Here is a 56,735-nt window from a genome sequence, read left to right as displayed (position 1 = left end):
GCTCGCCGAGCAGGACTCGCGTGGACGGAGCTGTCTCGGCACCGGGCAGCTCGGCACCGGGCAGCTCGGCACTCGACACCCAGGGCACGGCGCCGTCGGTCGACCTCACCCTGCTCCCGGCCACCACGAGGACCCGGGTCGTGGGCGCGGACCACGCCCGGTCGAGCCAGGCGACGTCCGCGCGACGCAGCGCGATGCGGTCGTGGGGATCCGCGGCCAGCTCGACGTGCGGGAAGCTCACCCGGCGAGGCTAGCCCGCAGGCATCACCGACGAATCACCGGCTCCGCACACGAGTGGCACACCCGGCGGACAGGAGCGAGCACCTATTCTCGCGTCATCACCGCCGCCAGCAGCACCCACGGGAAGGACTCGTCGATGCCGTCGATGCCGTCGCCTCCCGGTCGTCGGACGGTGGCCTACGTGCTCCCCGTCCACAACGAGGCACCCGCCCTGGAGGCCTTCCACTCCGCCCTGGCGAGCGCGACCGAGCAGCGACCCGACCTCGACTTCGAGTTCGTCTACGTCGACGACGGCAGCCATGACGGCTCCCTCGACCTGCTCCTCGCCCTGCGGGCGGCCGACCCGCGCGTCACGGTCATCTCACTGTCGCGCAACTTCGGTCACCAGATCGCCGTCACCGCCGGGCTCGATGCCGCCGTCGGACGCGACGCGGTGATCGTCATGGACACCGACCTCCAAGATCCCCCCGACGTCAGCCTGCGGCTGGTCGAGTGCTGGGAGACGGGCGTGGACGTGGCCTACGCCCAACGTCGCACCCGCAAGGACCCGGCGTTCAAGCGCGGGACGGCGTTCGCGTTCTACTGGCTGCTGACCCGGATGGCGTCGGTCGACATCCCGCGCAACGTCGGCGACTTCCGGCTCATGGACCGCAAGGTGGTCGCCGAGGTCGTCCGCTACCGCGAGCACGACCGGTTCCTGCGCGGCATCGTCTCCCACGTCGGCTTCCGCCAGGAGGCCGTGCCGTTCGACCGCGACCCGCGCTTCGCCGGCTCCTCCTCCTACCCCCTGCGGACCATGCTGAAGCTCGCCGCCGACGGCATGCTCGGCTTCTCGACGTTCCCCCTGCGGCTGATCTCCCGGCTCGGCATGCTGATCTCGCTGCTGAGCGGGCTGGGGGCGCTCTTCGTGGTCTACGTTCGGCTCTTCCTGCCGGACCGGGCCGTGCCCGGCTGGGCGTTCATCACGGTCGGCATGTTCCTGCTCGGTGGCATCCAGCTGCTGATGATGGGCGTGATCGGCAGCTACCTCGGACGGGTGTACGTCGAGACCCAGGACCGCCCGCTGTACTCCCTGGGGCTGATCGCCCGCGGGCGTGACCATCACACCCAGGAGTCCGGGTGAGCACCCACATCGGAGCCGGCCCGGCGGATGTCGCGCCGACGGTCCTGATGCCCGGCGACCCGCTGCGGGCCCGCTGGATCGCCGATACGTTCCTCGACGACCCGCGGTGCTACACCGAGGTGCGCGGGATGCTCGGGTTCACCGGCACCTGGCACGGCCGCCCGGTCTCGGTGCAGGGCTCGGGGATGGGCCAGCCCTCGCTGGCGATCTATGCCAACGAGCTCTTCTCCGAGTACGGCGTGCACACCGTCGTCCGGGTGGGCTCGTGCGGTGCGCTGGCCGACGGCCTGGCGCTTCGCGACGTCGTCATCGCATCCGGCGCCTGCACGGACTCCTCGATGAACAAGATCACCTTCGAGGGCCTCGACTACGCGCCGGTGGCGGACTTCGGGCTGCTCCGCGCGGCCGTCACCACCGCGGAGGAGCGTGGCACCAGGTTTCAGGTCGGTCTGCTGTTCTCCAGCGACTCGTTCTACCCCGCGCGACCCGAGCTGGCGCAGCGGATGGTGGCCTACGGGGTGCTCGCGGTCGAGATGGAGGCCAGCGCGCTCTACACGCTGGCTGCGAAGCACGGCGCCAGGGCGCTCGCGATCTGCACCGTCTCCGACCACATCGTGACCGGCGAGCAGACGACGGCCGCAGACCGCGAGCAGACCTTCGGCGAGATGGTGGAGCTCGCCCTCACGGCGTCGCTGGGAGGCTGACGAGCCGCTCGAGCAGGTCGCGACCAGGCAGGCCCGCGGGCTCCACGAGCCGGCCCGACCGCACGTAGTAGAACGCCGCCCGCACCTGTTCCACGGCCACTCCTGCGAGCTCGGCCCACGCCAGGCGGTAGAGGGCCAGCTGAAGAGCGTCGGCGTCCTCGCCTCGGGAGGTCTTCCAGTCGACGACGAGGAAGCCCGGCGAGCTCCCCACCGGCTCGGCGTACACCGCGTCGATCCGCCCCCGGACCACCTGCCCGCCGAGCACGAGTGCGAACGGCGCCTCGACGGCGTGCGGGGCACGCTCGGCGAACGGCCCGCGCTCGAAGGTCGCGATCAGCTCGGCGAGGTCGTCGTCGGAGTCGATGCCGGCGTCGCCCTGGCCGGGCAGCTCGTCGGGGTCGAAGAGGTCCTGTTGGCCGAACCGCGCCTCCACCCACGCGTGGAACCGGGTGCCGAACCGCGCCGCGGGCGAAGGCTGACGCGGCATCGGCCTGGCCAGCTCTCGCGCGAACGTCTCGGGATCGGTGCGCAGCCGGCCCAGCGCCGTCGCGGACAGCGAGCTGGGCAGGGGTACGTCGATGCGGGGCGAACGGTCGGCCCGGGCCTCGGCGACGAGCCGGTCGAGCTCGAGGTCCCAGTCGGCGACCTGCGCGGCCTCGACCATGTCGAGCCCCTCGTCGGGAGCCGCCGGGTCGGCCGAGATCACGACCCGAGCCGCCGCCAGCCTCGCCGCCGCCTCGCGTCCCGGCCCGGGCTCGGGCCACGGCCGCGACGGGTCGACCGCGTCGTAGGGGTTGGGATCGCCCTTCTCGGGCTTGTCGAGCCAGCCCGCGACCGGCTCCCCCCACTCGTCGAGCTGGTCGCGCAGAACCTGCTGGAACGAGGACGGGCCGTACGGAGTCGTCCGGGCGCTCCAGAGGTACGACGTGACGCTGAGCCGGTGGGCGGCCCGGGTGAAGGCGACGTAGGCCAGCCGGAGCTCCTCCTCCTGGTCGTGCGCACGGGTGTCCGCGCGATAGGCGTCCAGAGCCGGCTTGTCGAACCCGGCGAGCTGGGGCAGGTCACCCGCGTCGCCGCGCAGTGGGGCCGGCAGCACCGCAGGCGAGGAGGTCCACAGGGTTCGCGAGCGGTTGGACGGGAAGCGCGTCTCACACACCCCTACCAGGAAGACGTGATCCCACTCCAGGCCCTTGGCGCGGTGGACGGTGAGCAGCTTGACGGAGTCGGCCGCCGTGGGCGTGGCGAGGTCGAGCCCGTTGCCCTGGTCGTCCTCGGCGGTGAGATAGGCCAGCAGCGCGGAGAGGGAGACGTCGCCGTCGACCGCCTGGAACTCCGCGACCGCCTTCACGAACAGGTCGAGGTTGTCGCGACGGGCCGCGGCCGCGGGAGACACCGCCGAGGCGAGCTCGATGTCGACACCGGAGGTGTCGACGATGCGCCGGACGATGTCGAGCAACGGCTCGCCGACGCTGCGGCGCAGCATCCGCAGCTCCGCGGCGAGCAGCGGGAACCGCTCGAGCGCCTCCGGGGAGTACGGCGCGTCGCCCGGCGAGTCGAGGGCGTCGCCCAGGGCGGCGATCTCAGCCGGGTCGACGCCGTCGGCGATGCCGATGAGCTGATCCCCGAGCGTCTCGCTCTCGCGCACGCTGCCGCCGGCCAGGGCCGCCGCCCGGCGCGCGAGCAGCCGCAGGTCGCGGGGGCCGATCGCCCAGCGTGGGCCGGTCAGGAGCGTGAGCAGCGAGGCGTTGGCCGTCACGTCGTTGAGCAGGTGCAGGGTCGCCACGACCTCGGCCACCTCGGGCAGCCGGACCAGACCGGACAGCCCGACGATCTCGACCGGCACGTCGTGGGCGGTCAGGGCGTCGAAGACGTCAGCCGCGTGGGCGTTGTCGCGGGTGAGCACCCCGATGTCGGACCAGCGTGCCCCGCCCTCGTGGGTCGAGGTCACCTCCGTGGCTAGCCAGGCGAGCTCGTCGTCGTGGGTCGCCAGGACCCGGGTCGAGACCTCTCCCTGGCCCGCGGTGTCCTGGGCAGCCAGGCGGACGACCTGCCCGGCGTACGCGGTGTAGAGAGGCTCGGCGAGCCGGTTGGCGACCGCGAGGATGCGGCGGTCGGAGCGCCGGCTGACCGTGAGCGGGTGGACGGGGACCACGCCTGCGTCGGCCGCGGGGAAGGTGTCGGCGAAGTGCAGGATGTTGGACACCGAGGCCCCGCGCCAGCCGTAGATCGCCTGGTTGGGGTCGCCGACCGCGGTGACGGCGTGACCGCCGCCGAAGAGCCGCGACAGCATGGTGGCCTGGGCGACCGAGGTGTCCTGGTACTCGTCGAGCAGCACGACCCGGAACCTCTCGCGCTCCGCGGCGCCCACCTCGGGCTGCTCGACGGCGAGGCGGGCGCCGAGCTCGATCTGGTCGGAGAAGTCCATCAGCCCGAGGTCGGCCTTGAGTCGGCGGTAGCCGCGGACCAGGCCCATCAGCTCGCGGCGCCGCTCGATGGCGTTGACCGCCCGGGCGGTGGCGTCGAGGTAGGTCTTGCGCGCCTTGCCGCCGCGCTCCGCGTCGTGCTCGCGGACGAACCCCTGCTCGGCGAGGGAGTCGACCTCCAGCACGGCCTCTGGCGAGACGAGGTGCTCGCTCATCGCGCCGTCGAGGGCGAGGAGGTTCTGGATGGCGGTGGGGGGATGGTCGGTGAGGAACCGGACCTCGCTGGTGTGCCGGTCGACCACGCGAGCGCCGAGCTGGTAGCGCGAGGCGTCGGTGAGCACGCGCGTGTCGGGCTCGTGGCCGATCCGCAGGCCGTGGTCGGCGAGCAGCCCGGCGGCGTAGGCGTTGTACGTCGCGACGGTCGGCTCGATGGTGTCGTCGGTGTCGGCGCCCGGCTCGGGGAGGAGACCTGCGGCCAGGAGGTCCTGGCGCACCTTGCTGCGCAGCTGGCTGGCGGCCTTGGTGGTGAACGTCAGCCCGAGTACCTGATCGGGGCGGACCTGGCCGGTCGCCACGAGGTACACCACCCGAGCCGACATCAGCGTCGTCTTGCCGGAGCCCGCGCCCGCTATCACCACCGCCGGCTCGAGGGGAGCACGGATCGCCTCCCACTGCTCGGGGCTCGGCGGGTAGGGCCAGCCCATCAGGCTCCCGAGCTCCTCGGCGGAGGCGATCGAGCGTCGCGGCGTCGGGTACTCGTCGGTCATCGGGAGGTCACCGACCCGGCTCCCTGGACCGGGCAGATCGAGTGGAAGGCGCAGTCACGGCAGTGGTCGCCGGCGACCGCCGGGAAGGTCTCGCTGCGGATCAGCGAGGCCGCGCGGTCGAGCTGCTGACGCAGGGCGGTCCGCTCCGGCCCGTCATCGGGGAACGGCGACTGTCGCTGGACGACGGCGGAGTCGCCGTCGGCGAGTCCGAGCTGGACGAGCTCGGCACCACCCGACTCGCCGTGCCGGTCGGGCGCGAGCTCGTCGACGGCTCCGTGGTCGACGGCGTACTGGTAGAGGCCGAGCTGCACGTGCCGCTGCACGGCAGGACCGCTGGGCGCGTTCTTGGTGGTCTTGAGATCGACCACGACGACCCGCCCGTCGGCGTCGAGCTCGAGCCGGTCGGCGTACCCGAAGAGCGAGACCCGCTCGCCCTCCTCGAGGGCGACCACGGTCTCGAACCTCGCCTCGGTGCCGATCAGCGAGCGCGGGTTGTCGGCCTGCCACTGGAGGAACCTGGTCAGGGCCAGCTCGATCCGGTCGTGCTCGCGCGCGGCCGACCACGGCGTCCGGAAGTGGAGCCTGCCCCAGACCTCGTCGACGCGCCCCATCAGCAGGTCGAGGTCGGGAGGGACCTCCTCGGAGGCCACCCGCTGGGCCAAGGCGTGCACGAGCTGGCCGATGTTGGCGGACTGGTGGGCCGGGCCGGCGCCACCGGCCTCTGTCATCAGGAACCACTGCGTCGGGCAGGTCATGACCTGCTCGAGCATCGACGCCGACACGGGCACCGGGCGGTCGGGGTCGCGCACCGGCTGCACCGACCGGCTCGCGGCGCGGGTGCCCCACCACGACGAGGGGTCGGCCTGCGGGGCCAGCGCCCGGTGGCCCACGGTCTCGCCGGCCAGCCGGGCAAGCCGACGAGCCGCCGCCACCCGGAGCGGCTCGGCGGTGTCGGGATGGGCCACGGTGCGCCGCAGCTCGCTCACCAGCCCGCCCAGCGACAGCGGTCGAGCCGGACGCCCGTCGACCCTCTCGACCCTGACGCCGAGCTCGGCCAGGAAGCGGGAGGGCTGCTCGCCGTCGTCCTCGGCGGAGGCGACGGCGGTCACCACGAGTCGTGAGCGCGCGCGGGTGCAGGCGACGTAGAACAGCCGGCGCTCCTCCTGGAGCAGCTCGCGTGTGGTGAGCGGGGGCAGGAGCTCGGCCCTGCCGATCTGGTCGGCCTGGAGCATCGTCGAGCGACGGCGCAGGTCCGGCCAGGCGTCCTGCTGGACGTGAGCGACCACGACGAGGTCCCACTCCAGCCCCTTCGAGCGGTGCGCGGTGAGCAGCCGGACCGCGGCGCCGCGCACCCCCTGCTCGGCAAGGGTGTCGGCGGGGATCTGCTGCGCGACCAGCCGGGAGAGGAAGTCGCGGACTCCACCGGGCCCGGTGACCGCGGCCGCGTCGCGCTTGTCGGCCTCGCGGGCGGCCACGTCGAACAGCGCCACCACGGAGTCCAGGTCGCGGTGGGCGCGACGGGCCGCTCCCCCGCCCAGCTCGACCCCTCGCTGGAGGCGTCCGGGCCAGTCGGTGCCCGACCACAGGCTCCACAGCGCGTCCTGCGCCGTGCCGCCGTCGGCGAGGGCCCCGGCGGTCGAGCGCAGCAGGGCGTGCAGAGCGCGGGCGACCGTCGCCTCCGGGCCGACCAGGTCGTCCAGGAACCCGTCGCACACCACGGCGAGGCGCACCAGCTCGCGCGAGGTGCGCGGCAGGCGGCCCTCGGCCCGGGCGAGGTCCTTCTCACGGACGCGGAGGAGCCGCGAGAGCCGGCGCACGTCGCCCGCGTCGAGGCCGCCCAGCGGGCCGAGCAGCAGCGACTCGGCACGCGCGCCGTCGACGTGCTCGGCGGAGCCCTCGTCGTCGTTGTCGAGGTTGACCGCCGCACGCAGAGCGTCGAGGAGCGGCAGCACCGACGGGTCCTGCACCAGCGGGAGCTCGTCGCGCGCGACCTCGACCGGGACGCCCGCGGCCCCGAGCGCACGCCGTAGCGGCGGGATGTTGGTGCGGCCCGACCGCACGAGCACCGCCATCCGGTCCCACGCGATGCCGTCCTCGAGATGGGCTCGCCGCAGGAGGTCCGCGAGGTGCTCGGCCTCGGCCCGTTCGGTGTCGAAGGTCAGGACCGTGACCAGGCCCTCGTCGCCGGCATCGTCGGCGACGGGAGCCAGGAAGGAGGTCCGGGCGCCGGCGTCGAGGGTGCCGGGCAGGCCGATGCGGCCGGCGACGCGCTGGGTCGCCACGAGCAGGCGCGGCCCGAAGCGTCGCGTGGTGCGCAGCGACACCACGGCGGCGGGCGTGTGGTCGGCGCGGGGGAAGTCGGAGGGGAACTCGAGGATCCCCCGCACCTCGGCGCCCCGGAAGCCGTAGATCGACTGGTGCGGATCGCCGACCACCACCAGGTCGCCACCGTCGCCGGCCAGCGCGCGGAGGAGGTCGACCTGTCCGGGGTCGGTGTCTTGGTACTCGTCGACGAAGACGTGGTGGAACTGCCGGCGCAGCTCGTCGCGATGCGCCTGCGCCTCGATCACGGCCCGGCGGATCAGGTCGGCGTAGTCGGTGGCGGACTGGTCGTCGAGGTTGGTGAGGTAGTCGGCGAGGAAGAGGCCAGCGGCGACGTACTCCGGCCGGCCCTCGCGATGACCGAGCGCGACCAGGTCGTCGCTCTCCATGCCCTTCTCACGGGCCCGCGAGAGGACCATCTGCACCTCGCGGGCGAAGCCCCGCGTCTCCACCGCGCGATCGAGCGCCGCAGGCCACGCCACGGACTCGGCATGACGCTGGAGCAGCTCGCGCACGACCACGTCCTGCTCGGGCGCCGACAGCAGCCGGATCGGGGCGCGGTAGAGCTCACGCGGCGCGTAGCGGCGGATCAGGCCGTAGGCGAACGAGTGCATCGTGGAGCACATCGCGGCCCCCGTCGTGCGACCCAGGCGCGCGGTGACCCGGTCGCGCAGCTGCTCGGCGGCCTTGCGGGAGAACGTCAGCGCGAGCACCTGACCAGGGTCGGCGCCACGGCGTTCGATGCGCTCGGCGATGGCCTCGACCAGGGTCGTGGTCTTGCCGGTGCCCGGCCCCGCGAGCACCAGCAGCGGCCCGCCCGCGTGGTCGACGACGCGCTGCTGGTCGGCGTCGAGCACCAGCGGCTCGCGGGCCGCGGCCGCCGGGGACACGAGGTGGTACGTCGTGTGCTCCGGCATGGTCCTACCCAACCATCCGGCGCCGACGACGCAGCCGGGTGCCGCGGGGCAGCCGGACCGGCGCGTCGCCATTAGGTTGGCAGGCATGAGCGACGCCGGCCCGCTGTCCGAGCTGCTGGTCGTCGACCTGACCCGGGCGCTGGCCGGGCCGCAGGCGGCGATGATGCTCGGGGACCTCGGCGCACGGGTGATCAAGGTCGAGAGCGCCGCCGGCGACGACACCCGCGCCTGGGGTCCGCCGTGGGCCGGCGAGGTCGCCACCGGCACGGCCGAGGTGCTGCGGGACTCGACGTACTTCATGTCGGCCAACCGCAACAAGGAGTCGATCGTCCTCGACCTCAAGGATCCCGAGGACGCCGACGTCCTGGCCGCGCTGGCGCGACGTGCCGACGTGCTGCTGGAGAACTTCCGCACCGGCGCCCTGGACCGCCTCGGCTTCACCGTCGAGCGGCTCCACTCCCTGAACCCCCGTCTGGTCATCGGCTCGATCACCGGCTTCGGGCACGACGGCCCCGAGGCGAGCCGCGCCGGCTACGACCAGATCGCGCAGGGCGAGGGCGGGCTGATGTCGGTCACCGGGATCGAGCAGCCGACCAAGGTCGGGGTGCCGATCGCCGACCTGCTCGCCGGGATGAACCTCGCGTACGGCGTCGTGGCCGCGCTGCACGAGCGCTCCACCACCGGGGTCGGCCGGGTGGTGCGGACCTCCCTCCTCGCGGGCGTCGTCGGGGTCCACGCCTTCCAGGGAACGGCCTGGCTCCAGGGCGGCCGCGTGCCGGGCGTCTCCGGTGCCCACCACCCGGCGATCGCGCCGTACGGCACGTTCGCCACCGGCTCCGCGCCGGTGCAGGTCGCGGTGGGGTCGGAGGGCCTGTGGGCGAGGTTCGCCGCCCTGGTCGGCCTCGACGCCGACGAGCCGCGCTTCGCGCGCAACGGCGAGCGCGTGGCCCACCGCGAGGAGCTGATCGCGGTGATCGAGGAGCGCTTCTGTACCCAGCCGGCCGAGCACTGGCTCGGCCTGCTGCTGGAGGCGGGCATCCCGGCCGGGAAGGTGCGGTCGATGGACGACGTCTACGCCTGGGACCAGGTGCTCTCCCAAGGGCTGGTGCTGGACGTCGACCACCCGGCGTACGGCATGCTCCGGCTGTCGGGCTCGCCGCTGCGCTTCGACGAGAACCCCTACTCCGGCGGCCGCGAGTCGCACGTCGCGCCGCCGACGCTGGGACAGCACTCCGAGGCGATCCGGGCCTGGCTGGCAGAAGAACCGGGCGAGCAGGGAACCTGACGACCCGCCGCGGGCTCCCCACAGGTGGAGGCGCAGCGACGAGGGCGAGGACCACGACGTCGCCGAGGTCGCGGTCGCGGCCCGTCAGGAGCGTGCTGACTACCGCGCATCGTGGACTTCCTGGCCTCTCCTGGCACTTCCCGGGGGTTGCAGCGGCCAAGAAGTGCCAAATCCCCCGCTTCAGCGGGGGATTTGACGATCAGCGGGTCCCCGAGCCGGTCACGCCCCGGGGCACCGGCACCGCAGGCGTGAGTCAGGCCCACTCCTGGACCAGCGGCACGATGTCGGCGACCGAGTCGACGACCTTGGTGGGCTTGTAGGGGAAGCGGGGGACGTCCTCGACGCTGGTCGAGCCGGTGCCCACGAAGATGGTGCGCAGACCCGCCTCCAGCCCGCTGACGATGTCGGTGTCCATGCGGTCGCCGACCATCACGGTGGTCTCGGAGTGGGCCTCGATCCGGTTGAGTGCGCTGCGCATCATCAGCGGGTTGGGCTTCCCGACGAAGTACGGCCGCTGCCCCGTGGCCGTGCTGATCAGGGCTGCGACGCTGCCGGTCGCGGGCAGGGTGCCCTGGTGGCTCGGACCGCTGGGGTCGGGGTTGGTGGCGATGAAGCGGGCGCCGTTCTCGATGAGCCGGATCGCCTTGGTGATCGCCTCGAAGGAGTAGGTGCGGGTCTCGCCCAGCACGACGTAGTCCGGGTCGCGGTCGGTCATCACGTAGCCGATGTCGTGCATCGCGGTGATCAGCCCGCTCTCCCCCACGACGTACGCCGTCCCGCCGGGGCGCTGCTCGTCGAGGAAGTCGGCGGTGGCCAGGGCCGAGGTGAAGATGTGGTCCTCGGGAACGTCGATGCCGCTGCCGAGCAGCCGGGCTCGGAGGTCGCGGCGGGTGTAGATCGAGTTGTTGGTGAGCAGCAGGTACTTCAGACCACTGGCCTTCAGCGCCTCGATGAACTCCGCACCCCCGGGGATCGGGTCCTCCTCGTGGACCAGCACGCCGTCCATGTCGGTGAGCCAGGTGTGGACCGGCCGCGCATCGCTCATGTCCCCATCCTCGCAGGCGCCGACCCGGCCCCTCGTCAGCGATCGCCGAGGTCGACGATGGCGGCGACCGGGCCGCCGCCGTCGGGGCCCTGGTGGGCGGCGGAGACCGAGACGAAGACCGCGGGGTCGCCGGTCACCGCGGCGGTCACGCCGCCGACGGCGGCCTTGATCTGGCGGTGCCAGTGCACGTCGGAGTCGTCCAGCATGGCGTTGCGCCGGCCGCGGACGTGACCGTCCTGGGACGCCTCGCACTTGAGGAACACGTTGACCAGGCGACCGTCGAGATCCTCGGTGCGCGGGCGTTCGGGCAGGTCGAGACCGGCGGAGCGGATGGCGTCCCAGATGCCGTCGGCGTCCAGCGCGTCGTCCATCACGGAGTGCCCGATGCGGTACCGGCCGCCGACGCCCGCGGCGTTGCCGACCACGACGACCTGCGCGCGGTCCAGCTCGACGCCCGACGAGCAGGATGCGACCGAGGAGTACAGCGAGCGGTCGCGCAGGACGTCGGAGTCGTCGGGCATCGCGATCTCGCCCAGCGCGACGGCGATGCCGAGGGCCGTGCCGCCATTGGACACGTCCATCGAGATCAAGGTGTCCTCGGTGAAGACGTCGTGCCCCCGGCTCTTCGCATCGCGAATGGTCTCGATGGTCAGCAGCGGCGTCTTGGTCTGCACGTAGTGGACGTCGGCGACGTCGGTGATGCCGGCCCGCCCCATCGCGACCTCGACCGCCGCGGCGACCTTCTCGATCATCCCGCGCCGTCCGATCTCCTCGGGCAGCAGCGGCTCGCTCATCGCGAACCCGACCGTGAGGCGCGGCTCACCGGTCGCCACGGCCTCGCCCTCGGGCACGGTGGCGAAGATCGTCGCGTGCGGGCTGATCACGCCGTCGGTGCCTCCCGACCACACGATCGGGATCTCCTTGACGGTCGCGGCGTCCGCGCCCTTCTCGACCAGCGCCTCGCGGAACGCGCGGTCGGCGATGATCCGGGTGTAGTCGTTGACCCCGCCGTTGCCCTCCGTCTTGCCGATGACGGCGACGACGCGGTCGGCCCGGATCACGCCCTCGTCGATGAGCCTGGTCAGCTCGGAGGCGTCCGAGACGGAGTGGATCGGGACCTTGCGTACCTCGATGGCGGCGGGCTGAGTCGGCATGAGCCGATCTTGGCAGGTCCCGCCGGTGCCCTACCACCGAGGTGGGGCTCGGTGTGGACCAGGCTCAGTCCGCGACGACGACCGTCCCGGTCTGCCCCACGTCGGTCACCGCGTCGACGATCCGGTCGAGGCTGGTGATCACCCCCGGGAGGTCGGTGCCCTGGACGAACCGGCACACCGCGTCGACCTTGGGTCCCATCGACCCGCTGGCGAAGTGGCCCTCCTGCGCGTACGCCTGCATCTGCGACAGCGTGACCCGGCCGAGCGGCTCCGCCTCCGGCGTGCCGTAGCGCAGCACCGCCTGGGGGACGTCGGTCGCGACGACGAGCACGTCGGCACCCACCAGCACGGCCAGCAGGGCGGCTCCGAGGTCCTTGTCGATCACAGCCTCGACACCCGACAGCGACCCGTCCTCCCGGCGTACGACGGGGATCCCGCCGCCGCCGTTGGCCACGACGACGAAGCCGGCGCGGATCAGCTCCAGCACGGCGGGGGCATCGAGGATGTCGAGCGGCTCGGGGGAGGCCACCACCCGGCGCCAGCCCTTCTCGCCGCGGTCCTCCCAGACCTCGCCGTGCTCGACCAGCAGCTGCGCCTCGTCGGCGGGCAGGAAGCGGCCGATCGGCTTGGTCGGCCTGACGAAGCCGGGGTCGCCCGGGTCCACCAGCGCGCGGGTCACGACGGCCGCGCTCCGCTTGTCGATCCGGCGCGCCGCCAACGCGGCGTCCAGGGCGTCCATCAGCACGAACCCGAGCGTCGCCTGGGTCTGCGCACCGCACCAGTCCAGCGGGACCGGCGGGACGACGGCCGCGGCGAGCTCGTTCTTGACCAGGAGGTTGCCGACCTGCGGGCCGTTGCCGTGGGTGATGACCACCTCGACGTCGTGGGAGATCAGCTCGGCGACGGCGTCCATGGCCACCTCCGCGGCCGCGATCTGGTCCTCGGGTCGCGCCCGTCCGTCGGCGCTCGTCATCGCGTTGCCGCCCAGCGCCAGCATCACTCGCACACCGCGACGGTAGTGGTCGGGCACCCGGAATCCCCGCAGGTCGAGAGGATCCCGGGATCACCAGTCCCAGCGCAGCCCGAGCATCCCCGGGCCGAAGCCCCGCGCCAGCACGTGCGCCGACGTCCCCGACCCGAGCGGCACCTCGTGCACCACCGTGCCCTCGTCGGTCTCCGCGCGGCGCTCGACCCGGCGTGGAAGCCGTGCGGGGTCGAAGCGGACCCACACCAGGAGCTCGGCCATCCGGCGGGCCGCGAAGTGGTGGTACGACGGGTCGGTGGACGGCACGGCCAGCTCGACGCGCAGCTCGTAGAGCCCGATCTCGTCCTTGGCCAGCGGCCGCTCGAGCACCAGCTCGCTGCCGAACACCCCTTCGTGAGGGTCCAGATGGGTGCGCCCGACGTGGCATCCCGCGATCGGGATGAACCGCACCGGGCCGCCCTCGTCGGTGGTCAGGAACGTGGGCGTGCGCCGGGCGCCGTCGTGGCGGGCCTGCATCGCGGCCCGCAGCTGGAAGGCGACGACCCGCCCCTCGACGTCCACGTCGACCACGACGTGACGAAGGTGCTCGGTGAGCTCGTCGTAGAGACCCTCGAAGCCCAGCTCGCTCAGCGCCCGCAGCACCCCCGGGCGGTCGGCCAGCAGCTCGCGGGTGCTGCGCTCACCGGGACGGGGGCCCGGTCGGCGCGAGGGGCCGACCTGCCCGACCAGCTCTCCGGGGGGCACGCGCAGCAGCAGCTCGATCTCGACCAGGGCCTCGCGCGAGGTGCCGCGCTCGGGCTGGCTGCGGCCAGACCTCCAGTAGCTCAGCGCGGCCGGGCTCACGGGGTGACCGCGCTCGACGAGGCGCTGGTGGAGCCAGGCCAGGCTCACCCCCCGCCTGGTCAGTGCGGCTGCGAACGCCTCGGAGAACCCCGACTGCCCCATCTGGTGCGAGCGCTCCTCCCGATCGGTGGACGACGCGTCGACCGAGGGACGACGTCATCGCGCACAGGTGGACCAGGCCATGACAGCGCCTACCAGGCCCATCACACAACCGTGTGGCGCTGTAAGTGACGGCCGCGTCGATCCGGGGCGCCGGGGACGAGTGCCCAAGACAGGGCCGCGGACGTCGGGTCCCGGCGGCTCAGCGCAGGTCGACCTCGGCGTGCGACGCGCCGCCGGCCAGCCGGGCGTAGCCGGGGCCGCGGTCGAAGAACGCCTCGGCCGCGGGGCTCCTGCTCGCGCGCTCCGCGGCGGTCGCCCGCTCGTCGTACCCCAGCTCGGGAGGCGGGCCTCCCGCGGGGTCGGCGGCGAGGTCCGCCGGGCTCCCGGTCAGCACGACGCCGTAGTCGGCCAGCGCGGCCCGGGGCGAGACCTTGCGCCACACGACGTCGCGGACGACCAGCTCCGGGTCCCGCTCCAGGGGGTCGCCCCAGCCGCCGCCGCCGGTGGTCCGGATCCGGATGACCTCACCCGCGCGCACCGGCTCGGCATCGGCAAGGGCGTCGACCACGCGCTCGCGGGGTCCGCCGGGATCGATGGTCACCTGGAAGGGTCGTCCGGCTCGCCCCCCGTTCACGCCCCAGCACGAGAGGATCGAGCGGTCCGCGATCGACATGAAGTGCGCGTCGGCGAGCATCCGGATGTGCTTCTCGTAGCCCAAGCCGCCGCGGAAGCGGCCCGCTCCCCCGCTGTCGACGGCCAGGGACAGCGCCTCGACCCGGAACGGGAAGCGCGCCTCGGTGAACTCCGTCGGGAGGTTCCGCGAGTCGGGGACGACGTGGATCGTGTCCTCGCCGTCGGCGTAGTACCGCCCTCCCGACCCGCCGCCGAGCACCTCGCGCATGAGGTAGGAGCGGCCCTCGAGGTCCTCGCCGTACACCCCGGTGTAGCGGATCGTCTCCTGGTCGGCCGGCATCCGGCCGTCGACGGCCTTGGCCAGCACCCCGGCCAGGACACCGAGCAGCCGCAGGATCACGAAGGTCCGGGCGTTGGTCGGGGCCGGGAAGACCGGCGTGAGCAGCGTTCCCGGCTCCGGGAAGCGCATCTCGATCAGGGGGACGACGCCCTCGTTGACGTCCAGCTCGGCCATCCGCTCGGGGCTGTCGGCGAGGTTGCGCAGGATCGGCGCGAGCCACTTCTTGAGGAACACGCCGTCGCTGTAGTCGCCGCAGTGGTTGATCGGGCCCTTGGCCTGGGGCCCGGTGCCGTCGAAGTCCAGCACCAGCCGCTCGCCGTCCGGGTCGTCCTCGGCGGTGCGGGTGAGCGTGATCCGCTGCGTGTGCAGCCGCGGCTCGTCCACACCGTCGTGCTCGGCGTAGTCCTCCCACACCCACGAGCCGACCGGGATCTTGGCCAGGATCTCGCGCCGGTAGGTCTGGGTCGTGCGCTCCAAGATGGCGTCGAAGCACGCCTCCACCTCCGGCACGCCGTAGCGCTCGAAGAGCTCTCCCAGCCGCCGCGCCCCCATCAGGCAGGCGGAGCACTCGGCGTCGAGGTCGGCCGCCAGCGAGTCCGGCATCCGGGAGTTGCGGGTCATGATCGTCAGCGCCGAGCGGTTGGGGACGCCGGCGTCCCAGAGCTTGATCGGCGGCACCATCAGACCCTCGCTGAAGACCGTGGTCGCCGCGCTCGGCATCGAGCCGGGTACGGCGCCGCCGATGTCGTCGTGGTGTCCGAAGGCCTGGACGAAGCCGACGACGCGCCTCCCCCCGTCCGCGGGCGAGCCGCTGAGGACCGGGACCGTCACGCACAGGTCAGGCAGGTGCCCGACGCCGCCCTCGGAGCGGTAGACGTCGTTGTGGAAGTAGACGTCGCCCTCACGCATCGTGGCGATCGGGAAGTCGCGGGCGACCGGGTGGACCAGCGCGGAGTACGAGCGGCCGGTGAGCTTGCGCAGGAGTCGGTCGTGGATGCCGGCGCGGAAGTCGTGGGCGTCGCGGATCATCGGGCTGCGGCTCGTGCGCGCGATCGCCGTCTCGACCTCGGCCTCGACGCTGGCCAGCGACCCCTGGACGATCTCGACCAGCACCGGGTCCGCGCTCGCGCCGGAGTCCCCGGTCAGCGGGCCGTAGGGGAACTCGGTGGGCACGCGGCGGCTCATGCGCCCGCTCCCGTCTCGGTACGCCGGACCAGCAGGTTGGCGAAGTCGTCGACGGTCGCGCTGAAGCCCGGGTGCACCGGCACCGTCGAGCCGTACTCCTCGACGATCACCGGCCCGGCGAGCGTCGTGCCCGGCGCGAGGTCGGCCCGCCAGACGACCGGGGTGGCGACGTAGCCCTGGCCGGCGTCGAAGCAGACGGGCCTCGAGCGCCGGGCACCGCGTCGGTCGACGGACGGGGGCGGCTCGACCGACGGACGGCGGCGGATCTCGGGCCGGGTGATCGGGCCGATGCCCGAGACGCGGAGGTTGACCCACTCGACCTGCTGGGCCGGGTCGGCTGCGAAGTCGTAGCCGTAGAGCCCGTGGTGCTCGGCGTGGAACGCCGCGACCACGCCGTCGAGGGCCCTCCGGTCGAGCTCACCGTCAGGGACCGGCACGCGCACCTCGAAGGCCTGGCCGAAGTAGCGCAGGTCGGCGGTGCGGACGACGACGTGCTCGCTGTCGGCGAACCCCTCGCGCAGCAGCGCGTCCCCGGCCCGCGCGGTGAGCTCGGCGTACGTCGTGGCCAGCTCGCCCAGGTCCAGGGCCGCGTCGAGGGCGACCTGCGTCTGCACGTAGTCGTTCTTGACGTCGACGGTCAGCAGCCCGAACGCCGAGACGTTGCCGGGGTCCGGCGGCACCAGCACCGTCGGGATCGCCAGCACGTCCATCAGCCGGCACAGCAGCAGGGAGCCCGACCCGCCGAACGTCGTGAGCGTGAAGTCGCGGACGTCGAGCCCGCGCTTGACCGTGACCTGCCGCAGGGCGTTGGCCTGGTTCCAGGCGGAGATCTCCAGCACCCCGATGGCCGCCGCCTCCGGGGACAGGCCGAGGCGGCCGGCGAGCTCCGCCAGCCCGGTCCGCGCCGCACCGACGTCGAGCGGGATCTCGCCGCCCAGGAGGTGCGGTGGGATGCGCCCCAGCACGACGTGCGCGTCGGTGATCGTGACGTCGGTGCCGCCCTTGGCATAGCAGAGCGGGCCCGGGTCGGCGCCTGCGGAGTGCGGTCCGACCTTGAGCGCGCCCTCGGGTGAGAGCCAGGCGACCGAGCCCCCGCCCGCGCCGACGGTCACCACGTCGATCATCGGGATCTTGCTGGGGAAGGCGCCGACGGTGCCCTCGGTGGTCAGCGTCGGCTCGCCACCGACGACCACCGACACGTCGGTCGACGTGCCGCCGCCGTCGCAGGTCAGGACCCGGTCGAAGCCGGCGACCTTGGCGATCAGCGCCGCGCCCAAGGCGCCGGCGGCCGGCCCGCTCAGCACGGTGGTGATCGGCTGGTGGACCACCTCGTCGGCACTGAGCACGCCGCCGTTGGACTTCATCACGTAGAACGGCACCCGCCGCCTCTCGTCGGTCGAGCCCGTCGAGACCACGAAGTCGGCCAGCCGGTCGCTGATGGTCGACACGTACGCCGACAGCCGGGGCTTGACGGCGGCGTCGACCAGGGTGGTCATGGCCCGCTCGTACTCGCGGTACTCCCGCAGCACCTCGCTGCTCAGGCTGACCACCGCCCGGGGGTGCTCCTCGGCCAGGATCTCGCGCATCCGCAGCTCGTGGACCGGGTCGGCGTAGGCGTGCAGGAAGCAGACGCCCAGGGTGTCGACGCCGCGGTCCTTGAACCAGCGCGCGACCTCGCGGGCGCCGTCCTCGTCGAAGGGCCGCACCTGCGCGCCGGTGTGGTCGAGCCGGCCGCCGACGGAGCGCACGAGGTCGCGAGGCACGATCCGGGGCGGCTTGACCCAGAAGTAGGAGTTGCCGTACCCGTCGGGCACCGACTGGCGCGCGATCTCCAGCATCGCGTCGTACCCCTCGGTCGTGACGAAGCCCAGCCGGTCGACCTTGCCCTCCAGCAGCTGGTTGGTGGCGACCGTGGTGCCGTGGCTGACCGCGGAGATGTCCTCCCCGCTCGCGGCCAGCAGCGCCAGCACCTTGTCGATGCCGGCCAGGAACCCGTCGGCGGGGTTGGCAGGAGTGGACGGGGTCTTGGTCGTCACCACCTGGCCGGAGTCCTCGTCGAGCGCGACCACGTCGGTGAAGGTGCCCCCGGTGTCGATGCCGACCCGGATCCGACGCGGCTGGTCCATGGGCTGATTCAAGCAGGGCGGGCTGACTCGTGCGGGAGCGTCGCCGGGCTCAGGCGTCGGGAGCGCGGTCGTTGTAGGTGCCGGCCGGCTCCTGACCGGTCAGGGCCTGGATCCGCTCCATCACGGTGTCGGTGATCTCGCGGCGGGCCCGGCCCGCCGGGACGCCGTCGTACCGGCCCCGGACGTCGATCGGCTCCCCGAACCTGACCGTCACGCGCACCAGGCGCGGTCGGTTCGAGCCGACCGGCTGCAGCCGCTCGGTGCCGATCAGGCCGATCGGGACGATGGGAGCTCCCGAGGTGAGGGCGAGCTGGGCGACGCCGGTGCGACCGCGGTAGAGCCGGCCGTCGCGCGAGCGGGTGCCCTCGGGGTAGATCCCGAACGCACCACCCTCGGCGAGCACACCCAACGCCGTGTCCAGGCTGGCGATCGCGGCCCGGGAGTCGTCGCGGTCCACCGGGAGGGCCCCGAAGATCACGAACCACGTCCTGACCAGCCGGCCCTTGACCCCGCGGCCCTGGAAGTAGTCGGACTTGGCCAGGAAGCTCACCGGCCGCGGCGTCACGGCCGGGATCACCACGCTGTCGATGAAGCTGCGGTGGTTGCTGGCCAGGATCAGCGGGCCGCTTCGGGGGACGTGCTCCAGACCCTCGATCCTCGGCCGCCAGATCGCACGCAGCAGCGGCGGGATGATCCGGTGCAGGATGCCGTAGAGCACCCGCTCATCTTGCCCCACCCCCGCGGGGCCCGAGACGGGCGTCAGCCTGCGGGCCGGTTCCAGATGTACGGGGTGGTCGTGGTGACGGCGACCAGGCCTGAGCGCTCCAGGATCGGTCGCGACATCGACGTGCAGTCGCTGTTGAGGTAGCGCACGCCCTCGGCGATCGCCGACCGGGCGCGCGCGGCCGTCAGCGCCCGGTAGATGCCCTGGCCACGCCACTCCGGCAGGGTCGAGCCGCCCCAGACGCCCGCGAACTCGGTCCCCTCGACCAGGGCGAGGCGGCCGGAGCAGATCACCTGGCTGCCCGTCGCCGTCCGGGCCTCGGCGACCCAGAACTGCTCCCGACCCTGCATCCGGTCCAGGCGCTGGAGCATCTCCGCGCCCGAGGGGCCGTCGCCGAAGATCCTGGCCGCGACCTCGCTGGCCTCGGTGACCAGCGCCGCCCGGTCGGGGAGCTGGTCGACACGACGGATGCTCACCCCCTCGGGGAGCTGCACGTCGACGGCCAGGTGACCGGCCTGGCCGACCATCACGGTCTCGACCTCGTCGGGCTCGAACCCGTGGCGTCGCAACAGCCCGTCGAGCTCGGCGGGCCAGTCGTGGCCGCGGGTCTTCCACTCGAAGCTGCGCACCTGGGGCAGGGCGGCGAAGTGCTCGACCGTCTCGGCGACGAGCCGCTCGACCTCCTCGATGCTGCCCAGGCCCTCCAGGCTCTCGTAGCTGACGAAGGCGCCGTCGTCGAACAGCGCCCGCCACAGCGGGCCGGACTGGTCCGAGCTCACCGCTCCCTGCACCTCGGCCGCGCCGCGCAGCTGCGCGTCGTACGCCGCGAGGAGGGCGGCTCGCTCGTCGTGGGGCATGCGTTCTCCTGGTTGACACGGGGACGTCGTGCGGGCGATGCCCAGCATTGCCGGGGAGTTCGCCCGAACGCGAGCGAAATAGTTGAAGGGCCCCTGTCGGTATGAGCGACAAGGGCCCTTCGGTGGTGTCCCGTCGGCCCTCGGCACGAGGCCGGGGTCCGACGGTTCACCGCTGTGACCGGTACTGGTGACGCTCCCGGTCGACCCAGCCGGCTCCTCCGATCCCGTTGGCCCCGCCACCTGGCCACCGCGATGCTCGGGCGGCAAGCCGCTCGAGCGTCGTACGGATCTTCGTCTCCGACCGATCCCGCTCTCCCCGGAGGGAGTGCGTGGGAGAAGTTCTATGCCCTCGGGGTCGACCCCCACAAGATGTTGGGCTGCACGATTTTCGCCGTACCGCGATTTCCTCAGGGTCTTCCACAGGTCCGGCCCTTGCTTCCACAGCCTGCGGCCCCTCGTCCACAGCTCACGTGGCCTTCTGGGGACGAGTGGTCCAGACCAGGGTGCCCTGATCGGCGCCCGGTGGCGTGACCAGGAACCGGGTCGGCGACTGTGCCGTGGCCGTGGCCGTGAGAGGTGGCCGTGAGATGTGGCCGTGAGAGGTGGCCGCGAGAGGTGGCGCGAGATAAGTGAAGGGCCCTCGGCGGTATGAGCGACAAGGGCCCTTCGGTGGTGTCCCGTCGGTCCTCGGCACGAGGCCGGGGTCCGACGGTTCACCGCTGTGACCGGTACTGGTGACGCTCCCGGTCGACCCAGCCGGCTCCTCCGATCCCGTTGGCCCCGCCACCTGGCCACCGCGATGCTCGCGCGGCAAGCCGCTCGAGCGTCGTACGGATCTTCGTCTCCGACCGATCCCGCGCTCCCCGGAGGGAGTGCGTGTGAGAAGTTCTAGGGCCCCCGGGCTGTCCACCACAAGGGGCTAGCGGCACATTTCTTTCACATACTTCGAGTTCCGGCGCGTCGTACACAAGTTGGACCTGGTCATCCACAGAGCGACACCCGATCTCCACAGTTCCTGCCTCCACTTGTGCACCGCACGGGGCCTCGTGGACCGCTCAGGGCAGCTGTGCGGTCAGCGTCAGCACCCTTGTGGTCTGGGTCGCGCTGAAGTTGTCGTCGCTGACCAGCGTGACCTGCCAGACCCGTGGGCAGCCCGGGCACCGCCACGACCAGGGCGCGACGGTCATCCCCTCGTAGTTGTCCATCAGCGGGTTGGCCTGCGGCTCCTTGGCCGTGGCGCCCAGGGTCGGGCACGCGGTCACGTCGGCGACCAGGGTCTTGGCCATGACGTCGCGCCCCGGGGCGGACGCCAGGTCGTCGACACCGGAGACGTCGGGCGCGCCCGTCGTGTGCACGGCGTACAGCTCGACGGCGTTGCCGGCCGTGCCGTCGAAGGCCGCCTCCAGGACCAGCAGTCCGTCGCGGCCGTAGGCCTGGATCTCGGCGATGCGGTTGCCGGGCTGCACCTGGTAGCCGACCTGGCGGCCGAGGACCCAGCCCGTCCCGGCGTCGTGGTGGTAGATCAGGAACCGGCGGTAGGTCGCGTTCCGGTCGGTGCCGACGTCGCCACTGAGGGTGCCCTCCATGGAGGCGACCACGTGGCGTCCGTCGGGGGTCACCGTCAGGCCCTCGAGGGTGGCGTTGGCGGTCGCCTCGCCCGCCGGCGCGACTCGGAAGCGCGCCGGCACGGGCAGCTCGGCGCGCTGGAGGCCGTGCCTGCCGAAGATCCGCACGGAGGGCTCCGTCTCGGAGCTGACGACGTATCGACCGCTCGGCAGGGTCGCGAGACCCTCGTTGTCCGCCGTCTCGCCGGTGTAGGGGGTGCCGTCGGGTGCCCGCAGGACCAGCGGACGGCCGACGACCCGAGCGTGCTCCGGCTCGGCCCAGAACCAGATCCGCGACGGGTCGTCCGCATGGTTGTCGACGGTGGACGCGTAGCGCCCCGTGCCCGGGTCCCAGGCGATGTCGGAGAGACCGCCCACGGTCACCCCGTGGACGACGGCCTTGTCGAGGCCGTCGCTGAAGGCCACCGCGTCGGCACTCGGAGGGCAGGCTCGTGACATCGGCGCAGGGAACGGCGGGTGGGGAGTGCCGGGCGGCGTCGCGACGACCGGACCGGAGACGCCGAAGGAGACGGCGACGCCGCACGCGAGCGCGGCGAGCGCGGCCAGGGACGGACGACCGCGAGCACGGCAAGACACCTCTCAAGACCTCCCGACCGGGTGCAGGCGCTCGAACGCCCCGGCCACCCCGAGCAGCCTGGCGTCCTGGCCGAACGGCGCCACGATCTGCACCCCGATCGGCAGACCGCCCGCGGTCTCGCCCGCGGGCACGGAGATGGCCGGGCAGCCGGTCACCGTGATCAGGTACGCCGAGCGCATCCAGTCCAGGTAGGACGTCATCGGACGACCGGCGATCTCGGCGGGGTACTCCTGGTCGGCGGGGAACGGCGGCACCTGTGAGGTAGGCAGGACCAGCACGTCGTGGTCGCCGAAGAAGACCCGCATCTGCTCCGCCAGGTTCGTGCGCTGCTCGTAGGCGCGGGCGACGTCGGGCCCGCTCAGGTGCTCACCGGCGCGGATGTTGTCGGCCAGCGAGGGCTTGAACGAGTCGGGATGGGCCGCGAGCAGATCGTGGAACGCCGCTTGGAACAGCCAGGCGCGCAGGGTCCGGAAGGTGTCCTCGCCGGCGGTCAGGTCGGGCTGCGCCGGCTCGACGACTGCCCCCGCTCCGGCCAGGGTCGCGCCGGCTTCCTCGACCACGCGCCGTACCTCCGGATCGAGCTCGAGCAGACCACCGAGGTCCGCGCTGAGCGCCACCCGGAGGCCGGCCAGGGACACCTCCGGGACGTCGGCGAACGGACCGCCGGGCTCACCGAGTGCGGTCGGCACGCGCGCATCCGGCCCGGCGATCACCGACAGCAGCAGCGCGAGGTCGTCGACGTTGCGGGCGAGCGGGCCGCTGGTGGACGTCGTCTCCCAGAAGTTGCCACTCGGCCAGGACGGGACACGACCCAGGGAGGGTCGCAGGCCGACGACCCCGCAGAACGACGCGGGGTTGCGCAACGAGCCGCCCATGTCGGAGCCGTCGGCCAGGGGCACCATGCCGGCTCGCAGCGCGCACGCCGCTCCCCCGCTCGACCCGCCCGCCGAGCGGCTGGGGTCGACCGGGTTGAGGGTGGTGCCGAAGACGGTGTTGAAGGTGTGTGAGCCGGCGGCGAACTCGGGCACGTTCGTCTTGCCGATCGGGACGGCGCCGGCCCGCCGTATCCGCTCGACCACCAGCTCGTCGACCTCGGGGACGAGGTCGGCGAACAGCGGCGACCCGTGCGTCGTACGCCAGCCCGCGACGTCGTGGGTGTCCTTGAACGCGAACGGGAGGCCGTGCAGGACCCCGAGCTCCGCACCGCGCGCCGTTGCCGCGTCTGCCTCCGCGGCTCCCTGGCGGGCGCGCTCCTCGTCCAGGCTCACGATCGCGTTCAGCTCGGGGTTGCGCTCGGCGATCCGGGTCAGGTGGAGCTCCATCAGCTCGCGTGCCGAGACCTCCTTGGCCCGGATCGCGGCCGCCATCTCCCGCGCTGTCGAGGCGACAGTCAGGCCCGTCATCGGGTCGGGCCTCGGGTCGGGCCTCGGGTCGGGCATCGGGTCGGGCATCGGGTCGGGCATCGCGTCATACCTCTGGACTTCCTGGCCTCTTCTGGCACTTCCTGGGGGTTGCAGCGGCCAAGAAGTGCCAAATCCCCCGCTTCAGCGGGGGATTTGGCAGTCACCCACGCCCCCCGAGGAAGCGGCCGGCGAGGACGCCGAGGAGGACGAGCCCGGCGCCGACGGCGATGCCCTTGACGAAGTCCTGCTGGGAGGACGCCGGGCGCGGGGGCGCGGTGAAGACCCGACCGACTGCCGGCCCGGACCCGGCCCCGGACCCAGGGACAGCCCCGCCGGCCGCAGACGCCGGCAGCGACCAGTCAGCCGGCTGGCCCGGGGCAGCCGCGCTCGCGCCCGTGCCTGCGATCGCGCTCGCGACGTTGCCGAAGAACTCGCCGGCCATCCGCTTCGAGACCGAGCCGAGCATCCGCTGACCGACCCCGCCCACCATCCCGCCGACGACCGCGTCGGCGTCGTAGAGGATCCGCGTCTCCCCCGGCGTCGGGGCCTCGAAGGAGACGTTGACCGTCGCGTCGATCGTGCCCGGCGCGCCGGCGCCCTGGAGCCGCATCACCAGCGACCGGTGCTCCTGGAGGTCCGAGAGCGCGCAGCTGCCGTCGTAGGTGCCGCGGATCGCGGCGACACCGGCGGTGACCGTCATCGCGTAGGCGTTGTCGCCGGTCGCCTCGAGGCGCTCGCACCCGGGGATCGTCCGCACCAGCACGGCCGGGTCGAGCAGGGCCTCCCAGACCCGCTCGACGGGGAACGGCACGACGTCGTGGCCGCTGATCCTCATGGGCTCTCCTCGGTCCGGGTCGCGACGGGTGTGTGAGCCCCGCGCAGGTCGAACAGCTCTGATGGCGAGATCGGCATGGCGGTGACCCGAAGCCCCGGATGGTCGTGCTGCTCGGCGTCCTCGATGGCCGACGCGAACACCGCCGCCGACGGGATCACCCCCGCCTCGCCCGCGCCCTTGATGCCCAGCGGGTTCAACGGCGACGGCGTCTCGAGATGGTCGATGTCGATCCGCTCGGGCACCTCGGTGACGTAGGGCATCAGGAAGTCCATGAACGACGCGTTGACCAGCTGGCCCGACTCGTCGTACGCCATCCGCTCCAGCAGCGCGCCGCCCACGCCCTGCGCGACACCGCCGTGGATCTGGCCCTCGACGATCATCGGGTTGATCAGGCGTCCGCAGTCGTGGACGACCGCGTACTTCAAGATCTGGATCTCGGCGGTCTCGGGATCGGTCTCGACCACGACCGCGTGCATGCCGTTGGCGAACGTCGAGCGCTCGGGGCTGTAGAAGTCCTTGCCCTCCAGGCCGGGCTCGTCGTCCTCGGCGACCGGCGGCTTGCCGGGATCGCCGACCGTGAACTGCGTGGCGGCCCTGGAGGCCTCGTCGAAGGCGTAGCGCAGGGGGTTGGACAGCACCGCCACGGTGCCGAGGTCGATGGAGGCCGCGCTGTCGGGGGTGCCCTTGACCGACACCACCCCGTCGACGATCTCGAGGTCCTCCTCGGCCGCCTCGAGCGCCTCCGCGGCGATCCGGAGCACCTTCTCGCGGGTCCGCAGCGCGGCGAGGTGGACCGCAGACCCGCTCATCACCGCCGCCCGCGAGGCGAAGGTGCCCACGGCGTAGGCCATCCGCCGGGTGTCGCCGGTGACGACCTCGATGTTCTCGAACGGCACGCCGAGCGCGTCCGCGACGATCTGGGCGAAGGCCGTGGCGTGGCCCTGGCCCTGCGTGGTCAGGCCGGTGGCGACCTTGACCCTGCCCGAGGTCTCGACGTGGACGTGGGCCCCCTCGTAGGGACCGACTCCGGTGCCCTCGACGTAGCAGGCCAGACCGATCCCGACCCGTCTCCCCTCGCGGGCCATCTCCTCCCGGAGCCGCGGGAACTCGTCCCAGCCGACCAGCGCCTTGAGCTTGGCCAGAGACGCCGGGTAGTCGCCGGAGTCGTACTCCAGCTCGCGTCCGTCCTGGAAGATCAGGCCGTGGTCGTAGGGGAACTCGTCGGGCTGGATGAAGTTCGCCGACCTGACCTCGGTACGGTCCTTGGCCAGGGCGGCCGCGATGGCGTCCATGGTGCGCTCCATGACGTAGCAGCCCTGCGGGCGCCCCGCGCCGCGGTACGGCGTGACCATCACGGTGTTGGTGAAGAGGCTCTCGAAGACCACGCGGTAGGCACCCGGCTTGTAGGGGCCGAGCAGCTGGGTGGAGGTGATGATCGGCACGATCAGGCCGTACGGCGTGTAGGCGCCGTTGTCGTGCCAGAACCGGACGTCCAGCCCCAGGACCCGGCCCTCGTCGTCGTACCCGACCTCGACATGGTGCTGCTGCCCGCGCTCGTGGGCGGAGGAGATGAAGTGCTCGCGGCGGTCCTCGGTGAACTTCACCGCCCGGCCGAGGGCGCGCGCCGCCAGCGGGACCAGCAGCTCCTCGGGCCAGGGGTGGTTGATCTTCACGCCGAACCCGCCGCCGACGTCGGGCGTGATCACGTCGACCTGGCCGAGGTCGAGGCCGAGCTTGGCCGCGACCGCCGCCCGGACCCCCGTCGAGGTCTGGGTCGAGGTCCACACGGTCAGCCGGCCGGTGTCGGGATCCCAGCGCGCCACCGTGCCACGCCCCTCCATCGGCATCGACGCGCTGCGCTCGACGACCAGGTCGAGGGTCAGCGTGTGCGGGGCCGAGTCGATCGCGGCTCGGGCGTCGCCGTTCTCCTGCTCCAACCGGGCGGCGACGTTGCCGGGGACGTCCTCGTGGACGAGGTGCTCCGCCGCCCGCGCGGCGTCGAGGCCCACGACCGGGGGCAGCAGCTCGTAGGTCACCTTGATCCGGTTGACGGCGTCCTCGGCGACGTAGCGGTCCTCGGCGACCACGAAGGCGATCGCCTCGCCGACGTAGTTGACCTCGTCCTTGGCCAGGGCGTACTGGGTGCGCCCGTGGGTGAGCTGCGGGTGCGGGATGAGCAGCGGCAGGGGCGCGGCCATCGCCGGGGCCAGCTCACCCAGGTCGTCGTGGGTCCAGGCCAGGTGCACGCCCTCGACGTCCAGGACGCCGGAGACGTCCACGTCGACGACGCGCGCGTGCGCGTGCGGCGAGCGCAGCACGGCCGCGTGCAGCACGCCCTGCCCGACCAGGATGTCGTCGACGTAGCGGCCCTTGCCCCGCAGGAAGCGCTGGTCCTCGACGCGCTGGACCTTCTCGCCGAACATCTTGGTGGTCATCTGGGCTCGCCGTCCGTGGCATCCGTGGCATCCGTGGCATCCGTGGCATCCGTGGCGCTCGCACCCGGCGCGGCGCCGGTGCGCTCGCCCACGATCTCGGCGGCCCGCAGCACCGAGCGGACGATGTTGGCGTAGCCGGTGCAGCGGCACAGGTTCCCGGCGATCATCTCGCGCGCCTCGGGCTCGGTGGGTGTCGGGTTGTCGCGCAGCCCCGCCGTGATCGTGGTCAGGAAGCCGGGCGTGCAGAAGCCGCACTGGAGCCCGTGGCACTCGGCGAACGCCTGCTGCACAGGTCCGAGCCGGCCCTCGGGCGTCCCGTCGCGCTCGGTGAGCCCCTCGACGGTGGTGATGTCGGACCCCACGGCCGAGACCGCGAACAGCAGGCACGAGCGCATCGGCCGGCCGTCGACCAGCACCGTGCACGCGCCGCACACGCCGTGCTCGCACCCCACGTGGGTGCCGGTCAGGCCCAGGTCGTGCCGCAGCGCGTCGGAGAGCAGCCGCCGGGCCGGCACCCGCAGCTCGTGCTGGACGCCGTTCACCGTCAGCCGGAACTCGTGCAGCTCCTCGGTCATGACGCACCCCCCGCCCCGTCTCGCGCCGACCGGTCCAGTGCGTCGGCGTACGCCGCTCTCAGGACGCGTCCGGTCAGGACCCGCACCAGGCGGGTGCGGTAGGCCGCCGACGCGTGCAGGTCGTCGGCCGGGTCGAGCCGGGCCAGGGCCAGCTCCGCCGCCGCGTCGGTCGCCTCGGTCGCCTCGGTCGAGAGAGTCCCGGTCGCGGGGTCCTCGGACAGCGCCGTCGTCAGGTCGACCACCGTCGGGACGTCCGAGACGGCCAGGTAGCCGACCCGGGCCGAGGTCAGCCTGGCCCCGCTGACGCGGACCACGGCGCCCACGCCGACCAGCGCGTAGTCGCCGTGTCGCCGGGCGACCTCCTCGAAGGCCAGCCCGGCGTCCGGTGGCAGCGCCGGGAAGAACGCCTCGAGGGCCACCTCGTCGTGGTGCAGCGTGGACTCCAGCGGGCCGGCATAGAGCTCGGTGGCCGGGATCGTCCGCGTCCCGGCCGTCGAGGCCGCGGTCACCGAGCCGTCGAGCAGGCACAGGACCATCGGCATCTCGGCCGCCGCGTCGGCGTGCACGACCGAGCCGACCGTGGTGCCACGGTTGCGGATCGTCGGGTGCGCGACGTGCGCGAGCGCCAGGGCCAGCAAGGGCTGGACCCGACGTGCTTCGGCCGAGGCGAGCACGTCGGCGTGTCGGGCCAGGGCGCCCACCCTGACGCCGGCCCCACCGTCTACAGGGTCCTCGACGCGCACGTGGTCGAGGTCGGGAAGCCCGTTGACGTCGACCAGCGTGGTCGGCGCCGCGAGCCGCATCGAGAGCAGCGGCACCAGACTCTGTCCGCCGGCGAGCACCTTCGCCCCCGGATCCGCCGCGAGGGCCTCCAGCGCGTGCTGGAGGCCCTGCGGACGGACGTAGCTGAAGGGAGCAGGCTTCACGTCACTCCTGGTCGGGCTCCGAGCGGTGTGAGCCGGCCGGCCCCGGGCCGTCGTCGTCCGGATGCGACAGGGCCCGCGTGGTCAGGCCGCTCGTGGAGCTGCCGCGACCGTTGACCAGGTGGAAGTAGAGGATCACCAGGATCGTGCCCAGGGCGATGCCGCTCAGCTCGAAGTTCTTGCCGAAGGTGAGCGAGACGCCGCCGATGCCGGCGATCAGGCCCGCGGCCAGGCCGACCATGTTCACCGGGTTCCCGAAGTCGACGCCGTTCTCGACCCAGATCTTGGCTCCCACCAGACCGATCATGCCGTACAGGATCACCGTGATCCCGCCGAGCACCCCTCCGGGCGTCGCGCTGACCAGGGCGCCGAACTTGGGGCACAGCCCCAACAGGATCGCCACGATCGCGGCGACGTAGTAGGCCGCCGTCGAGTAGACCTTGGTCGCCCCCATGACGCCGATGTTCTCGGCGTACGTCGTGGTGGGCGAGCCGCCGAACGCGCTGGAGAGCGCGGTGGCGAACCCGTCCGCGGCGATGGCGCGACCCATGTAGGGGTCCAGGTCGGTCTTGGTCATCTCGGCGACGGCCTTGACGTGACCGGTGTTCTCGGCGATCAGCGCGATGACGCCGGGCAGCACCAGCAGGATGAAGGTCAGCGAGAACTTCGGCCCGTGCACCACGGAGACGCCGTCGCCGAGCTTGCCGTGCGGCAGCCCGATCCAGTCCGCGGCCTTCACCCCGGCCCAGACGACCCGGTGGTGGTCGATCTCCTGGCCGTTGCTGCTGCCGGTGATCGAGTGGATCGAGCCGAACATGACGTCGGCGAGCCAGGAGACGACGTAGCCGAAGATCAGGGCCAGGAACACCGCGATCCGCGACCAGAAGCCCGGCATCAGCACGGCGGCGCAGACCATGAAGGTCGCGGTGGCCAGGGCGACCCACTGGTCCTGCGGCCAGTAGATCCCGGCCACGACCGGGGCCAGGTTGAAGCCGATCAGCATGACCACGGCTCCGGTGACCGCGGGGGGCAGCACCTTGTGGATGATCCCCGAGCCGGCGTAGTGGACCAGGACGCCGACCGCTCCGAGCACCAGACCGGCGACCAGGATCGCGCCGGTGACGTGGGCGGAGTCGCCGTCGGAGTGCAGGCGGATCGCCGCCACGCTGGCCACGAACGACGCGCTGGTGCCCAGGTAGCTCGGCACCCGGTTGCTCGTGACGAGCAGGAACAAGATGGTGCAGATGCCCGAGAACAAGATGGCCAGGTTGGGGTCCAGACCCATGACCAGGGGGAAGACGAAGGTCGCCCCGAACATCGCGACCACGTGCTGCGCCCCGAGACCGACCGTCTTGCCCCAGGGAAGGCGTTCATCGGGTGCCACCGGTTCGCCGGGAGCCGGTGTCACCTCCCGCCAGGTGAACATCGTCGACATCTGATCCTCCTCGATGCATGGGGGACCGAGCACCCCACTTGGTGAGCCACATCACACACCCATCCGGCCGAGATTCCGCGCAGGAGCGCCGATCACGGCCGGCCACCGCGCCGACGGCAGGACCGGTCGCCGGGCGGTCGGCGGGCTCGCGACCCGCCTGGACAGGCGCACTACCGTGAGCCCGTGAGCCTCCCCGAGATCCCGGTGGCGGCCCCGCCGCGCGTCGCGGACCGGATCGCCGGCGCCCCCGACGGCGCGGTCGCGGTCCTCCATGCCTGTGCCGGCATGGTCCATCTCGAGCTCCCCGGGGTCGGCCCCGGTCGCGTCGTCGGCGTGGGCTCGGCGGCCGCCGCGGGCCTCCCACACGCGCTGCGCACGACCCTCGAGTCCCTGCCGCTCGGTCGACAGGACCCGCCTCACAATCTGCCGACCAGGCCCGGAGAGATGTCGTCACAGGCCCTGCCGACGGCCTATGTTGAGTCCGGGATCCTTTACCTCGGCGGACGCGCCCTGGTGGCCCGTCGGCTCGTGGGTGTTCGCGCGCCACGCCTCGACGCGGTCCGGATACCCAAGGCGAGCCCGGTCGCCGCAATGGGGACCCCCCGGCCCCGCGGCGCCGGGCTCGTCGCCGGGCCGGACTGCGTCGACGCCGGACGGGTGGTCGACCTGGTGGGACGCGGCGAGGGTCTCACACCCTGGGGCGACGACGTGCTGTGCGGGTGGCTGGTCGCCCGCCGCGCCGCCGGGGTCCCGACCCCCGAGGTCGACGCCGCGGTGCGCCAGGCCCTGCCACGGACGACGGCCCTGTCGGCGACGCTCCTGGAGTGCGCCATGGCCGGCGAGGCCGCCGACCTGGTCCTGGCCTACCTGATCGCCCTCGGGGCCGAGCCGGGCACCGGGAGCCGACCGGTGATCGCCGCGGGGTCCGCCCTGCGCGCGCTCGGACACAGCTCGGGAGCAGGACTCGCCCACGGGGTCGACCTGGCGCTGGGACGACCGGCCGGAAGGACCGCGGCATGAGCGACCACGTCGAGCTGCGCACCGGCGCGTACGCCGACTCCGTGACCCTGCTCCAGGTCAGCCGGCAGGTGCAGCAGCTGCCGGGGGTCGCCACCGCTCAGGTGGCGATGGCCACGCCCCTCAACGTCGAGGTGCTCGAGCGGATGGGCTTCGCGATCCCCGAGGAGGTGACGCCGAACCACCTGGTCGTGGCGATCCGCATGTCCGACATGACCGCCGATGGCGACGTGGACGCCGTCCGCGCCGAGGTCGACCGCGCGATGACCGACAGCCGTCGTCAGGTCGGCGGTCCCACCGAGGACGCTCCCCCGCGGACCACGACCGCGGCCCTCCGTCGCGAGCCGGGCGCCCTGGTCCTCGTCTCCGTCCCAGGTGCCAGCGCGACGGTCGAGGCGATGGACGCCCTGGAGTCGGGCTCGGACGTGATGGTCTTCAGCGACAACGTCCCGGTCGAGCAGGAGCTCGCCCTCAAGACGTACGCCGCGCGCCGCGACCTGCTGGTGATGGGACCCGACTGCGGCACCGCCGTGGTCGGCGGGCTCGGGCTCGGGTTCGCCAACGTCGTCGCCCCCGGCCCGGTGGGCATCGTGGCCGCTTCCGGCACCGGGTGCCAGCAGGTGCTCGCGCTGCTCGACCACGCGGGCGTCGGCGTCACCACCGCGTACGGCGTGGGCGGACGCGACCTGTCGGCCGACATCGGCGGGCTCGCCACCCGCACCGCCCTCGCCCGGCTCGACGCCGACCCGTCGGTCGAGCTGGCCCTGGTGATCTCCAAGCCGCCCGCCCCCGAGGTGGCCGGTGAGCTCACGGCGTACGCCGAGACGCTGCGGATCCCGGTCCGGCTGGCACTGCTCGGTCCGGGACGGCCCGACCTCACGGACGCGACGGAGACGCTCCTGCGCGAGCTCGGCGTCGACCTCCCGGCGTGGCCGGTGCGCGGGACGACCCGGGCGGCAAGGGGCCCTCGGCTGCACGGCCTGTTCGTCGGCGGCACGATGAAGCAGGAGGCCGAGGTGCTCGTGGGCGAGGCGGGGCTCGCACCCGGGCTGTGCGACCTCGTGGACTTCGGTGCCGACGAGTACACCACCGGCCGGGCGCACCCGATGATCGACCCGAGCCTGCGGCTCGAGCGGCTGGCCGCGGTGGCGGCCGATCCCGAGACCGGGGTGCTGCTGATGGACGTGGTGCTCGGGCACGGCGCCGAGCCGGACCCCGCCGCCTCGCTCGCGCCCGCCATCCACGGCATCCGGCCGGCCGTGGTCATCACGGTGGTCGGCACCGCGCACGACCCGCAGGGGCTCGACCGCCAGGTCGGGGCGCTGGCCGAGGCGGGCGCCGAGGTCCACCTCTCCAACGCTGACGCGACGCGCCGGGCCCTGGAGATCCTGGCCGCACCGACCACGGGAGACGTTCGATGACCACCGCCCCGCACGTCGTGAGCACCGGCGTCGACCTGCTGGCCCAGGCGATCGAGGACCAGGCGGCCCCCGTCTCCCGGGTCGACTGGCGGCCGCCGATGGCCGACACGGAGGACGACCTCGCCACGCTGGCGCTGGACCCGCTGCGGCCCGACGCGAACGCGGCGGCCCTCGAGCGGATGCTCGACGTCCAGGCGATCCTGGTCGACGTGCTGCCGGCGAGCGAGGCGGTCGGCCTCGAGCGAGGCGACTTCCTGCACGCCGGCCCGCCGATCTCCTGGGAGCGTGCCTCCGGTCCCCTGCGCGGCGCGCTGATGGGCGGCGCGGTGCTCGAGGGGCTGGTCGACACCCCCGACCAGGCGGCGGCCCTGCTCGAGGGCGGGCTGCACGTCCGGCTCGAGCCGTGCCACCACCGCCGTACGGTCGGCCCGATGGCCGGCGTGGTCACCCCCAGCATGTGGATGTTCGTCCTGGAGGACCCGGCCACCGGAGACCGCACGCACTGCACCCTCAACGAGGGTCTCGGCAAGGTGCTGCGCTACGGCGCGTACTCGCCCGAGGTGCTCACCCGCCTGCGCTGGATGAACGACGTGCTCGGACCGCTGCTCCAGCGCGCCGTCCGCGCCGCGCCGCCGGTCGACGTGACCGCGATCCTCGGCCAGATGCTCCAGATGGGCGACGAGGCGCACAACCGCAACCGCGCGGGCACGCTGATGCTCCTGCGCGACCTCGCTCCGGCGATGGTGACCTCGGCCGACGGCGCCGGCGGGCCCACCCGGGCCGATGTCGCGGAGGCCCTGCGCTTCGTCGGCGCCAACGACCACTTCTTCCTCAACCTCGCCATGCCGGCGTGCAAGCTGGCGCTGGACGCCGCCCGCGACATCCCCGGCTCGACCATGGTCGTGGCGATGGCCCGTAACGGCACCGACTTCGGCATCCAGGTCTCGGGCACCGGCGACACGTGGTTCACCGGTCCCGCGCAGGTCGCCGACGGGCTCTACCTCGGTGACTACGGGCCCGACGACGCCAACCCCGACATCGGCGACTCCGCGATCACCGAGACCGCCGGCCTCGGCGGCTTCGCGATGGCGACCGCGCCGGCGATCGTCCGCTTCGTCGGCGGCTCGGTGCCCGATGCCCTGGCGACGACGCGCCGGATGCGCGAGATCACTGTCGGCGAGAACCTTCGCTGGAGCGTGCCGGTGCTGGAGTTCGCCGGGGTCCCGACCGGTATCGACGTGACCCGGGTCTGCCGTACCGGGATCCTGCCCCAGATCAACACCGGCATGGCCGGCAAGGTCGCCGGCGTGGGGCAGGTGGGCGCCGGGCTGGTCAACCCGCCGGCGGACATCTTCCCGTCGGCGCTCGCCGGGCTGGCGCAGCTCAGCCGAGCTCGGGCCGCCACAGCGCCCGCTTGACGTCGACGCTGCCGCCGGGACGCAGCGGCGTGCCCTCGTCGAGGTAGCGCGGACGCGCCTCCACCTCGTGGCTGGGCGGCAGCGAGCCGTCGGAGCGGACGACCCGCCACCACGTCACCGCGCCGCCGTGCTGCGCCAGCACCGAGCCGACCAGCCGCGGGCCGCCACCCCCGACCATCCCGCCCACGACCTCGGCGATCGCCCCGTACGTCGTGACGCGTCCGCGGGGGACCTGCTCGACGCAGCGCAGGACGAGCTCGACGTACTCCTCGTGGTCCAGCGCCATGTCGGACATCCTCCGCCCGTCACATCCGCCCGTCACATCCGCCGGTCACCAGGGGCCGGGAAGACCATCGTCGCGAAGACGACCAGGGCGAGCACCACCACCAGGCCCGCGACCCAGTACGCCGTCGAGGTGGCCCGTCCGGACCCGGCCACGACCACCACCCAGGTCAGGGCGGAGGCGGCCCAGAGCGCCACCCCACGGCGCACCCAGAGCAGGGCGATGCCGCGGTCGGGCGAGAGGTACCGGGGACCGTAGGCCGCGACCGTGGCGGCGACGTGCGAGGCCAGCAGCGCACCCGCCGCGGCGACAGACGACAGCGGCAGCGCGCTGCCGATCGCGGTGACCCACCACGCGACGACCAGGATCAGGGCCGCGCTGCCGACGTAGTGGTCGGGGGCGGCAGCGGCGGCGAAGCCGAGGATGCCGACGGCCGCGACCAGCCACAGGGGCGGCCGGTAGCCCTGGGGGACGCCGGAGAGGATCGCGGCCAGGGGAGCGATGAGGATCACCGCCCGCACGAGCAGGCCGCCCAGCGGCAACCGGGCCCTCATCGCGCTCGCACCGGGCTCACCGGGCGCCCGTGCGCGGGAGCTGGGCCCGGAGCGCGAGCCTGCGGACCACCTCCTCCAGGGTGCGCGGACCGTGCCAGGCGACGACCGGGCAGCCTGCGCCGGCCAGCCGCTCCAGCACGTGCCGACGCTCGACCAGCCGCATCCGCCACGCCAGGGAGGCGATCTGGGGGTCCGTCTCGGTCGACACCGACGGCGCCGCATCGGCCGGCAGCGTGTCCACCACGATGACCGGCAGCCCGCGCCGCAGGAGCCGCACCGCCACGGTGGCCATCTCGTCGCTCAGCATCGGGCTGAGCACCACCACCAGCGTGCCCGGGACGGTCCGGAAGTCGATCCGGTCGACCTCGACGTCGTGGGGCAGGCCCGGTCGTGTGCGCGCCATCTGACCCAGGATCCGGCGGAGGTGACGGGTGCCCGACCCGTATCCGACGTACTCCCCGCCCGGGCTCACGACCCGCAGCGAGACGCGGTCTCCCTGGCCGATGTACTGCTGGGCCACCGCCGCGCCGGCCCGCATGGCGACGTCCAGGCTCGACTCGTCCGAGCCGATACCCCGCGAGATGCCGTAGTCGGCGAGGGCGTCGACGACCAGCAGCAGCGCGGCGTCCTCCTCGGACCTCGTCGAGACCACGTGCAGCGACCCGCTGCGCAAGGAGACGCGCCAGTTGATCCGGCGCATCCGGTCGCCCGCGTGGAAGGCCCGGATCGAGGAGAACTCCGTGCCGTCGCCCTCGCGCCGCGAGCGGTGGGCGCCGATCAGGCCGATCGGTGCGGGCGCGGCTGCCTGGGCTCCGAACGCCGTCGAGGCGGGCAGCACCGACACCTCACGGCCGACGTAGGCCACCGGACCCCACCGGTAGCCGCCCCACCTGCTGAACAGCGCGACCTTCTCCTCGCCGATCCGGCGCTGGCCCCAGCGTCGGGCCGAGACCGCCAGCGACCTCTCTCGGCCGGCGCGGTAGCTGACCGCGCCGTTCGCGGGCCGCAGCGCCATGTGCTCGGCCTGGGCGGCGGCCCGGCTCACCACCTCGATCTCGTCGCTGGACTCGACCTCGAGCTGCGAGGACGTGGCCTGACCCTCGTACAGCTGGGTGTAGGTGGTGCCTGGCAGCACCCGCGGGAGCCCGCGCGGCTTGCCGAGCAGGCCGGCCGCCGCGAAGACGGCCAGCGGCGCGACCAGGACCACGGCGACGGGCCGGCCCAGAAGCAGCGCGAGCCCGAGCCCGATCCCGGAGACGAGCAGGGCGCGGACCAGGGGTGCCGAGACCCGCCACTGGCTCATCGCTCGAAGCTCTCCAGCGTGCTCGGGGTCGGGACCGAGCCGAGGACGTCGTCGATGACGCGCGGCCCGCTGGCCGGCGTCATCCAGAGCTCCGGCTTGACCGTGATCCGGTGGGAGAGCACGGCTCTGGCGACCGCCTTGACGTCCTCGGGAATGACGTAGTCACGGCCACGGACCAGCGCGAACCCGCGAGCGGCCAGCGCGAGTCCCAGCGAGCCGCGGGGCGAGGAGCCGGTGAGGACGTCCTTGTGGTCGCGCGTGGCGGTGGCGAGGCCGACGCAGTAGCGGGTCACCGTCTCGTCCACGCTCACCGTCTCGACCGCCGCCTGCATCGCCCGCAGACCCGCGCCGTCGGTCACCTGGTCGAGCGCGACGTCCTCCTGAGCGCGTTCGATGCGCCGCTGGACGACGTCGTGCTCCTCCTCGGCGGTCGGGTAGCCGAAGCTGACCCTCATCAGGAACCGGTCGAGCTGGGCCTCGGGAAGGGGGTAGGTGCCCTCGTACTCGATCGGGTTGGCGGTCGCGAGCACGTGGAACGGGTCGGGCAGCGCGAAGGTCTCGCCCTCCACGGTGACCTGCCGCTCCTGCATGGCCTCCAGCAGGGCCGCCTGTGTCTTGGGGGGCGTGCGGTTGATCTCGTCGGCCAGCAGGATGCCGGCGAAGATCGGCCCCCGGCGGAACTCGAAGGAGCCCTCCCGCTGGTTGTAGAGGAACGAGCCGGTGACGTCGGCCGGGAGCAGGTCCGGCGTGAACTGCACGCGCCTGAACTCCAGACCCAGCACGCGCGCGATGCTGCGAGCAGCGAGGGTCTTGCCCAGGCCGGGGAAGTCCTCGAGCAGGACGTGGCCCTTGGCCAGCACCGCCGACATCACCAAGGTCAGCGGCAGCCGCTTGCCCACGACCGCGCGGCCCACCTCGTCCAAGGCGGCGGCCGCCAGCTCCGAGGCCTGGGTCACGGGCATCGGTGCGGGCATCGGTGCCGGCATGGGGGTGTCGGTCATGGCGAGAGCTCCTCGATCCGTCGGATGCACTCCTCGAGCGTCTCCCGGCTCAGCTGGCGCGCCGGCGAGTCCAGAACGTCGCACAGCGTAGGCCCGAGCCGGCCGTCCACCCCCGGGTCTCCCCGCCGCAGACCCAGCTCGCTGAGGCGAGCCTCCGTGAGCAGGGCCAGACGGTGCTGCACGACCGGCTCGACCGTGCGTGAGGTCAGGTGGTTCTCGAGCATCCGGACGTTGCGGTTCAGGCCGGCGTCCTGGCCGGCCGGGTTCACCGTCCTGGTGGCCACCAGCTCCCAGTCCGGTGCCGGCATGGTGGTCAGGTCGACCACGAAGCCGACCACGAAGACACCCACCGCGACCAGCAGCGGCATCCGTACCGGGTCGGGCGTCACGTGCTCGTAGCGCGCCACGCCGAGGACGGCGAGCAGGACCACCCCCGTGATCACCACGCGAGGGACCCACCAATGCCGACGGACCGACGTGTTCATCCGCCGCGCCCGGCGCCGGCGGCTGCTCTCCACCGTCGCTCGCATCGTGGCGGCTCTCATACGAGGGCCTGGGGCCGGCCCACCGTCGCGCGGATGCGCTGGAGCAGGGCGATCGCGCGTTCGCGGTCGGAGTCGTCGACGTGGTGCGTCGAGAACCGCGCCTCGCGGTAGAGCGCGGCCAGCGACGACACGGCCCCGGCGTCCGCCGAGACGGCGTCGAGGAGGCGCAGGGTGAACTCCGACGAGGTCTCCCAGCCACGTCGGGCGAGCCCGACGCGCTCGGCCTGCTCCTCGAACCTCTCCCAGCAGGCCACGATGCCGTTGCGGGGCTCACCTTGGAGCAGGAGCTCCATCTGGAGGTCCGCGTCGCGCCGCATCTCCTGGATCAGCGGCTCCGGATCGTCGAGCACGTCGAAGGCCACCGCCACCGGTCTCGGCTCGGTGTTGCGACGCGCGAGGAGCTCCTCCTGGAGCCAGAGCAGGCCCCGCATCAGCAGGACGAGGGCCCACACCGCCAGGGCGACCCGCACGACCAGGCCGATGAAGGCCGCACCGGGAAGGCCGGAGTGGCCGGCGTGGTGCGGCAGGCCCTTCGGCGTCCCGGTCCCGCTCCCGCTCTGCTGATGGGGCTGCTTGCTGTAGGGGTCGAAGATGCCGTCCCGGGGCGTCCCGTGCGTGAGCCCCGACGGCCCGGCCCGGGCACCCAGCCCGACGAGCATCAGCACGAGCACCATCCCCGCCAGGCTGAACGCGAGCGCGAGGGCGCCCGCTCGGCGCGGATGCATGTGCGCAAGGTAGCCCGCACCGCCCGGTGCGAGGCCCGCTGCCCTCGACAACGATTCGATAACGGCCCCGGGCCCGCAGCCATGGCCGGTCGGGCCGACCGACGTGCTCGTCGGCCGGTTCGGGTCATCCCCGCGACCGACGACATGGCCGTGACCGCGTCGCTACGGTCGACGGCGACTGCGAGGCGAGGCGCTCATGTCCGCACCACCGTCGGGCCACGGGACGACCACCCCCTGGGTCGAGCTGCGCATCCACGGGGTGAGTGGCACGCCGCCGGAGGTCATGCTCGAGAGCGCCCACGTCAAGCAGGTCGCCGGCGACGAGTGGGGCCGCTTCTTCCGTCCGACCGACGGCCTGGGACACGAGCACCAGGACACCGGCAGGGACGTCCCGGCGGGGCGGGTCCTGGAGGGCTACCACTGGGGCAAGTACACCTCCAGCAGCTGGGTCAAGGGACTCTGGCTGGTGCTGGTCCCCTTCGGCCTGGTCAACGCGGCCGCCTTCATGGTCGCCCGCCCCCCACAGCGCCGTTGGCGCTGGCACTGGCTCTACGCCTGCGTCCAGAGCCTGATCCGCGTGATCGGGATCGGCGTGACCTGCACCTTCGCGCTGGCGACCGGGCTGATCGTGGTCGACCTGGTGGCCTGGCAGTGGGCCTCGCAACGACCGTGGCTGATCAACCACAGCGGTCCCACGATGACCGTGGGCGTCCTGCTGGCGGGCGGAGTCATCTACGGCCTGCACTGGCTCGGCGACCGCAACCGTGCCTCGGACTTCCGGTCCGCGCCGGAGGACTCGGTCGCCGCGAAGGCGCAGGCGACCGACCGGGCGACCGGCCTGCTGCGCGAGGAGTTCTTCCGCGTGAGCCGCCGGAGCCGGCCCGTGCTGGGCCGGCTGCACCTCAGCGCCGGGTGGAGCGTCGTGGCGCTGATCGGCGCCCTGACCTGGCAGACGATCGACAACCACAGCACCTCGCTGGGCGAGTCGTCGTTCCAGCACCGGGTCCTGGTCACCTCGCTGGTCACCTTGGGCGTGTCCACCGCCCTGGTGGCCCTGATGGGCGACCCGAACAAGGCCCTGGAGTCCGGGCCGCTCCCCGGACTGGCGCCGTTGCTGCGGATCGGGTCGATCGCGGTCGAGACCGTGTCGCTGCTCGCGCTGGCCGGTGCGGCCGGCGTGCTGTGGGGCACGCAGAAGTCGCCGCTGACCCTCGACTTCGACGCGTACGCGCAATGGCTCGCGGTGGGCGCCGGGCTCGGGCTGCTGCTGCTCGCCGTTCTCCTGGCCTGGCTCGCGGCGGTGACCCCGGTCGAGCACGACGAGGTGCCGCGCCCGTTCCGCAGATACGCCCGGGGCATGGCGGCCTGGGGCGCGGCCAGCACCGGCGTCTACCTCGGTGTCGGCTTCTGCGCGGCGTTCGTCCTCGGCCTGGCTCGCGCACTGAGGGCCAAGGCGCAGACCGAGCTGATCTACCGCGTCGTCTACTGCTGGGGGTGGACGCTCGTGTTCGTCGTCGTCGTGATGGCGGCGACCTGGGTGCTGATGTGGGCGCGCGCCGCCAAGTCGGCGGCGCTGGTCGGGCCGCAGTACGGCCGGACCTCCGCGGCGGGCCTGGTCGAGCCGCCGTCCGGGTGGGGTCCCGCGCCGAGTCGGAGCTGGGTCCCCTGGCGGGCCGGTCGCGTGGCCTGGGCCATGAGCCGGGCCAGGCTCAAGCTCCACGTGGCATGGTTCATCGTCCTGTACGCCGTCTTCGGCTGGGCACTCACCGCCGTCACCGGCATCGAGATGCTCGGGGAGTCCAACGAGCCGATCGCCCGGGACTGGTACCACCACCTGGGCCTGCTCGGGCGCCTCAGCGAGACAGTGCCCGGCACGGGCCACGGCGCCTGGTACGTCCAGCTGCTCTCGAACCTCGGCACCTACGCCCTGATCGGGTTGGCCGGCCTGCTCTACACACTGGGGCGCAGATCCCTGCGCGCGCCCGACACGCGGCGCGGTGCCAACGTGTTCTGGGACGTGATCTCGTTCTGGCCGCACGCCGCCCACCCGTTCGTGCCACCCGCCTACTCCCAGTTCACCGTGCACGACCTCCGCCGCCGAATCGAGTTCCACCTCTCGCAGGCCGACGACCAGGGCCGGGTGGCCTCGACCGTCGTGCTGTCCGCGCACAGCCAGGGCAGTCTCATCGCCGTTGCCACGCTCCTGTGGCTCGCCCCCGAGGACCTGGCCAGGGTGCGCCTGGTCACCTACGGGTCCCAGCTCCAGGTCGCCTATCCGCGCGCCTTCCCGGCGTTCGTGAGCGTCCGGCTCCTGCGACGAGTCCTCGGCGCCCTGGAGGGCCGCTGGATCAACCTCTACCGCGAGACCGACCCCATCGCGGGGCCCGTTCTGTCGTGGGACCGCACGAGGATGTCGCCCGAGGCCGCCAAGCAGCCGGCATCGAGCCGGTTCAGCTGGACCTCCGGAGACAGCGCGGAGCTCACCTGGGAACCGGTGGAGGACCGCGTCGACAAGATCACCGGCCGGCGCGCGAGCGGCCACGACTGGCGGGTGCTCGACCCACCGCCCGTCGACAAGGACCTCCAACGCACGACCCTCACCGTGCTGCGACAGCACTCGGGCTACCCCGCCTCGGCCGACTACCTGTGCGCGGTGCGGCAGCTGGTCGGGCGCTGAGCCCGTCAGCGGGCCGTCAGTGGGCCTTCAGTGGGCCCGTCAGTAGGCGGGCTGGCTGGGGTCGATCTGGTCGACCCAGGCCGACACTCCGCCACCCACGTGGACGGCGTCGCCGTACCCGGCTCCCTTGACGATCGCCAGAGTCTCCGCCGACCGGATCCCGGTCTTGCAGTGCATCACGATCTGCTTGCCGGAGTCGACGCCCGGCAGCTTGGCCAGGGCGGAGCCGTTGAGGAACTCGCCCTTCGGGATGAGCACCGAGCCCGGGATGCGGTTGATGTCGTACTCGTTGGGCTCGCGCACGTCGACCAGCACGAAGTCCCGGCCACCGTCCTCGCGCTCCGCGAGCATGCTCTGGAGCTGCGCCACCGAGATCGTCGACCCCACCGCCGCCTCGGAGGCCTCCTCCGAGATCGCCCCACAGAACGTCTCGTAGTCGATGAGCCCGGTGACGGTGGGGTTCTCCCCGCACAGCGCACAGTGGGGATCCTTGCGGACCCGCAGCTTGCGGTACTCCATCTCCAGCGCGTCGTAGATCATCAGCTGGCCGGCGAGCGGCTCGCCGATTCCGGTGAGCAGCTTGATCGCCTCGGTGACCTGGATCGCGCCGATGCTCGCGCACAGCACACCGAGCACGCCGCCCTCGGCGCAGCTCGGCACCATGCCCGGCGGTGGCGGCTCGGGGTAGAGGCAGCGGTAGCACGGCAGGTCGGCACCCGCGATCTCGGACAGGGTCGGCGCGAACACGCTGGCCTGGCCGTCGAAGCGGTAGATCGAGCCCCAGACGTAGGGGATCTTCAAGAAGTACGCCGCGTCGTTGACCAGGTAGCGGGTCGCGAAGTTGTCGGTGCCGTCGACGATGAGGTCATAGCCCTCGAAGATCCGCATCACGTTGTCGTTGTCGAGTCGCTCGTCGTGTAACACGACCTGGACCAGCGGGTTGACCTCTGCGATGGACTCCTTGGCCGACTGCGCCTTCGGCTTGCCCACGTCGGACTGCCCGTGGATCACCTGGCGCTGGAGGTTGGACTCGTCGACCTCGTCGAACTCCACGAGCCCGATCGTGCCGACGCCGGCCGCGGCGAGGTAGAGCAGGGCCGGGCTGCCGAGCCCGCCCGCCCCGATCACCAGCACCCTGGCGCTCTTCAGCCGGCGCTGACCGGCCATCCCCACGTCGGGGATGATGAGGTGGCGGCTGTAGCGGCGGACCTCGTCGACGGTCAGCTCGGCGACCGGCTCGACGAGCGGCGGCAGGGACACGGCGTACTCCTGGTTCAGAGGGGTTCTCACGGGGGCAACCCGCGGGTGGCTCTGCATGTTCCCGACCGGGTCGGTGCATGTTCCCGACCGGGTCGGTGCGACCACGGCCGCGTCCGTCATCTGGACAGGCGGCTCGGATCGGCACCGTGGGTAGGGTGCCACCGTGGTCAGAAGCACCGACACGACGCCGGCGACGCCGCAGAAGCCCCGCGGGGGCCGGCTCCCGCGGCGGGAGCGGCGCGCCCAGCTGTTGGACTCGGCCCTCGGGGTGTTCGTGGCCCAGGGCTACCACGCCGCGGCGATGGACGACATCGCCGAGCGCGCCGGAGTCTCCAAGCCGGTGCTGTACCAGCACTTCCCCGGCAAGCTGGAGCTCTACCTCGCGCTGCTGGACGCTGCCTGCGACGAGGTCATCGACAACTGCCGGGTCGCCCTGGCAGCCACCCCGGACAACAAGACCCGGGTGGCCGCCGCGATGGCGGCGTTCTACTCCTACGTCGCGGGCGAGCGCGGTGCCTTCCGGCTCGTCTTCGAGTCCGACCTCACCAGCGAGCCGGCGGTGCGCGAGCACGTCGAGCGGGTGACCGCCGAGTGCGCCGCGATGATCGCCGAGGTCATCCACGACGACACCGGGCTGCCGCCGGACCAGTCGCGGCTGCTGGCGGTCTCGCTGGTGGGAATGGCCCAGGTGAGCGCGAGGTTCTGGGTGTCGGAGTCCACCGGGCTCACCCAGGCCGAGGCGGTCGAGCTGGTCAGTGCGCTGGCCTGGCGCGGGATCCGGGGCTACCCGCTCAACGACGAGCACTGAGACCGCATCCACAGGCCCACGCCCCGACCCCCGCTCCTCGACCCCACGCACGCCGATCCCGGACCAAGCCAACGCCAGCGCGCCACTGCCTGAAGGAGAACCATGGAAGTCAAGATCGGAGTCCAGCACGCGCCCCGCGAGCTCGTCGTCGACACCACGCAGAGCCCCGACGAGGTGCAGGCGGCGCTGACCAAGGCGCTGAAGGACGACGGCGTCCTCACCCTCGACGACGCCCGCGGTCGCCAGATCCTGGTGCCGGCGAGGGCGATCGCCTATGTCGAGGTCGGTGGCGGTGTGAGCGGGCAGGTCGGCTTCCGCGGCTGAGCGGCTGAGCGGCTGGGCGGCTGGGCGGCTGGGCGATCGTTTGCCCTGACCGCGTCGCGGGAACAGGATGGGCATTGCCGGCCGGTCTCGTGAGGCGGCCGGCGTCCTGCCCCGTCGGGGCACCGACCGAAAGGTGGACCTCGTGACCGTCACGACGATCGCTCCCCTGCTCACCAAGTGCGGGCATCACTGGAGCCTGGGCGGGATCCTGTTCCTGCTCATCGGCGGCGCCGTCATCGGCATCCTGGGCAAGCTGGTGGCCCCCGGTGACCGGGAGAAGATCCCCTTCTGGCTGACCGTGCTCTGCGGCATCGTCGGGATCTTCGTGGGCAACTGGCTCTACGTCGACCTCCTCGGTGGCCGGTGCAGCACCGGCGGGATCGACTGGCTGCGCCACATCGTCCAGGTGCTCGCGGCCGCGGTGATCGTCATGGTCGCCGCCGGCCTGACCGGCCGCTCCCGCTCCTCCGTCCGGTAGCCGCACCCCACTGCCAAATCCCCCGCTTCAGCGGGGGATTTGGCACTTCTTGGGGGTTGCAGCGGCCAAGAAGTGACAAGAACCCCACTGAAGCGGGGGATTTGACAGCCCCTGGACTCAGGCGGCGAGGCCGAGGTCGGCCATCCGCTGGTCGTGGCGGTCGGTGATCCTGGTGAACATCCGGCCGATCGCGGCGAGGTCGAGACCGGGGCGGTCGATCCCACCGGCCAGGAGCGCGCTGAGGGCGTCGCGCTCGGCGGCCACCCGCTGGGCCTGGGTCAGCGCCTCCCCCATCAGGCGCCGACCCCACAGCGCGAGCCGGCCGGCGAGCCGCGGGTCCTCGCCGATCGCCCGGCGTAGATGGCGCACCGCGAAGTCGGCCTGTCCGGCATCCTCGAGCGAGGCGATCACCAGGTCGCGGGTCCCGCTGTCGAGGTACGCCGCGATCTCGCGGTAGAAGTCGGCCGCGAGGCCGTCGCCGACGTAGGCCTTGACCAGGCCCTCGTGCCAGTCTGCCGGGGCGGTGTGGGCGTGGAAGAGGTCGATCGCCGCCGTGAACGGTGCCATCGCGTCGAAGGGGTCGGTCCCGAGCTCCCGCAGACGCTCGTGGAGGCGTACGACGTGCCCGAACTCCAGGCTCGCCATGGCGCCCATCTCGACCCGGTCTCGCACCGTCGGCGCCAGCTTCGCGTCGTCCACGAGACGCTCGAACGCCGACAGCTCGCCGTAGGCGATCACGCCGAGGAGGTCGACCACGGCCAGGCGGTACTCCGGGTCCTCGAAGACCACGCCATCCGCCGCGACGGCACCTTCGGTCACCGGAACCGGCTCGGATTCAGACATGCGCCCACGCTACCGATAGACTGGGGCCCGTCCCCGCGTGAGCGGTGAGGACGTGCGCCGGCCTCGACGGCGGCGCTGGATGTGCGCGGCAGACGCGATCGGTTTCGAGCATTCGAGCCTGGGCCTCCGCCGCCGGACGACCAGCTCGACCTGTCAGCCCGGCCCAAACCTGCGGTCCGGGGGGCTCGAACGAAAGAAAACTCCATCACCGTGACCACCTTCCGAGAGCTCGGGGTGCTCCCCGAGATCTGCGACGCGCTCGAGCGCGCCAACATCACCACTCCCTTCGCCATCCAGGAGATGACCCTGTCGGTCGCCCTGCTCGGCACCGACCTGATCGGCCAGGCCCGCACGGGCACCGGCAAGACCCTCGCCTTCGGCATCCCGGTCATGCAGCGCAGCGTCACGCCGACCGACCCGGCCTACGCCGACCTGCCGCAGGGCAAGCCGCAGGCGCTGATCGTGGCGCCGACCCGTGAGCTCGCGCTCCAGGTCAGCGGCGACCTCGCCCTGGCCAGCGCCGACCTCGGCCTGCGCGTCCTGACCGTCTACGGCGGCGTCGCCTACGAGCCGCAGCTCGACGCGCTGACCACCGGCGTCGACATCGTCGTCGGTACGCCGGGTCGCCTGATCGACCTGTGCAACCGTCGGTCGCTCGACATCTCCCACGTCCACGCGCTGGTGCTGGACGAGGCCGACGAGATGCTCGACCTCGGCTTCCTGCCCGATGTCGAGAAGCTGCTGTCGATGACCCCCGAGACCCGGCAGACCATGCTGTTCTCGGCCACCATGCCCGGTGCGATCGTGGCGCTGGCCCGCACCCACATGCGTCACCCGATGAACATCCGGGCCGAGTCGTCCTACGACACCCAGCTCGTGCCGGCCACCGCCCAGTTCATCTACCAGGCCCACGACCTCGACAAGCCCGAGATCATCGCCCGCATCCTCCAGGCCGACGACGCCGAGAAGGTCATCGTCTTCACCCGCACCAAGCGTCAGGCGCAGCGGGTCGCCGAGGACCTGGCCGAGCGCGGCTTCAAGGCCTCACCGCTGCACGGCGACATGGCCCAGATCGCCCGCGAGAAGGCCCTGACCAAGTTCCGCGAGAACAAGATGCGGGTGCTCGTCGCGACCGACGTCGCCGCGCGTGGCATCGACGTGCAGGGCGTCTCCCACGTCATCAACTACACCTGCCCCGAGGACGAGAAGACCTACATCCACCGGATCGGCCGCACCGGCCGAGCGGGCGCGAGCGGGATCGCGGTGACCTTCGTCGACTGGGCCGACCTGCACCGCTGGAAGATGATCAACAAGGCGCTCGAGCTGCCGTTCGACGAGCCGCAGGAGATCTACTCGACCTCGCCGCGCATCTTCCACGACCTCGGCATCCCGGAGGGGACCAAGGGCCGGATCGTCCCACCGCGGCCCGAGCCGGAGCGGAGTGCCAGCGAGCGCGGTGACCGTGGGAGCGATCGACCCCGTCGCGAGCGGGCACCGCGCAACCGTCAGCGCACCCGTACCCGCAGCGGCGAGAAGGTCGCGGCGAACGGCGACCGTGCGGAGGGCACCAGCGCCACGACCGAGGCGTCCCCTTCGGCAGAGCGCCCCGACGGACAGCCACGCAGCCGTCGGCGCCGTCGCCGCAGCGGAAGCGGCTCCAGCTCCAGCTCCGGCCGGGCCGCCCAGGCCTGACTCGCCGCTCAGGCACTCAGGCACTCAGGCACTCAGGCGACGACGACGACCTTGGTGCCGATCGGGGCGAAGTCCCACAGCGCGATCGCGTCCGGGAGGTACTGCCGGATGCAGCCGTGCGACTCCGGGGTGCCCAGCTGGGCCCGGGTCTGGAGCGGCACGCCGTTCTTGGTCGGGATCGAGTGGAATCCGATCGCCGCGCCGGTGGGCCCCTGGGTGAAGCGCACGAAGTACTGCATCACCCCCGAGTCGTCGACGCCGACGGCCCAGCGGGACTTGGAGTAGACCGAGTAGGTGCCCGGCTGGAGGTTGTGGGTGAGGCTTCCCGAGACCAGGTAGGTCCGCTGGACGTCGTCACTTGAGGCACCGACCAGCCAGACCCGCTGGGAGCTCTGGCTGAACACGATCCGACGTCCCGACCCGCTGCTGACCGGCACGGAGCTCGCAGTGGTGGAGTCCGACGACGTGCTGGCCGGAGGGCTGCCGGTGAGCTGGGAGCCGCCCGGGTCGGAGCCCGCGGACGACGAGGCGTCGCCGGAGGGCGCGTCCGCCGAGTGCCGGTGGGTCGAGGGCGAGGCCTTGCCCTGGCCGCCGCCCACCCCGGCGGGCACGTCGGGGCTCTGACTCGGCGAGCCGACGCCGGTGAACGACGCGGCCCGCGGCCCGGCCCCCGCCTGCGCGGAGCCGCCGGAGAGCAGGCCGAAGCCCGCCAGCGCGGCCACGGCCGAGACCGTGACCGAGGCGGCGAGCGCCGCGATCCGTCCGTAGCGCGGCCGCACCTCGCGGCGATGGGTACTCACCGGCGACCCCCAGAACCGGGACGCCGGCGGGCCCGGGTCATCAGCGCCGCGGCCACCTCACGGTAGGCGCGGGCGCCCTTGCCGCTGCGGTTGGTGCTCAGGATCGAGCGACCCGCCGCGGGAGCCTCGGCGAACTTGATCGTCTTCGGGATCGGCGGCTCGACCACGTCGAGGTCGTAGGTCTCCGAGATGGTCTCCAGGACCGTTCGCGCGTGGTTCGTGCGGCCGTCGTACAACGTGGGGAGGACGCCCCACACCTCCAGATCGCGGTTGGTGTAGCGGCGTACGTCGTGGACGGTGTCCAGCAGCTGTCCCACACCCCGGTGCGACAGGGTCTCGCACTGGAGCGGCACCAGCACGCCCCGGGCCGCGGTGAGCGCCGCGACCGTGAGGACGCCGAGCGAGGGCGGGCAGTCGAGCAGCACCCAGTCGTAGCGGCCGCCCGGGTGCTGAGCGAGATCGTCGAGGGCGCCGCGCAGGACGTGCTCGCGCCCGGTGCGGGTCAGCAGGTCGGCCTCGGCGCGGGCGAGCTCGATGGTGGCCGGCAGGAGGTCGACGCCGTCGTCGGTGGTGACGATCGCCTCGGCCGGGTGCAGGCCCTTGGTCAGCACGTGGTGCAACGAGAGCTCGAGGTCCTCCGGGTCGATGCCCAGCGAGAAGGTCAGGCACGCCTGCGGGTCGAGGTCGACCAGCAGCACGGACTGTCCCAGCTCCGCCAGCGCGGCACCGATCGAGGCGACCGACGTGGTCTTCGCGACCCCGCCCTTCTGGTTGGCGACAGCCAGCACCAGCGGCGCCACGGGGGAAGGTGTGGTGGACATCGCGTCCCATCATGCCTGACGACCTTGCCCGCAGCGTGCATGCGCGGGTTGGCTGGTCGCATGCGCGCCGCAGCCACCCCCCGCCCCCTGGCGCTGGTGACCGGCCCGACCGCCGGTCTGGGCCGGGTCTTCGCCGACCGTCTCGCCGCCCGGGGCTACGACCTCGTCCTGGTCGCCCGTGACCCCGTCCGGCTGGGGGGAGTCGCCGCCGAGATCTCCGCGGCGTACGCCGTGACCTGCGAGGTCCTGGTCGCCGACCTGGTCGACCGCGGACAGCTGGCGACCGTCGAGGAGCGGGTCTCCTCTCGCGAGCATCCGGTCGACCTCCTGGTCAACAACGCCGGCTTCGGCCTCAAGCGCACGTTCCTGCACAACACCGTCGACGAGGAGCAGGCCCTGCTCGACGTGCTCGTCACGGCGCCGATGCGGCTCACCCACGCCGCGCTGCGCCAGATGACCGAGCGGCACACCGGCGGCATCATCAACGTCTCGAGCGTCGCGGGCACCCAGCCACGCGGCTCCTACAGCGCGGCCAAGGCCTACCTGAACCGGTTCGGCGAGTGGGCCTCCCACCAGTACGCCGCGGACGGCGTGCGGATCATGACCCTGCTGCCCGGCTTCACCCGCACCGAGTTCCACGAGCGCATGGACGTCGGCCGCGGCGCCGTCCCGGGGCCGCTCTGGCTCGACGTCGACCGGGTCGTCGACGAGGCGCTGGCCGACTTCGACGCCGGCAGGCGCGTCTCGATCCCCAGCAGGCGCTACAAGCTGATCGCCACCGCGAGCAAGCACCTCCCGGTCGGGCTACTCCAGCGCTTCCAGTCCCTCGGCCGTCGTTGAGTGGCGCCGATCAACGATAGGCGAGCACGAAGGCGTGGACGGCGTCCGCGACCAGCTGGACCGCGATGGCGCTGAGGAGCAGGCCGGCGATCCGGGTGACCAGGAGGATCCCGGACTCACGCAGCAGGCGCAGGATCGGCACCGAGAACGTCATTGCCAGCCAGATGCACAGGTGGACCACGATCACCGCCAGGGCGACCGCGGTGAAGTCGCCCACGTCGTGCACCCGCTTGGAGAACACCATGGTGGCCACGATCGCCCCGGGCCCGGCCAGCAGCGGCGTGCCGAGCGGGACCAGGGCGACGTTCGTGTCGCCCTGACGGGTCGGCTCGTCCCCGCGTCCGGTGAGCAGCTCGAGCGCCACCAGGAGCAGGAGGAGCCCGCCCGCGCACTGGAGGGCGGGCAGCGAGACGTGGAGGTACGCCAGGATCCGCTGGCCGAAGAAGGCGAAGACCGAGATCACGACGAACGAGACCAGGACGGCCTGGCGCGCCGCCCGTCGGATCGCGTCGGGTGAGTACCCACCCGTCAACGACAAGAACAGCGGCACCGTGCCGACCGGGTCCACGATCACGAACAGCGTCACGAAGGCGCTGGTGAACAGCGCGCCGTCGAGGATGCTGCCCATCGAGGCAGGCTAGTGGTCCCGACTCACCAGGCCGGTGCCGGTCCGCCGAACGACATCTCCACCAGCGGCGGCCCGATACCGGAGACGTCCCGCAGGATCCACTCGTCGCGCAGCAGCAGCATCGCCGAGGCGGGTCGCAGCACGACCCACAGCCATCGTCCGTGGGCCTCGCCGGCCACGACGGAGCGGTCCAGCTCGCCGTCGGCGTCCGCGGTCGAGACCGGCCACAGCGGCACCGACTGGCTCCCGATCCGGACCCGCACCACCGGCGGGCCCACCCCGATGTCCGAACCCGGATCGAGGTGCGGCGTCCCCGCGCAGCGGGCGCCAAGACCCGTCCCCGACTCCTCGCTGACCACGAAGACGTCGACCGGCCCGTCCAACGCACTGGTCCCCGAGCTGCACGTCATCGTGGCGCGGGCGTCGCGGTCGCCACTGCCGACCACGGCGAAGTCGGTGACCGACCAACCCGGGCTCATCGGCCAGGGCAGGTACGTCGGGAACTCGCGCGCCGTCCTCAGCGCCTCGGCGAAGCCGTCGTACGACGCCTCCTGGGGCCGGTGGAGCACCGGGGTCGGGCCGTGCACCGGGCAGGACGGCGCGTCGAGCGGGGTGGGGCAGCGCGGACACTCCGTGCGGAGCGGCATGAGGACCACCGTCGCGACTCCGGACGGACCCGTCAAGGGCGCGGGTGCTCGAGACGTGGTCAGAGGTTCCAGCGCAGGACGACGGGCGTGTCGCGCTCGAAGCCCAGCACCGAGATGGTCGCGGTGTCGAGGCGGAGGTGGCGTCCCTCCGCGACGGGCAGCTCGAGCCAGCGCGCCGCGAGGGCCCGCAGGCAGTGTCCGTGCCCGAACAGCAGGACCCGGCCGCCGGTCGCTCGGCAGCGGGCCACCACCCGGTCCAGCCGGTCGCTGACCTGGCCGGCCGACTCCCCGCCGGGCACGGGTCCCTGCCAGATGGTCCATCCCGGGTAGGTCTCGCGGATCTGCTCGGTGGTCAGGCCCTCGAGCTCGCCGTAGTCCCACTCGACGAGGTCGTCGTCCACCTGTGCCTCCGGGTGGCCGCCGAGCCGGGCCGTCTCCCGGGCCCGCTCGCGTGGAGAGGTGAGCACCAGCGAGAACTCCTCGTCGGCCAGTCGCCTCCGCAGTGTCGCGGCGACCGCGCGTCCCGGCTCGGTGAGCGGGAGGTCGGTGGTGGAGGTGTGCCGCCCGTCGCGGCTCCACTCGGTCTCGCCGTGCCGGACCAGCCACACCTCGTCAGCCATGGCCGTCATCGTGCCAGGCCTGACCAGTGCCGCCGGCTGACGAGTTCGGGCTCCGGCGTGTCACGATGCCGCGCATGGCGACGTCTCGCGCGGGTGGCCGCTCCCGCGCCGACGGGGCCGCGACGCCCTACGCGCGCCCGCGTCTCGCGGCGGCGTCCGGCTTCTTCACCCAGGGCTTCGTGTTCATCAGTCTGACGACCCGGCTGCCGAAGGTGCAGGACCGCTGGCACTACAGCGACACGACGCTGTCGTTGCTCCTGCTGATGATGGTGCTCCTCGCCGGAGTCGGGAGCGTGCTCGCGGAGACCGCGTGCAGGCGCGTCGACAGTGCGACGATCCTGCGCTGCGGGCTCCTCGGGATCGCCGTCGCGGTGCCGGTCTTCGCGGTGGCGCCCGACCGCGCCGTGTTCATGGCCTCGATGGCGGTGTACGGCGTCTCCCTGGGTGCGGTCGACGCGACCACCAACATGCAGGCGGTGGCGCTGGAGCACCGCTACGAGCGACCGATCCTGCCGTCGTTCCACGGCTCGTGGACGCTCGGCGGCTTCCTGGGCTCGGCAGTGGCGCTGGCGATGGGACACCTGCCGATCTCGGCGACCGGCGTGGTCGCGGTCCTCCCCCTCGCCGTCGCGTTCGCGCCGTTCCTGCGCCGGACCGGGAAGCGGGTCGTCGTGCACCCCGAGGTGCATGTGCCGTGGCGGCCGATCGTGCTGGTCGGTCTGGCGATGGTGCTCTTCTACATGGTCGACACCGCGGCGTTCACCTGGGGGCCGCAGTATCTCGACAAGGTCTTCCCGACCCCGTCGGGGCTGGTCGCGCTCGCCGTGTTCCCCTACCTGTTGGCCAGCGGTGCCGTCCGGCTCTGCGGAGACGCCCTCGTCGCGAGGCTCGGCGCCGTCCCCGTCCTGCGGGTGGGCACCGTGGTGGCCTGCGCCGGACTCGCGGTGACGGTCTTCGCGCCGGTCTGGCCGGTGGCGGTGCTCGGGTTCCTGATCGTCGGCGGCGGCGTCGCCGTGGTCGCGCCGCTCAGCTTCTCCGCCGCGGCGCGGATCGCGGGCGAGGACGAGACCGATCCGGTGCTGCGCCACCTGCGGGTCGACGCGGTGATCGGCCGCTTCAACCAGTTCAACTACGTCGGCTCGCTGCTCGGCGCGGTGATGACGGGGCTCGTCGGTGCGGGCGACCTCCGGCTGGGCTTCGCCGTCCCCATGGTCCTGGTGCTCGGGATCCTGCCGCTGGCACGCGCCTTCGCGCCGAACCGCTAGGGGCCCGGCCAGTTCCGGTCGGGTCGCGGCTCGGGGCGTCCCGGCTGCTCCCCGCCGCGGGCGTCGAGGTAGCTCTGCTTGGGGACCATCACCCTGCGTCGGAAGACGCACACGACGGTGCCGTCCTGGTTGTAGCCGATCGTCTCGACGTGCACGACCCCGCGGTCGTCCTTGCTGGCCGACTCGCGCTTGTCGAGCACCGTCGTCTGGCCGTACAGGGTGTCGCCGTGGAACGTCGGAGCGACGTGCCGCAGCGACTCGACCTCCAGGTTGGCGATGGCCTTGCCCGAGACGTCGGCCACGCTCATGCCGAGCAGCAGGGAGTAGACGTAGTTGCCGACCACGACGTTCCTGCCGAACTGGGTGCTCTCCCCCGCATAGCGCGCGTCCAGATGGAGCGGGTGGTGGTTCATCGTCAGCAGGCAGAACAGGTGGTCGTCGTACTCGGTGACCGTCTTGCCCGGCCAGTGCTGGTACGTCGCGCCGACCTCGAACTCCTCGAACGTGCGGCCGAACTGCATGCGCCACATCCTGCCGCAGCGCCGGCGAGGTCTCGACGGGCTACGCCGTGGGAAACCTCACCCGCGCGTGCGAGCATCGGCCCATGGACGTCCTCTGCTCCGGGTACGGGCTGGTCGAGTCGCCGCGCTGGCACGACGGCCGGCTGTGGTTCAGCGACTGGACCGGTGGGCAGGTCGTCGCGGTCGACGACGCGGGCGCGACCGAGGTCGTGCTCGAGCACCGCTCGCTGCCGATGTGCTTCGACTTCCTTCCGGACGGCCGGCTGGTGCTGGTGTCGAACCAGGAGCGGGGGCTGCTGACGCTCGAGGCGGACGGCTCGCTCGCGACCTACGCCGACCTGTCGTCGTTGTCGTCCTACGGGTGCAACGACATCGTCGTCGACGGGCAGGGGCGGGTCTTCGTCAACAGCCCGGACTTCGACTTCGCCTCGGGACCGCCACCCGGTGAGGTGCAGCCCGGCCTGATCGGGGTCGTGTCCCCGGACGGCGAGGCGCGCGCGGTCGCCGGCGACATCGCGTTCCCGAACGGGATGGCGGTCAGCGCCGACGGGTCGACCCTGGTGGTCGCCGACTCCTACCGCAGCCAGCTGGTCGGCTTCGACATCGCCGCCGACGGCTCGCTGTCGGGCCGCCGCGTCTGGGCCGACCTCCCTGGTGCCGGCCTCCCTGGTGCCAACCGGGGCGGCGACAACCCGGACGGCATCTGCCTCGACGCCGACGGCGCCGCGTGGTACGCCGACGTCCCGCATCGGCGCTGTGTCCGGGTGGCCGAGGGCGGCGAGGTCCTGGCGAGCGTCGAGCTCGACCGCGGCGGCTTCGCCTGCATGCTCGGCGGCACCGACCGGCCGTACCTCTACGCGGTCTGCGCCGTGTGGCCAGGGGCTGCGGGGCTCATGACGCACACCGAGTGGGACGGACAGGTCGTCCGGATCCCGGTCGACGTCGCAGGGGCGGGCTGGCCGGCCCGCTGAGCCGGCCGCGACTCAGCTGCCGCCGCCGCCGGCCTTGCGGCGGTGCACCTTCGGACCGGTACCGCCGTGGACCTCCGAGCCGTGCGCCTTCTCCCGCAGCGGGCTGTCCTCGCGGCCACCCCGCGCCTTGGCGTTCTTCCGGTCGAGGGCCTCGCGCATCTTGGCCTTGAGATCGTCGTTCGCCGGGTCGTTGGCGGGCTTCTCCTGGCTCATGGCTCCACCCTGCCACCCGCCCGGTCACGGGTCGAGCCGATTGACGGGTGTCGGCCGGGCTACTGACCGACGGGCTACCGGCCGACGGCCTACTGGCCGCCGCCGTACTGGTCGCCGCCGAGGGTCTCCTGGACCCCCTGCGCCGGCTGGGCCGGCTGTCCGGCGCCGCCCATGTCGTAGCCGAGCCGGGTGGCGGTCTCGCGCGCGCCGTCGCTGACCGGGACGGCGACCACGGCCGTGCCGAAGGCACAGATCTCGGTCCAGGTGTCACCCATCTCGGAGGTGTCGAAGCGCATCGCGACCACGGCGTTCGCCCCGCGGGCGCGGGCCTCGTCGATCATCCGGCCCATCACCTCGTTGCGGCTGTTGACCAGGTTGGAGGTCATGCCCTTGAGCTCGCCGCCCACCAGGGACTTGAACCCCGCACCCATCTGCGAGAAGGCGTTGCGCGAGCGCACCGTGAGGCCGAAGACCTCGCCACACACCTGACGGATCTCCCATCCGGGAAGGTCGTTCGTGGTCACCACCAGCATGAGGTCCTCCATCGACGGCTCAGGCGCCCGCGATGGGCGCAGGCACAGCGTAGGGGCTCACTCCCAGGACACGGGGATCCCGTGCGGTGCCATCGTCGCGAGGAACTCCCGCTCGGAACCAGGCGGCCAGGTCTCGGCGCACACCCAGAACTCGTGCGGCGCCTCGGGGGTGCGCCGAGTCGGCTCGGCGGCGAGGTGGGCCAGCGGGGCGTCACCGCGGGCCTGGGCCCCCAGCGCGGCGAGCCTGGTGCCGACTCGTGCCCGCTGCTCCCTCGGGACGTACTGCCACATCACGCTGTGCCACAGCACGGTCAGGGTCCCCGGCACGACCGTCAGCCGATCGACGTACGACGCCGCATCGGCCGCCTCGACCGGCACGGGTCGCTCGCGGGCGAGCCCGATCGCCCCGGCGAGGCGGGCGTGGCGCGCGGTCATGTCCGGCCAGACGTACGACGTGAGGGTGAGCCGGCCGTCCTCGGTGGTGACGTCGAGGGGATGGAGGTCCGACCCGCCACGCTCGACGACCTCGAGCCCGGCGTCCACCGGCGGGACGGCGCCCCGCCAGGCCCCCAGCAGAGCGACCGGAGCGGCCGGGTCGCCCCACCCGGTGCCGGACTCGTGGGTGAAGCGGAAGCGGTCGGCCTGGAGGTTCAGCCCGGCGCTCGCGCCGATCTCGAACAGCCGGACCGGCAGCCGCCAGCGCTCGGACAGGGCGAGCAGCCCGCCGACCAGGGCGGCGGCCCTGCCGACCTCGTTGGTCTGCGGGGCGCGGTCGAGCAGCGGCCGTACCTCGTCGGCCCGACGCGACAGGAAGCCGACGACCTCCTCGACCCCGTGGGAGTCCCAGGTGCCGCCGGTCGTCGGGTAGAGCCCGGCCAGCTCGGGGGCCTTGCCGGCCAGCGTCAACCGGTGCAGGCTCCCGGCCAGCCGCAGGGCCAGCCCCGAGGGCCCGGGGTCGTCCTCGTGTCCGCGCAGCACCACGGAGGTGGGACCACCTGCCTCGAGGTCGTCGGCCAGACCGGCGAGCAGCTCGGCGTACATCGTCGAGCCGAGGCGCTGGCAGGCGGCGGCCTGGAGGCGGAACAGCCCGGGTTGGGAGCGCTCGGTCGGGCTCAGCGGCCGGCCGGCCTCTCGCCGCGCGCCGCCCCGAACGGGTTGGGACCGTGTCCCACCTCGCGAAGCGCGAGCATGCTCTCGAGGAGCTCGTCGTCGCAGGACCCGGTGACGAACTCCGCCAGACCCTTCAGCGAGGCCGCCGCCACCGCCCGGTCGGGACTCGTCGTGAGCTCGAACCGCGTGTCGAAGCACCGGTCGGGGCGAGACTGCGTGAGGAAGGTCTGGAGCCGCTCGACCCGGGTGATCTGCTGCACGGCCACCCCGGGCTTGCGAGACCGCCAGAAGCCGGAGGACGAGGTCATCTCGAGGTCGCGGTGGTTCAGGACGTAGCGAGGGTTGTCGAAGGCGAGGTCCATGAAGTCGAAGAAGTCGGCCCACTGACGGGGCCGGACGCGGTGCCAGAGCACCTCCTTGAAGCCCAGGACGTCGATCTCCGCCGCGGGCGCGGAGCCCAGGAGCTGCACCCGGACCAGGTCGCGCACGCTGGCCGCGAAGGCGTCCGTGTCGAGCTCGTGGAGCCCGTAGAACGCCGACGTGGTCTTCGGGTTGCCAGCGCCCGTGAACCGCTGCTGGAACTCCTTCAGACCCAGGTAGGAGCGGAAGATCGGCAGCAGGAAGAGGTTGTTCTCGCCGCGGACCAGGGTGCGCGGCAGCGCGTTCAACATGCCCTGGGTCAGGGTCGACCCCGACCTCCCGTAGGTGACGACGAAGACCCACCGCAACGACGTGGCGGGCGCGTCGGACGAGGACGCCTCAGACTCCTGTGGAACGGAAGACGGGGTGCTCACAGTCGGTAGTCTTCCAGCAGTCTGCGGCCGATGATCATCCGCTGGATGTCGGCGGTCCCCTCGCCGATCAGCAGCATCGGCGCCTCGCGGTAGAGCCGCTCGATCTCGTACTCCTGGGAGAAGCCGTAGCCGCCGTGGATGCGGAAGGAGTCCTCGACGACCTGCGCGCAGTACTCCGAGGCGAGGTACTTCGCCATCCCCGCCTCGAGGTCGTTGCGCTCGCCATGGTCCTTGACCCGCGCCGCCTTGACCATCATCTGGTGGGCCGCCTCGATCTTGGTGGCCATCTCCGCCAGCCGGAACAGCACGGCCTGGTGCTCGGCGATCTTCTTGCCGAACGTCTCGCGCTGCTGGGCGTAGGCGACGCCCAGCTCGAAGGCGCGGTTGGCGACCCCGCAGCCGCGCGCGGCGACGTTGACCCGGCCGACCTCGACGCCGTCCATCATCTGGTAGAAGCCACGGCCGGGCTCGCCGCCGAGGATCTGCTCGGCCGAGATGCGGTGCCCCTCGAAGACGAGCTCGGTGGTGTCGACCCCCTTGTAGCCCATCTTCGCGATCTTGCCCGGGACCGTGACCCCCTGGGCGGTCTCGCCGAAGCCCTCCTGCTTCTCGACCAGGAAGGTCGTCATGCTCTTGTAGACGCTCTCGGCACCAGTGCGCTCAGTTCCCTGGCCGGTCTTCACCAGCACCGCGACCAGGTTGGCCGAGCCGCCGTTGGTCAGCCACATCTTCTGCCCGTCGATGACGTAGTCGCCGTCGTCGCCGCGGACGGCCCTGGTCGTGATCGCGCCGACGTCAGACCCGCAGCCGGGCTCGCTCATCGAGAAGGCGCCGCGCACCTCGCCGGTCGCCATCCGCGGGAGGTACTTCTGCTTCTGCTCGTCGGTGCCGTGCTGGAGGAGCATCCAGGCCACGATGAAGTGGGTGTTCACGATTCCGCTGACGCTCATCCAGCCGCGGGCGATCTCCTCGACCGCCAGCGCGTAGGTGAGCAGCGACTCGCCCAGCCCGTCGTACTCCTCGGGGATCATCAGCCCGAA

The 56,735-nt window shown here is 72.6% G+C and carries 51 protein-coding genes (1 of these 51 running past the window's edge); 14 read left to right on the top strand and 37 right to left on the bottom strand.

All coding sequences use genetic code 11. The features are described 5' to 3' along the window. On the bottom strand, positions 1-241 hold the beginning of the coding sequence (nudC, locus tag VHW64_RS00490; protein ID WP_329648530.1) for an NAD(+) diphosphatase. Its footprint begins 695 nt before the window's first position; only the first 241 of its 936 coding nucleotides appear in the window; the start codon lies at positions 239-241; the stop codon falls past the left edge of the window. Positions 242-376: 135 nt separating this feature from the next. On the opposite strand from nudC, the gene VHW64_RS00485 reads away from it, so the two are divergent. Next, positions 377-1,363 (top strand): glycosyltransferase family 2 protein, encoded by a 987-nt coding sequence (locus VHW64_RS00485; protein WP_329648529.1) that lies wholly within the window; start codon positions 377-379, stop codon positions 1,361-1,363. Next, a complete protein-coding gene (gene deoD / locus VHW64_RS00480) occupies positions 1,360-2,067 on the top strand; it encodes a purine-nucleoside phosphorylase (RefSeq protein ID WP_329648528.1) in 708 nt (235 codons plus the stop codon). Before VHW64_RS00485 ends, deoD begins: the two co-directional genes overlap by 4 nt. Here the strand turns inward: deoD and VHW64_RS00475 are convergent. Beyond that, on the bottom strand, positions 2,045-5,257 hold the full coding sequence (locus VHW64_RS00475) for an ATP-dependent DNA helicase (protein WP_329648527.1): 3,213 nt from the start codon (positions 5,255-5,257) through the stop codon (positions 2,045-2,047). The genes deoD and VHW64_RS00475 overlap by 23 nt on opposite strands. After that, positions 5,254-8,496, bottom strand: a complete 3,243-nt coding sequence (locus VHW64_RS00470) for an ATP-dependent DNA helicase (protein ID WP_329648526.1) — start codon at positions 8,494-8,496, stop codon at positions 5,254-5,256. The genes VHW64_RS00475 and VHW64_RS00470 overlap by 4 nt, the downstream gene beginning before the upstream one ends. Before the next feature lie 85 nt (positions 8,497-8,581). On the opposite strand from VHW64_RS00470, the gene VHW64_RS00465 reads away from it, so the two are divergent. After that, positions 8,582-9,781: a CoA transferase gene (locus tag VHW64_RS00465; RefSeq protein ID WP_329648525.1), complete on the top strand. Its 1,200-nt coding sequence runs from the start codon at positions 8,582-8,584 to the stop codon at positions 9,779-9,781. 253 nt (positions 9,782-10,034) lie between these two features. On the opposite strand, the gene VHW64_RS00460 is transcribed toward VHW64_RS00465, so the two are convergent. From VHW64_RS00460 to VHW64_RS00390, 15 genes are all read right to left on the bottom strand, one after another. Then, on the bottom strand, positions 10,035-10,826 hold the full coding sequence (locus tag VHW64_RS00460; protein ID WP_329648524.1) for an HAD-IIA family hydrolase: 792 nt from the start codon (positions 10,824-10,826) through the stop codon (positions 10,035-10,037). Positions 10,827-10,861: 35 nt separating this feature from the next. Then, a complete protein-coding gene (locus VHW64_RS00455) occupies positions 10,862-11,980 on the bottom strand; it encodes a ring-opening amidohydrolase (RefSeq protein WP_329648523.1) in 1,119 nt (372 codons plus the stop codon). 64 nt (positions 11,981-12,044) lie between these two features. Further along, a complete protein-coding gene (locus VHW64_RS00450) occupies positions 12,045-12,977 on the bottom strand; it encodes a carbamate kinase (protein ID WP_329648544.1) in 933 nt (310 codons plus the stop codon). Between the two features lie 66 nt (positions 12,978-13,043). Beyond that, complete coding sequence (locus VHW64_RS00445; RefSeq protein WP_329648522.1) at positions 13,044-13,910, bottom strand: hypothetical protein; 867 nt, start codon at positions 13,908-13,910, stop codon at positions 13,044-13,046. Between the two features lie 199 nt (positions 13,911-14,109). Then, the gene (locus VHW64_RS00440) at positions 14,110-16,068 is read right to left on the bottom strand and encodes a hydantoinase B/oxoprolinase family protein (RefSeq protein ID WP_329648521.1); all 1,959 of its coding nucleotides are present in this window, start codon (positions 16,066-16,068) and stop codon (positions 14,110-14,112) included. Next, the gene (locus tag VHW64_RS00435) at positions 16,065-18,194 is read right to left on the bottom strand and encodes a hydantoinase/oxoprolinase family protein (RefSeq protein ID WP_329648520.1); all 2,130 of its coding nucleotides are present in this window, start codon (positions 18,192-18,194) and stop codon (positions 16,065-16,067) included. The genes VHW64_RS00440 and VHW64_RS00435 overlap by 4 nt, the downstream gene beginning before the upstream one ends. A gap of 49 nt (positions 18,195-18,243) precedes the next feature. Next, positions 18,244-18,912, bottom strand: a complete 669-nt coding sequence (locus VHW64_RS00430; RefSeq protein ID WP_329648519.1) for a lysophospholipid acyltransferase family protein — start codon at positions 18,910-18,912, stop codon at positions 18,244-18,246. 41 nt (positions 18,913-18,953) lie between these two features. Beyond that, positions 18,954-19,775, bottom strand: coding sequence for a GNAT family N-acetyltransferase (locus VHW64_RS00425; RefSeq protein ID WP_329648518.1), 822 nt, complete (start codon positions 19,773-19,775; stop codon positions 18,954-18,956). Between the two features lie 1,055 nt (positions 19,776-20,830). Further along, positions 20,831-21,976: an esterase-like activity of phytase family protein gene (locus VHW64_RS00420; protein WP_329648517.1), complete on the bottom strand. Its 1,146-nt coding sequence runs from the start codon at positions 21,974-21,976 to the stop codon at positions 20,831-20,833. Positions 21,977-21,979: 3 nt separating this feature from the next. Continuing rightward, positions 21,980-23,440, bottom strand: coding sequence for an amidase (locus VHW64_RS00415; protein WP_329648516.1), 1,461 nt, complete (start codon positions 23,438-23,440; stop codon positions 21,980-21,982). 100 nt (positions 23,441-23,540) lie between these two features. Continuing rightward, complete coding sequence (locus tag VHW64_RS00410; RefSeq protein WP_329648515.1) at positions 23,541-24,215, bottom strand: carbon monoxide dehydrogenase subunit G; 675 nt, start codon at positions 24,213-24,215, stop codon at positions 23,541-23,543. Next, positions 24,212-26,650: an aerobic carbon-monoxide dehydrogenase large subunit gene (gene cutA / locus VHW64_RS00405; RefSeq protein ID WP_329648514.1), complete on the bottom strand. Its 2,439-nt coding sequence runs from the start codon at positions 26,648-26,650 to the stop codon at positions 24,212-24,214. The genes VHW64_RS00410 and cutA overlap by 4 nt, the downstream gene beginning before the upstream one ends. Further along, entirely contained in the window at positions 26,647-27,225 is a 579-nt protein-coding gene (locus VHW64_RS00400; protein WP_329648513.1) for a (2Fe-2S)-binding protein, read from the bottom strand. The genes cutA and VHW64_RS00400 overlap by 4 nt, the downstream gene beginning before the upstream one ends. Then, a complete protein-coding gene (locus tag VHW64_RS00395) occupies positions 27,222-28,151 on the bottom strand; it encodes an FAD binding domain-containing protein (RefSeq protein ID WP_329648512.1) in 930 nt (309 codons plus the stop codon). The genes VHW64_RS00400 and VHW64_RS00395 overlap by 4 nt, the downstream gene beginning before the upstream one ends. A gap of 1 nt (position 28,152) precedes the next feature. Then, positions 28,153-29,574 carry a uracil-xanthine permease family protein gene (locus VHW64_RS00390; protein WP_329648543.1) on the bottom strand — a complete coding sequence of 474 codons (1,422 nt, stop codon included), beginning with the start codon at positions 29,572-29,574 and terminating at the stop codon, positions 28,153-28,155. Positions 29,575-29,766: 192 nt separating this feature from the next. Here VHW64_RS00390 and VHW64_RS00385 point away from each other — a divergent pair, with 192 nt between their 5' ends. The 3 genes from VHW64_RS00385 to VHW64_RS00375 are packed head-to-tail and all read left to right on the top strand — an operon-like array spanning position 29,767 to position 33,439. After that, the gene (locus VHW64_RS00385) at positions 29,767-30,603 is read left to right on the top strand and encodes a DUF2877 domain-containing protein (RefSeq protein ID WP_329648511.1); all 837 of its coding nucleotides are present in this window, start codon (positions 29,767-29,769) and stop codon (positions 30,601-30,603) included. Then, positions 30,600-32,021, top strand: a complete 1,422-nt coding sequence (locus VHW64_RS00380; protein WP_329648510.1) for an FdrA family protein — start codon at positions 30,600-30,602, stop codon at positions 32,019-32,021. Before VHW64_RS00385 ends, VHW64_RS00380 begins: the two co-directional genes overlap by 4 nt. Further along, positions 32,018-33,439: a DUF1116 domain-containing protein gene (locus tag VHW64_RS00375; RefSeq protein ID WP_329648509.1), complete on the top strand. Its 1,422-nt coding sequence runs from the start codon at positions 32,018-32,020 to the stop codon at positions 33,437-33,439. The genes VHW64_RS00380 and VHW64_RS00375 overlap by 4 nt, the downstream gene beginning before the upstream one ends. Here VHW64_RS00375 and VHW64_RS00370 read toward each other — a convergent pair. The 6 genes from VHW64_RS00370 to VHW64_RS00345 form a co-directional block, all read right to left on the bottom strand. Continuing rightward, entirely contained in the window at positions 33,405-33,725 is a 321-nt protein-coding gene (locus VHW64_RS00370; RefSeq protein WP_329648508.1) for an MGMT family protein, read from the bottom strand. The genes VHW64_RS00375 and VHW64_RS00370 overlap by 35 nt on opposite strands. Before the next feature lie 32 nt (positions 33,726-33,757). Further along, positions 33,758-34,276 (bottom strand): hypothetical protein, encoded by a 519-nt coding sequence (locus VHW64_RS00365; protein ID WP_329648507.1) that lies wholly within the window; start codon positions 34,274-34,276, stop codon positions 33,758-33,760. Positions 34,277-34,292: 16 nt separating this feature from the next. Continuing rightward, positions 34,293-35,579: a DUF58 domain-containing protein gene (locus VHW64_RS00360; RefSeq protein WP_329648506.1), complete on the bottom strand. Its 1,287-nt coding sequence runs from the start codon at positions 35,577-35,579 to the stop codon at positions 34,293-34,295. Continuing rightward, a complete protein-coding gene (locus tag VHW64_RS00355; protein WP_329648505.1) occupies positions 35,576-36,580 on the bottom strand; it encodes a MoxR family ATPase in 1,005 nt (334 codons plus the stop codon). Before VHW64_RS00355 ends, VHW64_RS00360 begins: the two co-directional genes overlap by 4 nt. Next, positions 36,577-37,026: a hypothetical protein gene (locus VHW64_RS00350; protein WP_329648504.1), complete on the bottom strand. Its 450-nt coding sequence runs from the start codon at positions 37,024-37,026 to the stop codon at positions 36,577-36,579. The genes VHW64_RS00355 and VHW64_RS00350 overlap by 4 nt, the downstream gene beginning before the upstream one ends. 95 nt (positions 37,027-37,121) lie before the next feature. Continuing rightward, a complete protein-coding gene (locus VHW64_RS00345; protein WP_329648503.1) occupies positions 37,122-37,850 on the bottom strand; it encodes a DUF4129 domain-containing protein in 729 nt (242 codons plus the stop codon). 196 nt (positions 37,851-38,046) lie between these two features. Here VHW64_RS00345 and VHW64_RS00340 point away from each other — a divergent pair, with 196 nt between their 5' ends. Then, a complete protein-coding gene (locus VHW64_RS00340; RefSeq protein ID WP_329648502.1) occupies positions 38,047-40,527 on the top strand; it encodes a hypothetical protein in 2,481 nt (826 codons plus the stop codon). Between the two features lie 39 nt (positions 40,528-40,566). Here the strand turns inward: VHW64_RS00340 and moeZ are convergent, their stop codons facing one another. Beyond that, positions 40,567-41,787 (bottom strand): adenylyltransferase/sulfurtransferase MoeZ, encoded by a 1,221-nt coding sequence (gene moeZ, locus VHW64_RS00335; RefSeq protein WP_329648542.1) that lies wholly within the window; start codon positions 41,785-41,787, stop codon positions 40,567-40,569. Between the two features lie 163 nt (positions 41,788-41,950). On the opposite strand from moeZ, the gene VHW64_RS00330 reads away from it, so the two are divergent. From VHW64_RS00330 to VHW64_RS00320, 3 genes are all read left to right on the top strand, one after another. Continuing rightward, complete coding sequence (locus VHW64_RS00330) at positions 41,951-42,595, top strand: TetR/AcrR family transcriptional regulator (protein WP_329648501.1); 645 nt, start codon at positions 41,951-41,953, stop codon at positions 42,593-42,595. Positions 42,596-42,697: 102 nt separating this feature from the next. After that, positions 42,698-42,919, top strand: a complete 222-nt coding sequence (locus VHW64_RS00325) for a DUF3107 domain-containing protein (RefSeq protein WP_329648500.1) — start codon at positions 42,698-42,700, stop codon at positions 42,917-42,919. 142 nt (positions 42,920-43,061) lie between these two features. Beyond that, complete coding sequence (locus VHW64_RS00320; protein ID WP_329648499.1) at positions 43,062-43,397, top strand: GlsB/YeaQ/YmgE family stress response membrane protein; 336 nt, start codon at positions 43,062-43,064, stop codon at positions 43,395-43,397. 117 nt (positions 43,398-43,514) lie between these two features. On the opposite strand, the gene VHW64_RS00315 is transcribed toward VHW64_RS00320, so the two are convergent. Continuing rightward, positions 43,515-44,240, bottom strand: a complete 726-nt coding sequence (locus tag VHW64_RS00315) for a ferritin-like fold-containing protein (RefSeq protein ID WP_329648498.1) — start codon at positions 44,238-44,240, stop codon at positions 43,515-43,517. Between the two features lie 210 nt (positions 44,241-44,450). Here VHW64_RS00315 and VHW64_RS00310 point away from each other — a divergent pair, with 210 nt between their 5' ends. Next, entirely contained in the window at positions 44,451-45,932 is a 1,482-nt protein-coding gene (locus VHW64_RS00310) for a DEAD/DEAH box helicase (protein ID WP_414690433.1), read from the top strand. Positions 45,933-45,964: 32 nt separating this feature from the next. On the opposite strand, the gene VHW64_RS00305 is transcribed toward VHW64_RS00310, so the two are convergent. Together VHW64_RS00305 and VHW64_RS00300 are read right to left on the bottom strand one after the other, a co-directional pair. Next, a complete protein-coding gene (locus VHW64_RS00305; RefSeq protein ID WP_329648497.1) occupies positions 45,965-46,732 on the bottom strand; it encodes a L,D-transpeptidase in 768 nt (255 codons plus the stop codon). Beyond that, the gene (locus VHW64_RS00300; RefSeq protein ID WP_329648496.1) at positions 46,729-47,553 is read right to left on the bottom strand and encodes a ParA family protein; all 825 of its coding nucleotides are present in this window, start codon (positions 47,551-47,553) and stop codon (positions 46,729-46,731) included. The genes VHW64_RS00305 and VHW64_RS00300 overlap by 4 nt, the downstream gene beginning before the upstream one ends. A 60-nt stretch (positions 47,554-47,613) precedes the next feature. Between VHW64_RS00300 and VHW64_RS00295 the strand changes: the two genes are divergently transcribed. Continuing rightward, complete coding sequence (locus tag VHW64_RS00295; RefSeq protein ID WP_329648495.1) at positions 47,614-48,393, top strand: SDR family NAD(P)-dependent oxidoreductase; 780 nt, start codon at positions 47,614-47,616, stop codon at positions 48,391-48,393. Between the two features lie 10 nt (positions 48,394-48,403). Here VHW64_RS00295 and VHW64_RS00290 read toward each other — a convergent pair whose 3' ends face one another. From VHW64_RS00290 to VHW64_RS00280, 3 genes are read right to left on the bottom strand one after another with little or no spacing between them, the layout of a single operon-like run. Continuing rightward, positions 48,404-49,021, bottom strand: a complete 618-nt coding sequence (locus tag VHW64_RS00290; RefSeq protein ID WP_329648494.1) for a MarC family protein — start codon at positions 49,019-49,021, stop codon at positions 48,404-48,406. 23 nt (positions 49,022-49,044) lie between these two features. Beyond that, entirely contained in the window at positions 49,045-49,668 is a 624-nt protein-coding gene (locus VHW64_RS00285) for a DUF6758 family protein (RefSeq protein WP_329648493.1), read from the bottom strand. Between the two features lie 59 nt (positions 49,669-49,727). Beyond that, entirely contained in the window at positions 49,728-50,288 is a 561-nt protein-coding gene (locus VHW64_RS00280; RefSeq protein ID WP_329648492.1) for a histidine phosphatase family protein, read from the bottom strand. 74 nt (positions 50,289-50,362) lie between these two features. On the opposite strand from VHW64_RS00280, the gene VHW64_RS00275 reads away from it, so the two are divergent. Next, positions 50,363-51,553, top strand: coding sequence for an MFS transporter (locus VHW64_RS00275; protein ID WP_329648491.1), 1,191 nt, complete (start codon positions 50,363-50,365; stop codon positions 51,551-51,553). Here VHW64_RS00275 and VHW64_RS00270 read toward each other — a convergent pair. After that, positions 51,550-52,074: a MaoC family dehydratase gene (locus VHW64_RS00270; protein WP_329648490.1), complete on the bottom strand. Its 525-nt coding sequence runs from the start codon at positions 52,072-52,074 to the stop codon at positions 51,550-51,552. The genes VHW64_RS00275 and VHW64_RS00270 overlap by 4 nt on opposite strands. 83 nt (positions 52,075-52,157) lie before the next feature. Between VHW64_RS00270 and VHW64_RS00265 the strand changes: the two genes are divergently transcribed. Beyond that, positions 52,158-53,045 carry an SMP-30/gluconolactonase/LRE family protein gene (locus VHW64_RS00265; protein WP_329648489.1) on the top strand — a complete coding sequence of 296 codons (888 nt, stop codon included), beginning with the start codon at positions 52,158-52,160 and terminating at the stop codon, positions 53,043-53,045. A 12-nt stretch (positions 53,046-53,057) separates the two neighbouring features. Here the strand turns inward: VHW64_RS00265 and VHW64_RS00260 are convergent, their stop codons facing one another. The 5 genes from VHW64_RS00260 to VHW64_RS00240 form a co-directional block, all read right to left on the bottom strand. Further along, on the bottom strand, positions 53,058-53,258 hold the full coding sequence (locus tag VHW64_RS00260) for a DUF5302 domain-containing protein (protein WP_329648488.1): 201 nt from the start codon (positions 53,256-53,258) through the stop codon (positions 53,058-53,060). A gap of 89 nt (positions 53,259-53,347) precedes the next feature. Further along, the gene (locus VHW64_RS00255; RefSeq protein ID WP_329648487.1) at positions 53,348-53,803 is read right to left on the bottom strand and encodes a YbjQ family protein; all 456 of its coding nucleotides are present in this window, start codon (positions 53,801-53,803) and stop codon (positions 53,348-53,350) included. Positions 53,804-53,848: 45 nt separating this feature from the next. Continuing rightward, positions 53,849-54,877, bottom strand: a complete 1,029-nt coding sequence (locus VHW64_RS00250; protein WP_329648541.1) for a DUF2332 domain-containing protein — start codon at positions 54,875-54,877, stop codon at positions 53,849-53,851. 26 nt (positions 54,878-54,903) lie between these two features. Then, complete coding sequence (locus tag VHW64_RS00245; RefSeq protein ID WP_329648486.1) at positions 54,904-55,695, bottom strand: hypothetical protein; 792 nt, start codon at positions 55,693-55,695, stop codon at positions 54,904-54,906. Beyond that, positions 55,692-56,735 (bottom strand): acyl-CoA dehydrogenase family protein (locus VHW64_RS00240; RefSeq protein WP_329648485.1); only part of this gene is annotated, 1,044 nt, incomplete at its 5' end. The genes VHW64_RS00240 and VHW64_RS00245, both read right to left, overlap by 4 nt.

The organism is Nocardioides sp. (genome assembly GCF_036267815.1).
Classification (GTDB): domain Bacteria; phylum Actinomycetota; class Actinomycetes; order Propionibacteriales; family Nocardioidaceae; genus Nocardioides.
Note: the sequence above shows the minus strand (reverse complement) of the source record. Positions and strands in the feature narration are given on the sequence as shown.

What these genes read in the sequence shown, in the direction of transcription:
- VHW64_RS00450 (WP_329648544.1), bottom strand. Translation starts at nt 12,977, where the DNA reads ATGCTGGCGCTGGGCGGCAACGCGATGACGAGCGCCGACGGACGGGCG.
- VHW64_RS00460 (WP_329648524.1), bottom strand. Translation starts at nt 10,826, where the DNA reads ATGAGCGATGCGCGGCCGGTCCACACCTGGCTCACCGACATGGACGGC.
- VHW64_RS00475 (WP_329648527.1), bottom strand. Translation starts at nt 5,257, where the DNA reads ATGACCGACGAGTACCCGACGCCGCGACGCTCGATCGCCTCCGCCGAG.
- VHW64_RS00345 (WP_329648503.1), bottom strand. Translation starts at nt 37,850, where the DNA reads ATGCATCCGCGCCGAGCGGGCGCCCTCGCGCTCGCGTTCAGCCTGGCG.
- VHW64_RS00275 (WP_329648491.1), top strand. Translation starts at nt 50,363, where the DNA reads ATGGCGACGTCTCGCGCGGGTGGCCGCTCCCGCGCCGACGGGGCCGCG.
- VHW64_RS00470 (WP_329648526.1), bottom strand. Translation starts at nt 8,496, where the DNA reads ATGCCGGAGCACACGACGTACCACCTCGTGTCCCCGGCGGCCGCGGCC.
- VHW64_RS00425 (WP_329648518.1), bottom strand. Translation starts at nt 19,775, where the DNA reads ATGCCCCACGACGAGCGAGCCGCCCTCCTCGCGGCGTACGACGCGCAG.
- VHW64_RS00280 (WP_329648492.1), bottom strand. Translation starts at nt 50,288, where the DNA reads ATGGCTGACGAGGTGTGGCTGGTCCGGCACGGCGAGACCGAGTGGAGC.
- VHW64_RS00315 (WP_329648498.1), bottom strand. Translation starts at nt 44,240, where the DNA reads ATGTCTGAATCCGAGCCGGTTCCGGTGACCGAAGGTGCCGTCGCGGCG.
- VHW64_RS00295 (WP_329648495.1), top strand. Translation starts at nt 47,614, where the DNA reads ATGCGCGCCGCAGCCACCCCCCGCCCCCTGGCGCTGGTGACCGGCCCG.
- VHW64_RS00260 (WP_329648488.1), bottom strand. Translation starts at nt 53,258, where the DNA reads ATGAGCCAGGAGAAGCCCGCCAACGACCCGGCGAACGACGATCTCAAG.
- cutA (WP_329648514.1), bottom strand. Translation starts at nt 26,650, where the DNA reads ATGACCACCAAGATGTTCGGCGAGAAGGTCCAGCGCGTCGAGGACCAG.
- VHW64_RS00400 (WP_329648513.1), bottom strand. Translation starts at nt 27,225, where the DNA reads ATGACCGAGGAGCTGCACGAGTTCCGGCTGACGGTGAACGGCGTCCAG.
- VHW64_RS00455 (WP_329648523.1), bottom strand. Translation starts at nt 11,980, where the DNA reads ATGCCGACTCAGCCCGCCGCCATCGAGGTACGCAAGGTCCCGATCCAC.
- VHW64_RS00360 (WP_329648506.1), bottom strand. Translation starts at nt 35,579, where the DNA reads ATGAGCCAGTGGCGGGTCTCGGCACCCCTGGTCCGCGCCCTGCTCGTC.
- VHW64_RS00375 (WP_329648509.1), top strand. Translation starts at nt 32,018, where the DNA reads ATGACCACCGCCCCGCACGTCGTGAGCACCGGCGTCGACCTGCTGGCC.
- VHW64_RS00265 (WP_329648489.1), top strand. Translation starts at nt 52,158, where the DNA reads ATGGACGTCCTCTGCTCCGGGTACGGGCTGGTCGAGTCGCCGCGCTGG.
- VHW64_RS00285 (WP_329648493.1), bottom strand. Translation starts at nt 49,668, where the DNA reads ATGCCGCTCCGCACGGAGTGTCCGCGCTGCCCCACCCCGCTCGACGCG.
- VHW64_RS00445 (WP_329648522.1), bottom strand. Translation starts at nt 13,910, where the DNA reads ATGGGGCAGTCGGGGTTCTCCGAGGCGTTCGCAGCCGCACTGACCAGG.
- VHW64_RS00465 (WP_329648525.1), top strand. Translation starts at nt 8,582, where the DNA reads ATGAGCGACGCCGGCCCGCTGTCCGAGCTGCTGGTCGTCGACCTGACC.
- VHW64_RS00355 (WP_329648505.1), bottom strand. Translation starts at nt 36,580, where the DNA reads ATGACCGACACCCCCATGCCGGCACCGATGCCCGCACCGATGCCCGTG.
- VHW64_RS00300 (WP_329648496.1), bottom strand. Translation starts at nt 47,553, where the DNA reads ATGTCCACCACACCTTCCCCCGTGGCGCCGCTGGTGCTGGCTGTCGCC.
- VHW64_RS00380 (WP_329648510.1), top strand. Translation starts at nt 30,600, where the DNA reads ATGAGCGACCACGTCGAGCTGCGCACCGGCGCGTACGCCGACTCCGTG.
- VHW64_RS00435 (WP_329648520.1), bottom strand. Translation starts at nt 18,194, where the DNA reads ATGGACCAGCCGCGTCGGATCCGGGTCGGCATCGACACCGGGGGCACC.
- VHW64_RS00440 (WP_329648521.1), bottom strand. Translation starts at nt 16,068, where the DNA reads ATGAGCCGCCGCGTGCCCACCGAGTTCCCCTACGGCCCGCTGACCGGG.
- VHW64_RS00325 (WP_329648500.1), top strand. Translation starts at nt 42,698, where the DNA reads ATGGAAGTCAAGATCGGAGTCCAGCACGCGCCCCGCGAGCTCGTCGTC.
- VHW64_RS00290 (WP_329648494.1), bottom strand. Translation starts at nt 49,021, where the DNA reads ATGGGCAGCATCCTCGACGGCGCGCTGTTCACCAGCGCCTTCGTGACG.
- VHW64_RS00410 (WP_329648515.1), bottom strand. Translation starts at nt 24,215, where the DNA reads ATGAGGATCAGCGGCCACGACGTCGTGCCGTTCCCCGTCGAGCGGGTC.
- VHW64_RS00485 (WP_329648529.1), top strand. Translation starts at nt 377, where the DNA reads ATGCCGTCGATGCCGTCGCCTCCCGGTCGTCGGACGGTGGCCTACGTG.
- VHW64_RS00340 (WP_329648502.1), top strand. Translation starts at nt 38,047, where the DNA reads ATGTCCGCACCACCGTCGGGCCACGGGACGACCACCCCCTGGGTCGAG.
- VHW64_RS00390 (WP_329648543.1), bottom strand. Translation starts at nt 29,574, where the DNA reads ATGTTCACCTGGCGGGAGGTGACACCGGCTCCCGGCGAACCGGTGGCA.
- VHW64_RS00270 (WP_329648490.1), bottom strand. Translation starts at nt 52,074, where the DNA reads ATGCAGTTCGGCCGCACGTTCGAGGAGTTCGAGGTCGGCGCGACGTAC.
- VHW64_RS00370 (WP_329648508.1), bottom strand. Translation starts at nt 33,725, where the DNA reads ATGGCGCTGGACCACGAGGAGTACGTCGAGCTCGTCCTGCGCTGCGTC.
- VHW64_RS00255 (WP_329648487.1), bottom strand. Translation starts at nt 53,803, where the DNA reads ATGGAGGACCTCATGCTGGTGGTGACCACGAACGACCTTCCCGGATGG.
- VHW64_RS00415 (WP_329648516.1), bottom strand. Translation starts at nt 23,440, where the DNA reads ATGCCCGACCCGATGCCCGACCCGATGCCCGACCCGAGGCCCGACCCG.
- VHW64_RS00365 (WP_329648507.1), bottom strand. Translation starts at nt 34,276, where the DNA reads ATGAGGGCCCGGTTGCCGCTGGGCGGCCTGCTCGTGCGGGCGGTGATC.